Source organism: Bradyrhizobium sp. F1.4.3, assembly GCF_040548375.1.
In the GTDB taxonomy this organism is placed as follows: domain Bacteria; phylum Pseudomonadota; class Alphaproteobacteria; order Rhizobiales; family Xanthobacteraceae; genus Bradyrhizobium.
This window is the reverse complement of the sequence record NZ_JBEPRN010000018.1, coordinates 56,465-112,408: the sequence shown is the minus strand read 5'-3', so window position 1 is coordinate 112,408 and position 55,944 is coordinate 56,465. Positions and strand designations below refer to the sequence as shown.

Genomic DNA, 55,944 nt, shown 5'->3' with positions numbered 1-55,944 from the left:
CCTCCTCGTCATCAGACAGCCGGCTCTTCAGGCGGATGCGCCGCAGCAGCGAAGCCTCGTCGCCTTCGAGCGCCGAGATCTCGGTGTTGAACATCAATTCGATGTTCGGCGTAGCTTCGATGCGCTCGATGAGATAGCGCGACATGCTGGCCCCCAGGCCGCCGCCGCGGATGATCATCAGCACCTTCTTGGCGTGGCCCGACAGGAACACCGCCGCCTGGCCTGCCGAATTGCCGGCGCCGACCAAAGCCACCTCCTCGCCGGCGCAAAGCCGTGCCTCCACTGGGGATGCCCAGTACCAGACGCCGCGTCCCTCGAACTTGTCGAGGTTCTCCATGTCCGGCCGGCGATAGCGCGCGCCGCTCGCGACCACCACGGCGCGCGAGCGCAGGGGATCGCCGCCGTCGAGCGCGACCGAAAATGCGCCATCGCTGCGCGTGCAGTCGAGCGACTTCACCGTCATCGGGATCATGATATCGGCGCCGAATTTTTGCGCCTGGTTGAAGGCACGCGCCGTCAGCGCCTGGCCGGAAATCCCGGTCGGAAAGCCGAGATAGTTTTCGATGCGCGCGCTGGCGCCGGCCTGGCCGCCGAAGGCACGGGTATCGAGCACGGCAACCGAAAGCCCTTCGGACGCCGCATACACCGCGGTAGCGAGCCCCGCCGGTCCGGAACCGACGATCGCGACGTCATAGATGCGGTCGTTGCGGGGGCCGCCGATCATGCCGATCGCACGCGCAAGCTCAGTCTCGCCGGGATTGCGCAGCACGGTGCCTCCGGTGGTGACGACCAGCGGCCAGTCTTCGGGTTGTGGCGAATAGCGCGCGATCAATTCGGCTGCGTCGCGATCGCGGTCGGGATCGAGCAGATGATGCGGCTGGCCGTTGCGGGTGAGAAAGCCCTGCAACCGCACCACGCCGGCCGAATGCGACGGCCCGATCAGCACCACACCGCCGACGCCGCCCTGAAGCAGATTGACCCGGCGCAGGATCAGCGCGCGCATGATGCGCTCGCCGAGCTCGGCCTCGGCGACCAGCAGCGCGCGCAGCCGATCCGGCGGCAACAGCAGCGTTTCGACATCACCCTCGGCGCGACCGTCGACCAGCGCCGGGCGGCCCGAGAGCTGGCTGAGCTCGGCCAAAAATTGTCCCGGCCCCTGGTCGATCAGCGGAGTGACGTGGCCGAGCCCATCGCGCTGGGTGAGGGCGACGTGGCCCTTGAGCACGACGAACATGCCCGGCCCCGGCTTGCCGGTCTCGAACAGCAGCTCGCCATGCGCATAGGTCCGGAGCTCGCCGAAATGCCGCATGCGCTCGATCTCGGCGGCCGTCAGCGCCGGGAAGGTCTGTTCGGGGCGGGTGAACCGCGACATCATCGCGCTCCCATCTGTTCGTTCCGGTTGATCCTGCCCCATTGCCACTCTCACACATTCAAAAAAATTAGCCGCCCGCCTTGCCGACGGTCCCCTCATCTAGGGAACCATCGTCATTCTGCGAGGGGTCGGCGCTTGCGGCGCGTTCGCGCGCCTGCACCTTCCGCCGCTTCAGGTTTTCGCGCAGCGCCGATTTCAGCCGGTCCTGCCGGGAGTCGGTCGCTGGTCTCTTCTCGTTCTCGTCGGTCATTCGGAACCCGTCACATTGGCCGGCCACAGGATGCCATCGTACAACGACAGCTCAAGAGGCACGGGCCGGCCCGCGACAACGAAGCCGCCAGATTTGGTCGAATTCGCGGACGCGGCCAACTGCCCGATTGGCTGGGGATTTTGCGGGAACCAAATCGAGCCAAAACCGGTCGCTTCTCGGCAAAATGGCCGATTTCGGCGTGTAACGGGGTCGATTTTGTCGATTTGGCGAGGCCAGCAAGCTTGCACAGCGGGGAGGCCTGTGGCAGATATCGGCCCGCTTGGTAGGCCCCTCGTGGCGGCCGATTCTTATCCCAGCATCTGCTGCCGTAGCTCAGTGGTAGAGCACTCCATTGGTAATGGAGAGGTCGACAGTTCAATCCTGTCTGGCAGCACCATTTCATTTTCACGCGTGCATCAGCAGTCTCGCGGCAGCAAATGCCCGAGCTTTGCTCTATCCTTTTGCCCGCTTCTTTGAAGAGGGGCGCAGGGAAGACCGGGTGCCGACGGGCACCCGCGGTCCGCTGCGCGAAAGTGTAGCGCAAGGAGACCGCACAGCAGCATACAGGTGTCGCCGAACACTCGGCCTTCCCTGCGCAGTGGGTTGACGGCTTATGCCGCGCTCTCCCCGGCGACGAGTTCCCTATTGTCACCGTCACCTTGCGAATTGACGATGGCCCGAGACCCGGTTGAGCCCCGATCCATCTCCGCAAGGCTTGACCGTAGCAACGACGGCCAGGACCACACGGTTTTGCCGTACGCAGCTCACCTTGCTTCGCCTAAAGGGCTTCGCAGGGCGTTGGCGCCGTTCGTCCGCACGCAGAAGGACCTCACGAGGTTCATCTCGCCCTGGTCCCGCATTCGCGTGCCCGACGCTGCCGCGCCCACCGCACCCCGATCCACGTTCGTTACGACGGACGATCGTCCCTCTCCCTGGACCGGGATAGGGAACAGATACCGTAATTCCGAATTTCGGTAAAGTAAAATATTTTTGCGGGGGACAGTTGACGGGTTTTTTTTGGAAGACGGGGTGTTTTGCCCGACGCCTAGCGTAGCCCGGATGGAGTGCAAGCGTAATCCGAGGCCGTTAGCCGTGGACGCAATCGTCCCGGATTGCGCTGCGCTCCATCCGGGCTACGAATCTTTGTAGCTCGTAAGATGGGCCGAGCGAAACGAACCCCATCGAGACCTTATTCGGCGGCCAAGCTGTCCGGCAGCACCATTCATTTCATAAAAACAACCGCTTATCGGCGCGACATCTGCAGCGCCTCTTGGGCTTGTGCTTGGGGGAGCGAGCGGCGGAGCCGGATGCAAGCGGCTCGGAGGATTATGCGTTGCGCCTTCGCTTGCGCTGAGCTGGTACCACGCCATCGCCCCTAAGCAGCAGCCCTTCATCGATCTTGAGCGGGTCTTGATATTGCGGATGGGTTAGCAAAACCTTGAGCACAAAACCTAGAAGCTCTGATGCCAACATGCGCTCTTTCGCGTTGCTCGTGTCTTCAGGCTCAGTTGCCTTCTTGGATGGTTTCTTTCGTCGCCCGTGGACGATGGCCGATCGGGCCTCATAAAGACGCTTGACCTTAACAACGACTTCACGTGCGGGAAAGGCCGGGTCACCCTGCAGTATTGCAAGAGCCGCTGCCCGAAGTCGCAATTTGAACGATAGCGATTGGTTGTCATTATCGCCGAGGAGCAGCTCAAGCCCAATTGTCCCGTCGAGAATGGAATCAACTACATCGGAACGCGTTAGACATCCATTGAGCCGACTGATGGCGAGTCTAATTGCCTCGCTTTGATTGTCGGCGACACGCTTATAGACGTCGCGCACCTCGACCAGTTGGCCTTTCGTTACGGAGGCGCTCGCTTCTGTCCAGCCATAATTGTCATATTCAGCTGGGTAACGACGCAGCGTTGTCCCGTAAACAGGCGTTAAATCGCAGAAATACTCGAGCGCCCAGTCCTTCGGCAGCCAAAGGAGTTGCGCATAGCCAGTCTTGATACCCGTAACGATCCGAAGAGCCCCAAAGAAACTGTCAATAGCATCTATAACGTTAGAGGATGACTGCTTAAGAGACCTCGGAACGTCCGCAATAGTGTCGGCCTCTAAATTCCACCCCGTCGACACGAACGCGTGCGTTGCTGCGCCAACCACCATTCTGACCGCTCCTGAGCCCAAGGTGCTCATCCGAGCTCTTCCCAGCTGCAACTTCTCGGGCAACCGAGTGATGTAGGTTGTATCTGTCAATCGAAAATGATCGACATCAAAATGGGTCAGTGTGATGGGGACAACCAAGCGGAGATTAAGAGAGTCAAAAATGGTGCCCGAAATGAGCGGCCAAATCAGCGCGTCCCGGCGCCTTTCCTCCACAGGCGTGTCTAGGCCGTACAGATGTATGTATCGCTCTACGGCGTCAGCGACCAATTCGTCGACTGGTCTATCCGACAGTTGACCTAGATTGAGGCGCTTCCCGATCTCGTGCGTTCGAAGGAACGATGCCAGCTCAATGCCCTTCGGCAGTTCCGGTGCGAGCGTGCCTGGCAGAGCACCCAAAATACCAAGAAGGCCGTGAGGGCGTATCGTCCCAACATAGTCTCGTCGACTTGATTCGTTGTAAAATCCTGACTCGTGAAAAGAAGGAAAGCCGCTGTCCAGTGATGACATGATTGGGTAATCATGATGAGGTCCCACATATTGGCCAGGCTGTTTAACCCTTGCTCTAACTGCTCCATGCAGTTCGTCGAAGGCATCGGCGAACAAATCTTTGTACCGGCGCAACTCGTCTCGCCACCGTTTTGCTCTTGCGAGTTTTTCCGGCGCTTCGGTTTCTGGATTCATGCAGGGCCCACGAGCGTAAATCGAAAAGGACACCTATCATCAATCGCTTAAATTGGGAAACGATAGGCGGGGAGGCCAAGGTCTCCCCGCAAGCGCCATTCAGCTAAGGCTGTTCGACTATTTCACATCCCATATCATTCAAAGTATCCGTGACGTTCCGTGCGTAATTTTCAAGCTCGGAGGATGGGTAGAGCGGAAGCGAAACCCATCGAGACCCTGTTTGGTGGCCCGGCGTGATGAAGTTTCGCAAGTGCTCTACCAATCCTACGCGCTGCGCCTGCTATCCATCCTCCTCACCCACCCGATGTCCCGCGAACCGATCGTCGGCACGGCGCAGCCGTCGGCAGAGCTCGCGATTGATGTTCTGCAGGACGATCACATAGGCGTGGATATCGGCCTTGTAGCAGGCGTAGAGTTTTTGGGCCGTCAGCTCGTAGAGCACCGTCGGACTCTCCGCGATCACCGTGGCGGAACGATTTTGCATTTCAATCAGTGACATTTCACCGAAGAAATCGCCAGGCTCCAGAACAGAAATCGGGATGACGCTCCCCGAATTCGCCCGTTTGCTCACCGCCAGCCGACCGGATTTGACGATGAACATCGAGCGTCCCGATTCGCCTTCCGCCACGACGGTTGCGCCGACATCGAAGTGGCATTCGACCAGCATCGACATCAGGAGGTCGAGACCCGCGTCCGTGAGACCACCGAAGAACGGCGTCGCGAGCAGGAACGCTTTCAGATCGGGGGCACTGACAGTCATCGTGCTAAAATACGTCCCATCGCCATCTGCGGCAAGCAGACCCCGGTTCACTGCCGCGCAACGTCCGCTTTCGCCAGAGGTCGGCCATGACCTTGATGGTCGCCGCAAGCACAGCTGCGCAAAGCGCCGCCTTGGAGATTGTCTCCATCGTCCCCTCGATCAGCAGGCAATGAGCCACGCTGCCTGCGACGATGACGATCGCGAGGGGAATATGGACGAGGCGCCACGTTCGCAGCCGCAGTCCCAATCGCCGGCGCAGCAGAGCCAGAAGCGCGACGGTGAAGATGGCCCACATCGCGGTCACGCCAAAGGGGGAGAACGGCGTTGGCGATGAGAAGGTCAGGGCGTCGATCATGTCAGGCGGACTGGTAATCCAGAGGCCGGCGACATGGATCACCACAGCCAGAGCAAGCGCGCCGCCGATCCAGTGATGGGCGCGCCGTCCACGATAAGCCGACAGTCCCGGCAGGTATCCGCCAATCAGCAGAGGCTGAACGAGCACGAGACCGAGGGCAACGATCCCTGCGAATCCAGCGAAGATGTAGACTGGACCGCGCCATGCGAGTTGCTCGCTTGTCGCAGCAGCGGCGATCGGCACGCCAATGACCAAAGCGAGAGCGGCCCAGATCAGGGTCACCCGGGCCGATCTCCACCCCTTCGTTTGCAATTCGGTCAGGCCGACTGAAGGACGAAGTGCGCCTCGAGGCTGGTTTCCTTCGCGCTCCGCATCACCGGTCGCAGGAAGACGGTTTTGAATTCACCGCTGTCATAGGCGAGGTGACCGTGCGGCTGGCCGAAGATGGGGATGATCTGCGGCATCTCGAGCCGGAACGCCCCGTCCTTGTCGGTGAGCGTGGCGCCATGACTCTGCGGCTCGTGCTCCTGCCCTTCGGTCGTGTGCGCCCAGATCTGGATGCGCTGCCCGGCGAGTGGAGCCCCGTCGCCGGCGCGGCGCACGGTGCCGCTCATCCAGAAGCCACCCTTTCCGATCCGATCCACGATCGGCGCGCCCTTGCGGTAGTTGTTCGCCCCGCCCGTCATCGATTCAGTCGGCGCGACGCCATCCGCGCGAGCCGGCAGCAGGAGCCCGGAAGCCCCGGCTGCCAAAACTCCGGTTGCCAGGACGGAGCCGCCAGCGGCGAGGAGGTTGCGGCGGTTGAGTACGACAGTGGTCATATCAATTCCTCCCGGCGATGGTGCGGCGGTTCGATCAAGGTACACCAACAGGCACAAAACGCCCAGTCGAGACGAGGGGCGTCATAGGTCGCAATAACATGGTTGTGAACGGAGATACGGGACGCGCGAACGGCTTCGTAGGATGGGTAGAGCACTTGCGAAACCCGTCGAGGCTTTGTTCGATGACGAGCATGATGGGTTTTGCAAGTGCTCTACCCATCCTACGCGCTACGCGCTGAACTAGCTCAGAAAAGGCCACCATGAAGGTGGCCTTCTTTTTTAATTTTTGAGGGTTGCGGCAAAGAGCTTGGCTGCTTCGGCTTTCGATTCCTGATCGGCCTTCGCGTCGTATCTGAGCGGCAGGTTGAACTTCTTGCCGAGCTCGGTGGCTTCGGGGTTCGTGAAGGCGTGCACGGCGCCGGGATACTCGATGATGCGATAATCGGCCTTCGCTGCGTCGAAATCCTTCTTGAGCGCATCGTACTGCTCGCGCTTCACGAACGGGTCGTCGGCGCCGTTGAGAATGAGGATTTTCGCCTTGACGGTTCCCGGCGCTGGCGCGGGCGTGTTGAGACCAAGGGAAGCGTGAAAGCCCGCAACGGCGGCGAGATCAGCGCCAGTGCGCGCCATGTTCAGCACCACCGCGCCGCCGAAGCAGTAACCGACGGCGCCGATCCGCTGCGGATTGACCGAGGCCTGCTTGGCGAGTTCTGCCCGCGCTGCGTTGAAGCGCTGCTCCATCACCTTCGGGCTCTTCATCACCGATCCCGAGAGCCCACCGGCGTCCTTCGGGTTGTCGGCGCTCTTGCCGTCCCCGTACATGTCGGCGATGAAGGCTGTGTAGCCCTGCTCCGCGAACTTCCGCGCCTCATTATGAATATGCGGGGTGATGCCCCACCATTCATGCACCATGACGATGCCGGGCCGCTTGGCCTGGGTCGCGTCGTCGTAGACAACGAAGCCCTTCATCGTGGTCTCGCCGTCGGTGTAGGTGACCGGCTCTTCCTTCACCGCTCCGTGTGCGCTCGCGACCATTGCGATGGCGCAAAGTGCTCCCACCATGTTCGTGATGTTCGTTCGCATGCTGACCTCCTGCGGGTTTGGCACAACACTACATTGGCATACCAGCAATGCCTGTGCTAGGCGTCGAAAGCGGTGCCGGCGCCCTCGCGGGCTGCGCTTCGGCCCCTATATGCGAAGCTCCGGCGCACGCCGCGCTCCACCCGGTACTCCTCGCATGATTCCCTTCTCCGTGCTCGACCTCGCTCCCATCCGGCAGGGCGCCGATGCGGCGCAGGCGTTTCGCAATTCGCTTGATCTTGCGCAACATGCCGAGGCGTGGGGCTTCAAGCGGTTCTGGCTTGCCGAGCATCACAACATGACGGGCATCGCCAGTGCCGCGACGTCGGTGGTGATCGGGCATGTCGCGGGCGGCACCAAGACGATCCGCGTCGGCTCCGGCGGAATCATGCTGCCGAACCATTCGCCGCTGATCATCGCCGAGCAGTTTGGCACGCTGGAGTCGCTCTATCCCGGGCGGATCGATCTCGGGCTCGGGCGCGCGCCGGGCACCGACCAGTTCACCGCGCGGGCGCTGCGGCGCGACCTTGCGACAAGCTCCGAGAATTTTCCGCATGACGTGCTGGAATTGCAGGCGCTGCTCGGCGACGTGCAGCCGAACCAGGCGATCCGCGCCGTGCCCGGCATGGGGCTGAAGGTGCCCCTCTGGATCCTCGGCTCGAGCATGTTCGGCGCACAGCTTGCGGCCATGCTCGGCCTGCCCTTCGCGTTCGCCTCGCATTTCGCGCCCGCGATGATGATGCCGGCGCTGCGCGAATACCGGGCGCGCTTCGAGCCCTCAGTGCAGCTCGACAAGCCCTATGCGATGGTTGGCGTCAACGTATTCGCCGCCGAAAGCGACGCCGAGGCGCAGCGCATGTTCACTTCACTCCAGCAGCAGTTCATCAATCTGCGGCGCGGCACGCCGGGCCCCTTGCCGCCGCCGGTCGACGACATGGACGCGCTGTGGTCGCCTGCGGAGAAGGCAGGCGTGGCCCAATCGCTGTCCTGTTCCGCGGTCGGCTCGCCCGAAGTGGTCGAACAGCGGCTGAAGACACTGATCGCCGACACCGCCGCGGACGAGCTGATGACCACGGGGCAGATCTACGATCACGCCGCGCGGCTGCGCTCGTTCGAGATCGCGGCCGAGGTGCGCGACGGGCTGGCGGCGCAACGGTAAGACCGCTATCTGAATTGCGCGCAAGCAGGTACGCCACTTCTTCCGGCCTCTTGCCGGATCGACTTGATGAGATTCTGAACCGGCGACAGCGGCGGATGTGATCTGCGCCCGGTTGCTCTTCGGCCTCCCCTCTTTGGCCCGCAGCGCAGCATCTGCAGCTTGAGGTGAGACGTCTCCATCTTTGCTCATGACACTTCCCCTGCGGTGGCGGCAGAGAAAGGCGCACGGCACAACGCGCCCGCTGGCCACAATTGACATCGATGCCACCTCAATCATAGATTGAAATGCTATTTCTGAGAAGCATTTCTCGTCGCAACCGCTGGCAAGACGCTAGACACCGATTTCAATTGCGCGACCCTGGGCAATCACAGTGCAAGCGCGCCAGGGCGCGGCCCAAGCAAATCGCAAGACCGTATCGGGGAGGAATTATGCCGACCAAGATCGACAAGGTCATCGTCACGCATTTCGGCCAGCTCAGAAGCAAATACGGCGCGGCGGGATTGCGGGCCATCCGCGCGGCGATCAGGACGCTGCAAAGGGCCGATCGCACGCGCGGGCTTCAGACCAGCGTGATCGGCCTCGACGAGACCTCGCGCATGCGAAGCCTGCGCGGGCGCGCCATGACCAAAGCGGACGACAGCAAGCAGGCCAAAGGCGCGATCGATGCGATCTATCGCACGCTGACGCCTGACTACATCATGATCCTGGGATCGCACGACGTGGTGCCGCACCAGGATCTCAAGAATCCACTGTTCAAAGGACGCGGCGGCGACGATCCCGACAAATTCGCCTGGGGCGACCTGCCCTACGCGTGCGAAAATCCCTACAGCAACGAGGTCACCGATTTTCTCGGACCGACGCGGGTGGTCGGCCGGCTGCCCGATATCACCGCGAGCTCCGATCATCGCTATCTCGTCCGCCTGTTGCAGACGGCGTCGCGCTATCGGCAAGTCGACCGCGACCAGCTCAATAACTATTTCGCGGTGGGCGCGCAGATCTGGGAGCGCTCGACGTCGCGGACCCTCAAGGCGCTCTACGGCAACGACAGCAATTTCCAGAAGGTGCCGCCGCACAATGCGCGCTGGGCGCAGAAGCTGCTGAACAGCCGCGTGCACTTCTACAATTGCCATGGCGCCGCGCATTCCTCGAAATTCTACGGCCAGCCGATCAACCGGCCGGCTGCCTACCCGACCGCCGCCGACGCCGTCTACATGACGAAGCGGATCCGGCCGGGAACGATCGCGGCCGCGGAATGCTGCTACGGCGGACAGCTCTACGCCCTGTCGGGCAATCAGCCGCATCCCGGCATGACCAACACCTATCTCGGCGCCGAGGCTTACGCCTTCCTCGCCAGCACGACGATCGCCTACGGACCGGCGCGCGAGAACGGCCAGGCCGATTTGATCTGCCGCTATTTCATCCAGAACGTGATGGACGGCGCCTCGAGCGGGCGTGCCGTACTCGAAGCGCGGCTGAAATTCACCAGCCATCCGCGCGCGCTCGATCCGACCGACCTGAAGACCATCGCACAATTCAATCTCTATGGCGACCCGTCGCTGACGGCGGTCGCGCCTGAGCCAGTGGCCGCGCGCGCGATGTCGACCACTGTTGCCGCACGGCGTGATCGCCATCAGCGACGAGTCGCGCTTGCGGTGCAGGGCGAGACGGTGCAGGCGACCGCGCCGCGAATCCGCCGCTCCACGGCGGTGATTCCGGCGGCCGTGCTCAGGGTGTTGCGGCAGCAGAGCCGGCAGCGCAGCGTCGGGCGTGACCAGGTGATGTCGTTCTCGGTGCGCTATTCCGGCCAGAGCCGGGCGATGGCGAGCGCGCTCGCCGTCGGCGGCAATCTGACCAGTGCCTATCACGTGCTGCTGACACCGCGCTCACGCCGATCGCGATCGGATCAGACCGGCGTGCACGACATTCGCGGCATCATCGTCGAGGAGGTCAATGGTGCGCCGGTGTCGGTGCGGGAGATCAGCAGCCGGTAAACGGCCGATCATTCACCGAAGACGTTGCCCTGGCGAACCTGGAAAGTGGTATTGGTCACGTCGATGCGGATGAGTTCGATCGGCCGTTGCGACGTCAGTCCGGAGTAGCGGATCGGAGCGCTGCCTTCCTTGCCATGAACGATGCGGAGTGTGCACGAGGACATCTCCTTGGGATGATGTCAGACAGGTGGAGCGTGACGCCAGCGCGTCACGCTGCCCGGATCGAGTTCATGAAGCTGGCGACGCCGCGCTTCAGGCGGGTGCTTTCGGTGGCGAGCGACTGCGCGGCCGACTGCACCTGGGCGGAGGCGCCGCCGGTTTCGGCTGCGCCGCGCTGGACGTCGGCGATGCTGGTGCCGACCTGCGAGGTGCCTGCGGCGGCGCGCTGCACGTTGCGGGAGATCTCCTGCGTGGCGGAGCCCTGCTGCTCGACCGAGGTCGAGATCGCGGCCGCGATTTCCGAGATGTGTCCGATCGTAGCCCCGATCTCCTTGATCGCCGCAACCGAATCCTTGGTTGCCGACTGGATGTCGGAGATCTGCTGGCTGATCTCGTCGGTCGCCTTCGCGGTCTGCTCCGCAAGCGTCTTCACCTCGGACGCCACCACGGCAAAGCCGCGACCGGCCTCGCCCGCGCGCGCCGCCTCGATGGTCGCGTTCAAGGCCAGCAGGTTGGTCTGGCCGGCGATGGTCTGGATGAGATCAACGACATCCCCGATTCGGCTCGCTGCCTGCGACAACTCGCTGATGCGGGAGTCGGTCTTCTGCGCCTGGCTGACGGCCTCGCCCGCGATCCGCGCCGAGGTCTCGACCTGGCGGCTGATCTCGCCGATCGAGGAGGCAAGCTCCTCGCTCGCCGCTGCGACCGAGTGCACGTTCGCCGATGCTTCGTTCGACGCCGTAGAGGCGCGGTTACTGACCTGCGCGACGGTGTCGGCCGTCTTCGACAGCGTCGTCGACGATGCCTCTAACTGGCCGGCGGCAACCGACACCAGCTCAATGATTTCGCCGACCTCGCGCTCGAACTGATCGGCAAGCCGGTTCATGTCGACCTTGCGGGTTTCGATCTGGCGCTGCTCGGTGACCGACTGCTGCTCGCGCATGCGGTTGGTCTCGATCATGGCGTCGCGGAACACCTGGACGGTCCGCGCCATCTCGCCGATCTCATCGCGGCGATCGGCATGGGCGACGGGCGCCTCTAACTGGCCGGTGCTGAGCGAGGCCATGCGCTCCTTCAGCCCCGTGAGCGGCTTCACGACGCTGCGGCCAACGGCCCAGGCGATCAGGATCGAGATCAGCATCAGCACGGCAATGACCATCGAAGCCGTCTGCGCCATCGACCAGAAGGAATTATCGACCTCCGACATGTATTCGGCCGAGCCGATCATCAGGTTCCACGGCGCGAAGCCGCGTGTGAAGGCGACCTTGTCGAGCGGGGTGGGATCTGAGCCGCTGCGGCGGAAGGCGTAGCGCAACGTGCCCTGGCCCTTCCTGGCCATGTCCATCAACGCGACCGCGAACAGCATGCCGTTGGCGTCCTTGTTCGGACGCATGTCCTTGCCGACGAATTGCGGAATGCCGGGATTGGAAACGCACAGCCCGGTCTCGTAGTCATAAATATAGGCGTAGTTGCTGTGGTCTTCGTACCAGACGTAATTATTGGCTTCGAGGAAGCGCTTCTTGGCCTCCTCCTCGGTCATCTGGCCGGCCTTGTAGGCCTTGTAGTAGCCGTCGGCGAGGTTCCAGACGATATCGACAGCGGCATGCGCCTTCTCGACCCGCTCGGTGACGAGCTGATTGCGGGCGATCCACAGCACCGTCGAGGCGACCAGCGCCATGCAGATGGCACCGACCACGGTCATCAGCGCGAGCTTGGCGCCGATCGAGCGAAGGGACAACAGGTTCTTGAAAGCCGGCATTCTGCCTCTTCGATATTGCTGGGCGCCGCGCCCTTAGGAATCAGGCGGCAGGCCATCACGAGGTGGGAATGGGCAAATTAGAGGCAATTCGTTAAGAACTCAGTTACGCCACGAATGCGCCGCGCGGCGCCTCGGGTGTTACCAAAGGATTAATGCGCACCGCTTCGTCGCTTCGCTCCTCGCAATGACGCCGGAGACGGTTCTAGTCGGGAAACCCGAACAGCTTCGCCGGATTGTGCACCAGGATCTTCTCCAGCGTCGCCTGGTCCGGTGCGTAGCGGAACATCAGCTCGAGCAGGTCGGCGTCATTGGGCGGCTGCTTCACGGAGACTGGATGCGGCCAGTCGCTGGCCCAGACGCAGCGGTCGACTGCGGCCTCGATATAGGTCCGCGCGATCGGGATCACGTCGTCATAGGGCGGGCCGGCCTGCGAGGTCTTTTCGCCGAGCGACAGCATGACCCAGAAATTGCCCTTGGCGAGCAGCTCGAGCATCTTGCGCAGGTTCGGATCATCCTTGCCGCGCGAAGGCTCTGGCCGCGCCATATGGTCGATCAGCACCGGCACGTCGAGATTCTCGTACTTCGCGACGCTGGAGACAATGCCGTCCTTCTCGGGCTGGATCTTGACGTACCAGCCGAGCTCGCGGATGCGCGCGATGGCGCGGGCGAAATCGGCATCCGACAATACCGCGCCCAACTCTTGACGAAAACTGAAGCGCGCGCCGCGGACGCCCGCGTCGTGCAGCTTTGCAAGATAAGCGTCGTTCGCTTCCGCGAACACCAGCGCGTTGGCGCAGCCGCGGTAGTTCGGGCCCATCGCCGCAAGACCGTCGAGCACGACGGAATGGTCCGCGCCATAGGTCGTGGTCTGCACGATGATGCCGCGCTCGATGCCGAGCGTTTTGTGCACGCGCAACGCCGCTTCCCAGGTCGCGCTCGGCATCTGATAGGCCGCGCCGGGACGGATCGGATATTTGTCCAGCGGACCCAGCACGTGAAACTGGCTGTCGACGGTCTTCGGCGGCGGCGCCTTGATCGGGCGGCGCGGGTTGGGGTCGAACGGCAGATAGGTCGGCATGCACAAAACTCCCTCAGTCGATCACGGCGGTGAAGTCGCACTGCACCAGCGCGCCGCCGTCCATGTTGTCCATCGGCAGCGCGTGGCGCGCCGGGCGCGAATGCTCGTCCGGAAACATTTTTAGCCACTCGACATTCACCGGGCCGCGCTGCGTGCGATCCTTCAGCCACACCGTCATCTTGATGATGTCGTCCGTCGAGCCGCCGGCCGCCTCCACAATTGCCTTCATATGCGCGAACATGTTGGCGCATTGCGCGTCCAGGCTTTCCGGCATCGCGCCGGTCGCGCCATCGCGGCCGAGGATGACGCCGGACATGACGAGATTGCCGATGCGGCAGGCGTTCGGAATCGGATTGGCGTGCTTGAAGCCGCCGATATGGATGCTCTTGCGCCGCGATTGACCGGTCATGGTGCGCTTCCTCTTATCTGTTGGTTCAGACGAACTGGCACGACACCGAGCCGAAGGCGCCATAATCGGCGTGGAAGGTGTCGCCGCGGCGGATGTCGACCGGACGCGTGAACGATCCCGCCAGCACCACTTCACCGGCCGCGAGATATTCGTCATGCGGCGCCAGCCGGTTGGCGAGCCAGGCGATGCCGTTGGCGGGATGATTGAGCACGCCGGCGGCAAGGCCGGTTTCCTCGACCTCGCCGTTGCGAAACAAGAGCGCGCCGATCCAGCGCAAATCCGCATCCAGCGGGCGGAACGGCCGGCCCCCGAGCACCAGCGCGGCATTGGCCGCGTTGTCCGAGATCGTGTCCATCACCTTGCGGGTCTTGCCGGTCTCGGGATCGACCCGATGCATGCGCGTCTCCAGGATCTCGAGCGCCGGCGTCACATAGTCGGTGGCGTTGAGGACGTCGAAGATGGTGCAATCAGGCCCGCGCAGCGGCGCCTTCAGCACGAAAGCGAGCTCGACCTCGATACGCGGCGCGTGGAAGCGATCGAACGGGATGGGCGTGGCGTCGGCATAGAACATGTCGGCGAACAGCACGCCGTAATCGGGCTCGGAGATGCCGACTGCGTTCTGCATCGCCTTCGAGGTCAGGCCGATCTTGTGGCCTTTGATGACACGGCCGCGGCCGAGCTGGAGCTTGGTCCAGGCGCGCTGGATGGCGTAGGCATCCTCGATGGTGAAACCGGAATACTCTTTCGAGAACATCGGGATCAGCGCCTTGCTGCGCTCGGCCTCATCGAGGCGCGCGGCGAGGCGCTCGATCGTGGCAACGTCCAGCATGACCTATTGCTCCGCAGCCACGGTATTGCTGAGCACGCCGATGCGGCTGGACTCGACCTCGACGATGTCGCCAACCTTGAGCCAGCGCGGCGGCTCGAAGCGGGCGCCCGCCCCCGTCGGCGTGCCCGTCACGATCATGTCGCCGGGCTTCAGGGTGGCGAAGGTGGAGAGGTAGGAGATCAGGAAGTCGAACGGGAACATCAGCCGTTCGGTGGTGTCCTGCTGCCGCACTTCGCCGTTGACGCGCGTGATAATGTCATGAGGCCCGCGCGGATCGAGCTCGTCCGCGGTAACGATCCACGGACCGATGCTGCCGGAGCGATCAAAGTTCTTGCCCTGCGTGACGTTGAACTTGCCGTGGCGCAGCCAGTCCCGCACCGTGCCCTCGTTGCACAGCGTCATGCCGAAGATGTGCGACCAGGCTTTTTCGCGCGGGATGTGGCGGCCGCCCTGGCCGATCACGATGACGAGTTCGCCCTCGTAGTCGAGTTGCTCCGACACCTTCGGCTTCTCGAGCGGCTGACCGGAGCCTGATATCGACGACATGCTGCGCACGAACAGGCTCGGATATTTGGGCAGGTCCGAACTGTCTTTATATTCGGCGTTGCGTTCGGCGTAGTTGACGCCGATGCACCACAGCTTTTCCGGGGCCAGCACCGGCGGAAGCAGGACGAGCTTGTCGAGCGCGTAATCGGGTTTCTGGCCGGCCAACGCCTCCTGCGCGTCGGCAAGCGCGTTGGCCGCGATCAGCGCCTTCACATCAGAGAAGTCATGGCCGATCCGCTTGGTTAAATCGACGACACCGCCATCGACGGCTGCGCCGTAACGCGGTTCTCCGTCCAACAGATAGCTCAGCAATCGCATTGTCGTTCTCTCCAACAGTCTTCAGGCCGCGTGTCCGGCGCGATGGGCATCATCGACCGCGGCGAGCTCACGTCCGCGCGTCTCGGGCAGCAACAGCGTCATGGCCAGGAACAGGATGATGGCAGGCACCACGATCAGCATGCCCATCGCGAGTTCGCCGCCAAAGGACGCGGCCGCAAGCGGCACGACGACGGGCGCAAGGCTGCCGACGCCGCGGCCCGCCATGTAGATGAAGGACACCGCGGTCGACCGCACCTCGATCGGATAGATCTCGGACAGCCAGGTGCCGACCACGCCCAGCGCGGAATTGCCGATGACGAATGCGATGTAGGTCCAGAACATCGGGAAGCCGAGCAGATGTCCGCCAAACCTGTCGTGCGCGAACAAATAGAGCGCACAGGCCATGACGGCCCAGGCAAGCCCGGGCAACAGCGCACCAAAGCGCCGGCCGAAGGCGTCGTTGACGAGGCCCATGGTAAGATAGGAGCAGCCACCGACGATCGAGGCGATGATTGAGATGTTGCGCACCACATCAGGCGACGCGCCGAGCGACTTCTGCATCAACGTCGGCATGAAGACGACGATGCCGTAATAGGCGAACATGTAGGCCATCATCCAGGCGAGGCACATGATCGAGACCGGCAGCAGCCGGCCACGGAACATCAGGAGCAGCGTATTCGCGGTCTTCGCCTTGCGTTCGACGAGGCCGCTGTTGCGGGCGCGGTCGAACTGGAGCCAGGCTTTCGACTCCGGCATGAAGAAGCGGATGAAGATCATCAGGACGATCGGCGAGCCGCCGGTGAGCAGCGCGATGCGCCAGCCCCATTCCGGGCTGAACGAGGTGGTCGCCCAGACCCCGACGATCGAGGCGCCGGCGCTGGCGATCACTGCGCTGCCCTGGATGAACGCGCTGCCGAGCCCGCGGCGGTCCTTGTTCCAGGCCTCGTTGAACAGCACCATGCCGGCGCCCCACTCGCCGCCAAGACCGACGCCGGTGATGAAGCGCAGCACGGCGAGGCTGGCATAGTCCCAGGCGAAGGCGGATGCGATCGAGCCGATGGCGAACACGCCGAGCGTGAGCTGGAGCGCCTGCTTGCGGCCGATGCGGTCGCCGAGCCAGCCGAACAGCGCGCCGCCGATCACGGAGCCGATCAGCGTCAGGCTGGTGACGCTGGCGACCTGCGTCAGCGAGATCCCGAGCGAGCCCTGGATCGAGCTCATCAGGAACGGCATGATCAGCACGTCATAGAGGTCGAGCGCGAAGCCGAACATGCAGGAAAAGATGATCGCGGCGCGTTCGCCGGTCGAATAGGTCCCGAATTCGGCAGTCGAGGAGGTGTCGGTCATCGGAGGCGGAAGTCCTGTTGTCGTGGCCCGCGTGCTCAGTCGGTCGATTTCGGGGTCTGGAACACGGCGCCAAGCGTCACGATCTCGCCGAGGCGGGCGTAGCGCGGGCCGCCGATGCGTGCGATCGGATCGAGCGCCTCGGTCTCGACCTTGCCGTTGGTCACCAGGCCGTCGCGGATGTGGAACATCACGACTTCGCCGACGATCAGCCGGCTGCGGGCGTCGCCGAACTCGAGGCACTGCCGGAAGCGGCACTCCATCACGACGGGTGCTGCCGCGAGCCGCGGCACCTTGATACGCTCGCTGGCGAGCGTATCAAGGCCGAGCTCCGCGACCTCGCTGATCTCGGGCGGATGCTCGACGGAGCTGTCGTGCACCGCGCCCATCAGCGGCGTATCGGCGATGTGGATCACATATTCCTCGGTATCGAGGATGTTGTGCGCGGTATCCTTGTAATCGGCGCCCTTGCGGCCGACGCTGATGGCGAGCATCGGCGGCTTCTGCGAGACGAAGGTGAAGGCGCTGAAGGGGGCAAGATTGAGCACGCCGCTGCGCGACAGGCTTGTCACCCAGGCGATCGGGCGCGGCACCACGATGCCGGTCATCAGCCGGTAGATGCGCTCCGCGCCGAGTTCGGTAGGGTCGATCCGCATCGGTCAGTCAGCCCTGATGTTGGCCTTGCGCACGATCGGAATCCACTTGGCGTCCTCGCGCTCGAGATAGGCCCTGAATTCGTCCGGCGTCATCGGCACCGCTTCGGCGCCGAGCTTGTCGAACTTGTCGACCACGCCGGGGTCCTTCAGGATCGCCACCAGGGTCTCGTGCAGCCTGTCGACGATCGGCGCCGGCGTTCCGGCGGGCGCGAACAGGCCGGTAAAAGTCTGGGCGTCGAAATCCTTATAGCCGAGTTCAGTGAAAGTCGGCACGTCGGGCAGCGCGTTCAGCCGATGCGGGCTGGTGACGGCGAGCGCACGGAACAGGCCGCTCTTGATGTATTGCAGGCTGACCGACAGCTGGTCGAATGCGAACTGCACCTGCCCGCCGAGCAGGTCGTTGGTCGCCGGCGCGTTGCCGCGGTAATGCGCCGTCACCCATTGCAGGCCGAGCGTCGACTGCATCAACTCGCTGAGCAGATGATTGGTGGTGCCGGGACCGGGCGAGGCCATGGTCAGCTTGCCGGGCTCGCGCTTAGCGAGATCGAGAAATTCCTTCAGCGTCGTGGCCTGGACCGACGGGTGCACCTCGAGCACCAGCGGCGTCATCGAGATGGTCGAGATTGGCAGAAAGTCCCGCTTCCAGCTATAGGCGTCGCGCCTGTTGATTTCGGTCGCGAACAGCACCGGGCCGTTGGCGCCGACGAACAGCGTGTAGCCGTCGTTGGGCGATTTCGCAAAAGCTTCGCCCGCGATCATGCCGCCGGCGCCTGCCTTGTTCTCGATGATGAAGGGCTGGCCGAGGCGTTCCTGGAGCTTGTCGGCGATGATGCGCGCCGCGCTGTCGACATTGCCGCCGGCCGGATAGGGCACGAGCAGCTTGACGCTGCGCGCCGGCCATTGCTGGCCCGCAGCGGGACCCGCCAGCATCGCAGCAGCGGCAGCTATGGCTATCCAGAGCGATCTCATCTCAACCTCCCGAAAGGCGGATCCGGCCCGCCCCGTTCTTCTTGTTGCTCACCGGCGCCGCCCGCGGCATCCCGATCGGGCCGCTATCTGTCAATTCCGGACTTTACCTGTCGACCGAATTGTGCGGTTCTTGTCCATAATATGGACAGACCTCTTTCCTCAAGGCCCCACGGGGCAGAACCGCGACAGGGCGCGCAGGCGATCCGGCGCGCGCTTTCAGTACTGCGCATTCTTGCCGCAGGCCGCGAAGACGGCGTTCCACTGGCCGAGGTCGTGCAGGCGACCGGCCTCACCCGTCCAACCGTGCATCGCATCGTTCACGTGCTGATCGAAGAAGGCATCGTCGAACGGCACGGCAGGAGCGGTCGCTACGCGATCGGCGACCAGGTGCCGGAACTGGCGCTGGCACGGCCTCGGCCCTCGCCACTGCTGGTCGCGGCAGGCCCTTCGCTGCGGCGCGCGTCCTTGGAGATCGGTGACACGCTGTTCCTGACGGTTCGGACCGGCAACGACACGCTCTGCGTCGACCGCAGGATCGGCGCCTTTCCGATCCAGGTGCTGTCGATCGAAGTCGGCGCGCGCCGGCCGCTCGGCGTCTCTAGCGCTGGCGTCGCCATTCTCGCCGCGATGCCGGCGCAGGACGCGCGAAAAATCGTCGCAGCCAACGAGAAGCGGTTCGAGGCCTACCGGACCGATGCCGCGACAGTGCTCGGCCAGGTCACTTCGGCAAGACGGCTGGGATACGGCATGCGGGAGATCGGCCTCGTGCAGGGCACGAAATCTATCTCCATCTGGATCAAGACTCCGGACGGACAGCCCGCTGCGGCGATGACAGTCTCCGCCGTTCGGACGAGGCTCGGCCCGCGCCGCGAGCAGGAGGTTGCGGAGATTTTGCTGCGCGAGGCGCGGACCATCGAGCAGGCGATCCGAGGCAATCCGCGAGTCTAACTTCCACCGTGGTCACGGAAGCAGCCCCTCACCCCCCGTAAGAACGGGGCGAGGGAGCACACTGCCGCCGCGGCAGCAGCTTATCTCGTCACACGCGATCGCTGCGGGCCGCCGCGCGGCGCTGTCAATGGGCTGACGTGGCGCGTCGTTTTGTGGCACAAGGGCCGCCTCCGCCGATCGACCCACGAGGCCAAGCATGCCCGCGCCCAAGCCGCCCGCTTTCGAAACCCTGAGCCTGCATGCGGGCCAGCATCCGGATCCCGCGACCGGCGCCCGCGCGGTGCCGATCTACCAGACCACGTCCTATGTGTTCCAGGATTCTGACCACGCGGCCGCGCTATTCAATCTGGAGCGCGCCGGCCACATCTATACGCGCATCTCCAATCCGACCACCGGCGTGCTGGAGGAGCGGCTTGCGGCGCTGGAAGGCGGCGTCGGCGCGATCTGCACCGCCAGCGGCATGGCCGCGCTGCACCTCGCCATCGCGACGCTGCTGAGTGCCGGCGACCATATCGTGGCGTCGAGCTCGCTCTATGGCGGCACCATCAACCTGCTCGCGCACACACTGCCGCGCTTCGGCATCACCACGACCTTCGTCAAGCCGCGCGATCTAGACGCGTTCCGCGCGGCGATCAAGCCGAACACGAAACTGGTGATCGGCGAGACCATCGGCAATCCCGGATTGGAGGTGCTCGACATTCCAAAGGTCGCGGCGATCGCGCATGACGCAAAAATTCCGCTGCTGATCGACAACACCTTTGCCACGCCCTATCTCAGCCGGCCGCTCGAGTTAGGGGCCGACATCGTCATGCACTCGGCGACCAAATGGATCGGCGGCCACGGCATCGCGATCGGCGGCGCCATCGTCGACGGCGGACGTTTTGATTGGCGTTCATCCGGCAAGTTCGGCGTGCTGACCGATCCGTACGGTGGCTATCACGGCATCGTCTTCGACGAGCAGTTCGGCACGGCGGCCTTCATCATGCGCGCGCGCACCGAAGGCCTGCGCGATTTCGGCGCCTGCCTGTCGCCGACCAACGCGTTCCAGCTTCTTCAGGGCGTGGAGACGCTGGGCGTGCGCATGGACCGCCACATCCAGAACACGCATTTGGTGCTGGAAGCATTGAAGTCCAACAAGGCCGTCGACTGGGTGCTGCATCCCTCGCTTGAGACGCATCCCGACTATCAGCTCGCAAAGCAGTTGCTGCCGCGCGGCGCCGGCTCGATCGTGTCCTTTGGTATCAAGGGCGGACGACCTGCGGGGCGCAAGTTCATCGAACAGCTGCGCATGATCAGCCATCTCGCCAATGTCGGCGACGCCAAGACGCTGGTGATCCACCCAGCCTCGACCACGCATCAGCAGATGGACGCCGAACAGCTCAGGGCCGCCGGCATCGGCGAGGAGCTGGTGCGGCTGTCAGTCGGTATCGAGACGGCAAGCGACATCATCGACGATCTCTCCCAAGCGCTGCGCATCTCGCAAAAGGTTTGACACCATGAAGCTCTCCGTCAACGGCGCCGAGGTGTTTGTCGCAACCGGCGGCCGCGAATTCGACAGTTCCTTGCCCGCCGTCGTCTTCATCCATGGGGCCGGCTTCGATCATTCGACCTGGGCGCTGCATACGCGCTGGTTCGCCCATCACGGCTTTGGCGTGCTCGCGCCAGACCTGCCCGGCCATGGCCGCTCGCCCGGAGTTTCGCTGTCGAGCATCGCGGAAATGGCCGACTGGACGGCCTCGTTGATCGAAGCTGCCGGTGCGACCAAGGCCCATCTGATCGGCCACTCCATGGGATCGCTGATCTCGCTGGAGACCGCGGCGCGTCATCCCGACAAGGTGTCTGCGCTGAGCCTGATCGGCACGGCCGCGACCATGTCGGTCGGGCCGGATCTGCTGAAGGCAGCCGAGGCCAACTCGCAAGATGCAAACGACATGGTCTCGATCTGGGGCCTCGGCTTCAACGCCGAGCTCGGCGGCAGCCTCGCGCCGGGCCTGTGGATGCATGGCGGCGCGCAGGCTGTGTTGAAGCATTGTGAGCCGGGCGTGCTGTTCAGGGATTTGTCCGCCTGCAATTCCTATGCGAATGCGCTGGCTGCTGCCGCGAGCGTCAAGGTGCCGACCACGCTCATCCTCGGCGAGCGCGACATGATGACACCGGCGAAGGCGGGCAAGGCGCTCGCCGCAGCGATCCCGCATGCGAAGACCGTCGTCGTGCCGGGCGCGGGCCACATGATCATGGCCGAGCGCCCGGATGACTTGCTGGCAGCGCTGAGGGGCTAATTCGTTCCGCATCGCGAATCCACCATCTCGCGATGAATTTGACGCGCACGGGCTGCACGCCTGATACTGTCTGGAAAACTGCAGCGCAGGAGGTCCAGGCATGGCAGATGGTTTGAAGGGGCGCACAGCCCTCGTCACCGGCGGCTCGCGCGGGATCGGGGCAGCTGTCTGCCGGGCGCTGGCCGAGGCCGGCGCGGCCGTGGCGATCAACTGTCGTGAGCGGATCGGTCAGGCCGAGCTGCTGGCGGGCGAAATCAACGACCGCGGCGGCCACGCGATGGCCATTGCCGCCGACGTCTCACAGCGCGACGCCGTGACCGCAATGGTCGACCGTGTTACGGCGGGACTCGGGCCGATCGACATCCTCGTCAACAACGCCGGCATCGCGATCACGCGCGGCGTCGACGATCTCACCGAGGACGATTTCGACCGGACGATCCTGGTCAATCTGAAATCCGTCTTCCTGTGCACGCAGGCGGTGCTGCCCGCGATGCGCGCGAAAAAGTGGGGCCGCATCGTCAACATATCCTCAGGTGCCGCACGCGGCGCCGGCTCGATCGGCCCGCACTACAATGCGTCCAAGGCCGGCATGGAGGGCCTCACGCGGGGTTACGCCGCGCGGCTGGTGAAGGAAGGTATCACCGTCAATGCGGTGGCGCCGTCGCTGATCGAGACCGACATGATGAGCGGCCAGCCGCAACTCGTCAGCCGCATCCCGCTCGGCCGCTTCGGCACGGCGGAGGAGGTGGCGAAAGCCGTGATGCTGCTGGTCGACAATGCCTACATGACCGGCCAGACGATCGCGCTGAGCGGCGGGATGGCGTTTAATTGAGGACCTAACGTCGCGGCCGGCTTCCTTTTCACCTCGCCCCGCCCTCTCCCCGCAAGAGCGGGGCGAGGGGGACGAGAGAGCACGGGCTCACCACATCGTCGCCGCGGCACGCTCCGGCCAGACCCGGTCATATTCCTCACCGCCGACCTTGTTCTGGCTCATCTCGGCGAGGATCTGGCCTGGCGTCGGCAGCGTCTTTGGATCGATTCGCTTATCGGGATTCCAGAGGTCGGAGCGAACGATGGCGCGGGCGCATTGGAAGTAGATTTCTTCCACATTCATCACCATGACGCTGCGCGGCGCCTTACTCTCGACCTTGAACGACGCCAGCAGCTCGCGATCGACCGAGAGATGGGCGCGGCCATTGGCTCGAACTGCGTTGCCGGAGCCTGGAATAAGGAACATCAGCGACACGCGGGGATCGCGTACGATGTTGCGCAGGGAATCGACCCGGTTGTTGCCGCGGCGATCTGGCAGCATCAATGTGTTCGGGTCGTGGATACGGACGAAGCCGGGGAGGTCGCCGCGCGGCGAGCAATCGATGCCCTCAGGCCCGATGGTGGCGAGCGCGGCAAATGGAGCCTTCTCGATGAAGATGCGATAGAGCGGAGTGACGTGGTCGGCGACTTTTACGGTCGAGGCGTCACCGACGGCGCCGTAGATGGCCTCTAACTGTTCGACCGTAGTGATCACCGTCATTCCGCTCTCTCCTGGTTGCGCCGCTTTGGGTTTTCATTTTTGAGCATGATCTTTTCGGAAAACCGCGGCATACTTTTCCGGGATCATGCTCTACTCGCGCCAGCATTCATTCCTGATCACGCGCACGAGCTGGCGGCCGTGATAGTCCGCACTGCCGGCATTGAGGATGGTGACATCGGCATGCGCTGCCGCATCATCGACGCTGCGCGCGAGGCGATCCGCGATATTGCCATCGCTGTGACGGGCGCGAGCGGCAAGCCGTTGTGCCAGCACGTCCGGCGGCGCCGTGATCGCGACCACGACGACATTGGCGTAGGCCTGGCGCAGCGCGGCAATCACCGTGCGCGAGACGTTGACGACCACGGCGCGCCCGGCGCGGATGTCGTCGTTGATTTCTAGCGACAGGGCGTAGGAATGCCCGTGCGCCTCCCAATGAACTGCGAAGTCACCGTGATCGAGCGCGCGACGGAATTCGTCGGGGCTCATCGCGATATTATCCTCGGTCGCGGAGGCCTCGCGGGTCACGACACGGCGCGGGAAGACGACCTGGTGATCGTCGACGCAAGCCGCCTGCGCCAGCCGCAGCAGCGTATCCTTGCCGGCGCCGCTGGGACCAACCACGAGCACGAGCCGACCGGGCCCGATCGCGCCCGTCCGCTCCGCCGCCATCGTCGTGATCTCGCTCATGCGACACGGCCTCCTTCGCGCCAGACGCTGCGGACGACGGGAACGCTGCTCGCGACATGCACGCGGATCAAATCGGCACGCTTGCCGACCGCAATCTCGCCGCGATCGGACAGGCCGACCGCCTCGGCTGGCGCTTTCGTCACGGTGCGAACCGCCTCCGGAAGGCTGATCGCGGGCACATGCTCCGGCAGTTGCAGCGCGGCCATCAGAAGGCTCGACGGAATGTAATCCGACGACAGGATATCGAGCAGACCTTCGCGCGCGAGATCGACCGCGGCGATGTTGCCGGAATGCGAGCCGCCGCGCACCACGTTCGGCGCGCCCATCAGGATGTCGATGCCGGCCTGATGTAGGCCGCGCGCGGCCTCCAACGTGGTCGGGAATTCCGCCACCGAAACGCGATCGCGCACGGCATCAGCGACGTTCTCCTCGGTGGTATCGTCATGGCTCGCGAGCGGGATGTTGTATTTGTGCGCCAGCGCCACGATCTGGCGCATGTTGGTCGCGGCATAGGTCTTCTGATATTCGAAGCGCTTCGCGAACAATTCGTCGAGCTCGGCATCGGTCTTGCCGCCACCCTTGCCGCGGTAATAGTCGCGCAGCTTGACCTCGTCGCGGAACTGGCGCTGACCAGGCGTATGATCCATCAGCGACATCAGCCGCACGTCGGGACGATCGATCAGCTCCTTGGCCTCCTCGACCACGCTCGGCATCGGGATTTCACAGCGCAGGTGGAGGAAGTGGTCGGCACGCAGCAGATCGGCGTCACGCGCGGTTGTGATCGCGGCGGCGAGCACGCCGGCGCGGCCATCGACCTCCTCGGCGCCGTCCTCACGCCAGACCCGCAGCGAGTCGAACACGGTGGTGATGCCTGAGGTGGCGAGCTGGCCGTCATAGGAGATGACGGCGGCGACCGGATTCCAGAACACTTTTGGCCGCGGCACGTAATGCGCTTCGAGATGATCGGTGTGGAGCTCGATCAGACCGGGCATGATCAGGTCGCCACCGACGTCGTCGGCGCCCGCGGGTGCCCTGCCCTCGCCGATCTCGGCGATGCGCCCATCCGCGAGAGCGAGCCAGCCCTGTTCGATCACCCGGTCAGCCAGCACGATCCTGGCATTGGCGACCACGGTTTCCTTCGGCTTGGCGTTCATGTCCTTCATTTTCCTTCAGGCCGCAGCGGCAAAGCTGGTGACGTCGACGATGCGGTCGGCAATGAGATGGCGGATCTCGTCGTCATGGACGATCGCGACCATGGCAACGCCCTGCTTCTTCTTCTCGGCGATCAACTCGACCACGACGGCCCGATTGGCCGCGTCGAGCGAGGCGGTCGGTTCGTCGAGCAACAGGATCGGCAGCTCCGAGATGAAGCCGCGCGCAATGTTGACGCGCTGCTGCTCGCCGCCGGAGAAGGTCGCGGGCGGAAGCTGCCAGAGGCGCTCGGGGATATTGAGGCGATGCAGCAACTCGCCGGCACGCGCTTGCGCATCGGCGCGGGACATCCCGTTGACGATCAAGGGCTCGGCGACGACGTCAATGGTCGCAACCCGCGGCACCGCGCGCAGGAACTGACTGACGTAGCCGATGGTGGCGCGGCGGACATTGAGAACCTGCCGCGGCTCGGCGGTGGCGAGATCGATTACCTCGCCGCGATGGCGGATGCCGATGCGGCCGGAGTCGCAGCGGTAATTGCCGAAGATCATCTTCAGGATCGACGATTTGCCGGCGCCGGACGGGCCCGACAGCACGACGCATTCGCCCGGGTTGACGTGAAAGGTCACGCCGCTCACCACCGGCAATTCGATGCCGCCTTGCAGGTGCATCGTAAAAGTCTTCTTGGCGTCGGCGATGTCGATCATGGCGGTCATCGGGGGACTCATGTTGGAAGACTCATGTTGGAAGACTCATGGCGGCAGTATCGAGGAGACGAGGAGTTGCGTATAGGGCTCGCGCGGGTCGTCAAGCACCTGGTCGGTGAGACCGGTCTCGATGACGCGGCCACCCTTCATCACCATCACGCGGTGCGACAGCAGCCGCGCCACGGCGAGATCGTGGGTGACGATGATGACGGCGAGGTTCAGCTCGGCGACGAGGCTGCGCAGGAGATCGAGGAGCCGCGCCTGCACCGAGACATCGAGGCCACCGGTCGGCTCGTCCATGAACACCAGCCGCGGCTCGGTGACGAGGTTGCGGGCGATCTGGAGGCGCTGGCGCATGCCGCCGGAATAAGTGCGCGGCGCGTCGTCGATGCGCGCGACGTCGATCTCGACACGGGCGAGCCAGTCGGATGCGGTGTCGCGGATGCGGCCGTAGTGATTCCAGCCCACCGCCATCAGCCGCTCGCCGACATTGGCGCCGGCCGACACCGCCATGCGCAGGCCCTGCGCGGGATCCTGGTGCACAAAGCCCCAGTCAGTGCGGAACAGGAAACGCCGCTCCGCCTCGCCGAGCGTGGCAAGATCGCGGGTGATGCCGTCGCGCATCTGGTAGGACACATGCCCGCCACTGGCCGCGAGCTGGCCCGACAGGAGCTGGAGCAGAGTCGATTTGCCCGAACCGGATTCGCCGACGATCGCCAGCACCTCGCCGGGATAGAGCGCGAACGACACGTCGCGGCATGCGACGATGCGGCCGTAGGACTTGCAGAGGGATTTTGCCACCAGCAGCGGCTGGTCGTTCTCAAGCATGTCGTGATCAGCCATTTGATCCCCCCTGCGCCTTCTCCTTGTACGGCGCGGCACTCAGGCTACCGTGATGGCCGGCGGCCTGGCGGCCTTCGCAATAGTCGGTGTCCGAGCACACGAACATGCGGCTGCCCTTGTCGTCGGTGACGATCTCGTCGAGATAGGAATTCTCGGCACCGCACAGCGCGCACGGCGCGTTGAAGCGGTAGGGCTCGAAGGGATGGTCCTCGAAATCGAGCGACACCACCTGGGTGTAGGGTGGAATCGCGTAGATGCGCTTCTCGCGGCCGGCGCCGAACAGTTGCAACGCCGGGCAATTGTCCATCTTGGGATTGTCGAATTTCGGCGTCGGCGACGGGTCCATCACGTAACGCGCGTTCACCTTCACCGGATAGGCGTAAGCCGTCGCGATGTGGCCGAAGCGGGCGATATCCTCATAGAGTTTTACGTGCATCAAGCCGTATTCGGCGAGTGCATGCATGCGCCGCGTCTCGGTCTCGCGCGGCTCGAGGAAACGCAGCGGCTCCGGGATCGGCACCTGATAGACCAGCACCTGGTTCTCGTGCAGCGCCGTCTCCGGAATGCGATGGCGGGTCTGGATCACCGTCGCGTCCTCCGTCGCCGTCGTCGTGGCAACGCCCGCGGTCTTGGCGAAGAACTTGCGGATCGAGATCGCATTGGTGGTGTCGTCGGAGCCCTGGTCGATCACCTTCAGCACGTCATCGGGGCCGAGGATCGCGGCCGTTACCTGCACGCCGCCGGTGCCCCAACCATAGGGCATCGGCATTTCACGGCTGGCGAACGGCACCTGATAGCCGGGGATCGCGATCGCCTTCAGGATCGCGCGGCGGATCATCCGCTTGGTCTGTTCGTCGAGATAGGCGAAATTGTAGGCAGGCGCGTTCATTCCGCGGCCTCCTTCATGGTCTCAGGCGCATTGGCCTCAGCAAACTCCTTGCGTAGCTTGCGCAAGAGGCCGAGCTCGGACTGGAAGTCGACATAGTGCGGCAGCTTCAGGTGCTCGACGAAGCCGGTCGCCTGGACATTGTCCGAATGCGACATCACGAATTCTTCATCCTGCGCCGGTGCGCCCACCTCTTCGCCGAGCTCGCGGGCGCGGAGCGCACGGTCGACCAGCGCCATCGACATGGTCTTGCGCTCGCTCTGGCCGAAGGCAAGACCGTAGCCGCGGGTGAAGCACGGCGCTTCCGTCGCAGAGCCCTTGAACTGGTTGACCATCTGGCACTCGGTGAGTTCGATCGAGCCGAGCGGCACGGCAAACCCGACATCTTCGGCAGAGAATTCGACCTCGACCTCGCCGAAGCGGATCTCACCGGCGAACGGATGGTTGCGGCCGTAGCCGCGCTGGGTGGAATAGCCCATCGCGAGCAGAAAGCCTTCGTCACCGCGCGCCAGATTTTGCAGGCGCAGGTCACGGTCGGCCGGAAAGTTCAGCGGCTCTCGGGTGAGATCGCCGACGCTGGCGCCTTCCTCGGACTGTGGCGAAGATTCGATCAGCCCGTCGCGACCCAGAATGTCGGTCACACGCGGCGTCGGTGCCGTCGACGCTTCGGCCGTCGCAGGCTGCTCAGGAACAAATCCCTCGGCGAGCGAGGGATCGAGCAGCCGATGTGTGTAGTCGAAGGTCGGCCCGAGGATCTGGCCGCCGGGGATGTCCTTGAAGGTCGACGACACCCGCCGCTGCACCCGCATCGCGCCGGTGTCGACCGGTTCGCTGGCGCCGAAACGCGGCAGCGTGGCGCGGAAGGCGCGAACCAGGAAAATCGCCTCGATCAAATCGCCGCGCGCCTGCTTGATTGCGAGCGCCGCGAGCTCGCGATCGTAGAGCGAGCCCTCGCTCATGACGCGGTCCACGGCGAGGCCGAGCTGCTCCGAGATCTGGTCGAGCGTAACTTCCGGAACGCCCTGGTCGCCGCGCCGCGCGTACGCCAGCAGGCGATGGGCGTTCTCGATGGCGCGTTCGCCGCCTTTGACTGCGACATACATGCTTCAGCTTCCCTTGTTCACGACACGCGCGGTGCGCGGGATCGCAACCACTGCGTCATCAGCGACCAGCACCACGTCGATGCCGCGCGGAAACAGCGCCTCGTTGAACCGCAGCCGCTCGAACAGATCGGCGGGCTTGATCGAAGCCTGGAGCGTCGCGACGCCATCGATGCCAGGGCCGCGCAGCTCGAAGCTGTGCCCCGCGTCCAGGCTATCGACCTGGACGATCACGGTGGTGGAACGATCCGGATATTCGCTGGTGCCGAGCGCGAAACGCTCGAGCGGGCGAAGCGCGGCGCCGTCGCTGATCAGCGCGAAGCTCGCAATGGAGGAGTCCTGGATGACCGGCGCGCCGGTGTGGAACTTCAACCATTTCACCACGTCCGAACTCTCCGACATCCGTGCATCGAGCCAGAGCGGCGTGTCGTGATCGAACAGCGTCAGCGCGATCGCGGCCGTGCCGCGCATCATCGTATCGGGCGTGCCCGCTATCGGCACGATGCGATGGACCGAGCCCGGCCGCGCCATTGCGTCCATGACCGAGCGAAAGGTCGATTGCGCCGACAACACCTTGTCGGCAAAACCCGGCGGCAGTTCCGCAATCGTGGTCATGGCCTCACCCCTCACCGCGCACCATGGTGTAGAAATCAACCTTCGTCGCAGCGGTCTCTTCCGCCGCCTGCTTGCGCCGAATCATAAGCTGCTCACGCAACGGGCCGATAACGTCCCGCTCCACCGCCGCGCCAAAATCCCGCGACTGCACCAGCGCGTCGCACAGCGCGATCAATCGCGCCTTCTCGCCATCGCGCCCGAGCGTGTAGCCGAAGCCGACCTCGCCGCTCGCAAGCCGCACCGCCGCGCGCGACACCGTCGCTTCGCCAAGATTGAACGGCGCGCCGTCGCCGCCGACCCGGCCGCGCAGCATCACCAGGCCGTTTTCAGGTTCGCGCAGACTTTGATGGCCCGGCAGGGCGAGAGTGCGGAGGCGAGCGGCGATCTCGCCCGCCTCCGCGTGCGCCAGCACGGCCATCGCGGCCTTGCGCTGGGCTTGCTGCTTGTCGTTCTGGGTCACCACTTTCACCAAACTTGCCGAATTCAAGTTGTCTATGATAATAGACAACTTGATACGGGAGCGCCATGACTGTTTCGTGACAAACGTGTGATTTTCAGGCTAGGCTGACCAGCGACATGAGCATGCAGGACACCGCCTCCTCCGGCGTCGCGCTGTGGCGTCTCGTTGCCGACGGCATCGAGCGCGGCATTGCCGACGGCCGCTTTGCCGCGGGCGACAAGTTGCCGGGCGAGATGGAGATCGCCGAAACTTATCGCGTGAACCGCCACACCGTACGGCGCGCGCTGGCCGCGCTTGCGGAACGCGGCCTTGTGCGCGCCGAGCGCGGCAGCGGAACCTATGTCGAGGCGCAACGCCTCGCTTATCCCTTGCGCTCGCGTACCCGCTTCTCCGAGATCGTCGGCGCCGGCGGCCGCGAGCCGCGCGGCCAGCTGATCGAGGCCTCCGAGGACGTCGCGACCCGCGAGCTCGCGCGGGAGCTCGGCCTCCAGGCCGGCGCACCGCTGGTCCGGATCGAGGCTATACGCCTCGCCGATCGCACGCCGATCTGCGTCTCCACCACCTGGCTGTCGGCGGAGCTTTTTCCGAATGCCGGCGTTGTATTCGCCGCGACGCGCTCAATGACAAAATTGCTTGAGCATTACGGCGTCCGCGACTATCGCCGCGGCGCGACCCGGATCACGGCCGGCATCGTCGATGCGACCGACGCCGCGCGGCTCGACCTCCCGCTGGGACGGCCGATCCTGGTGGTCGATGCCACCGACCTCGATCTCGCGGGCAAGCCACTGGTGACCAAGCACTCGCGCTTCGCCGCGGAGCGGGTGGAGTTTCTGGTGGAGTCGTAGGGTGGGCAAAGGCGCGCTTGCGCCGTGCCCACCATCTGTCCTGAATGCCAAAGAAAGCGGTGGGCACGCTTCGCTTTGCCCACCCTACGGCAGTTGCGATTACGCCACCGCGCGCCGGCCGATGATCGCGAAGCGGAGTTTGCCCGAGACGAAATCAATCGCGGCGACCGCGACAAGAATCATCAGGATCAGGAACGAAACCTTCTGCCATTCCAGCACGCGGATCTGCTCGGCGAGCTGGAGACCGATGCCACCAGCGCCGACGATGCCGATGATGGTGGCCGAGCGCGTGTTCGATTCGATGAAATAGAGCACCTGACCGGCGATCACGGGCAGCACCTGCGGCAGCAGGCCGAAGCGGATTTCATGCACTGCGCTGCCGCCGGAGGCGCGGATGCCCTCGACCTGCTTCTGGTCGGCGCCCTCGATCGCCTCCGAGAACAGCTTGCCGAAGGCGCCGAAATCCGACACCGCGATGGCGAGCACGCCGGCGAACGGGCCGAGCCCGACCACATTGATCCACACCAGCGCCCAGATCAGCGTGTCGACGCCGCGGATCGAATCGAGGAAACGCCGGACCGGGAAGCGCAGGATCTTTGACGGCACGACGTTGCGCGCGGCCAGCAGGCTGACCGGGAGCGCAAACAGCGCGGCCAGCGTGGTGCCGAGCAGCGCGATCGACAGCGTCTCGCCCATCGCCTTCAGATAAAGCGGCAGCGACGAGCCGGGATCGGGCGGGATCATCATCATGCTGATCCAGCCGAGCTGGCTGAGGCCGTTGAAGAGCCGTGACGGCGAGAAATCGAGGTCGACCAGGCCATAGATAAAAATGGCAAGCGCTGCGACGATCATTGCCGGAGTTGCGAGCCGCGCCGCGGCCGGCCGCTCGAACACATCGGGATAGCGCGCGCGGATCTCCGCGGTATCGACTTCGGGCGGCTTGCTCACGTCCGCGCCTCCTTGCCGAACAATCGGCCGCGCACCCAGCCGGTCGTGATGTCGATCAGGAAGACCGTGATGATGATGGTCACGAGAATGGCGCTGACATCGGAATAGTAGAACTTGCGGATCGCAACGATGAGCTCCTGTCCGATGCCGCCGGCACCGACGAAGCCCATCACCGAGGCCTCGCGCACATTGATCTCGAACCGCAACAGCGCGTAGCTGGCATAGCCTGCCGAGACCTGGGGCAGGATCGCAAAGCGCATGCAGGATAGCCAGCTCGCGCCAGTCGAGCGGATGCCTTCGACCGGCTTCATGTCGGCATTTTCGACGATCTCGGAGAACTGCTTTCCGAGCGCGCCGGTAGAGTGGATCGCGATCGCGAGCACGCCAGCCATCGGCCCGAGACCGAAGGCGATCACGAAGATCAGCGCGAAGACGATGCCGGGCACCGTGCGGGCGAATTCGAGCAGTCGCCGCACCACGAAGCGCAGCCAGTGTGCCGGCGACGTGTTCTCAGCCGCGAAGAAATTGAGCGCGAACGCGAAGACCGCTCCAATCAGCGTGCCGACATAGCTGATCAGCAGCGTCTCGCCGAGCAGCTTCAGCCATTTGTGCCAGCCCCAGAACCATTCGCCGACATCGGTCCAGACACGCTGGCCGTTGTCGAGCGTGAGAATGCGGTCGAAATAGCTGACGAAATTGCCGAAATAAGTGAAGAAGGTGCGCAGGTTAACCTCGGCGCCGATCGAGGCCACGATCAGTGCAGCGACGAACAGCCCGGCACCTGCCGCAAGCCGCAGGCGCTTGCGCGCAACCGCCTTGCGGTAGGCCGCATTCAGCACGGCGAGCTGCGGCTCGGGGAGAATCGAAACGGCGAGCGTCATGTGTTCGACGGTCCATCAAGAAAAAGAGCCGGGTCCATCGACCCGGCTCGAGTAGCATCGTCCTGACGAGATCAGGACGCCTTCTTGCGCAGATTGTCGACGAACTTGATCAGCTCGATCGTCTTGTTGTAATCGTCATTGGCGATCGGCTCCCACGGCTTGTTCTTACCGTCGGAGAGCTTCTTGAACGCCTCGGGATCCTTCTGCGCCGCCTCAAGGAAGGCCTTCTTGATCGCGGCCTTCATGTCGTCCGGCAGGTCGCTGAGATAGGCGTAGGGCGAGTTGATGATGAGGTCGGACTTCACGATGATGCGGAAGTCTTCCTTCTTCATCACGGTGCCGTCGGCCGACTTCACCATGCCCTTGTTGAGCATGCGGGTCAGGTTGGAATCGTCGTCGGCGTTCCACCAGTTGGCGGCGACGTCGACCGTGCCCTGGGCCAGGGCCAGCACGGCGTTCTCGTGGCTGCCGGTGAAAATGACCTTGGAGAAATAGGCGTCGGGATCGATGCCCATCGCGTTCAGCTTGAAACGGGGCATGTTGTTGCCAGAAGTAGAATTCGGATCAACAAGCCCGAGATTCTTGCCCTTGAGCTCCTCGACCTTCTGGTACGGCGACTTGGCCAGCACGTAGAACACCGAGTAATAGCCCTTCGAGCCGTCGGCGTTGACGTCGATCACGAAGGCGTCGGTCTTGACGCCGGTCAGGCGGGCGCGCGCGAACGAGGCCGGGCCGTAATAGCCGATATGGATGTTGCCGGCGCGCTGGCCTTCGATGACGGCCGCGTAGTCGTTGGCGACACGCAGGGTCACCTTGATGCCGAGTTCCTTCGACAGATAGTTGACGAAGGGCCCGTAGCGCTCGGTGACGCCGGAGCCGTTCTCGGCCGGGATCACGGCGAAGGTGATCTCCGGATATTTTGTCTTCCAGTCTTCGGCGGAAGCGGATCCGGCAAAGGCGAGCGCGGCAGTGCCGGCAAGGATTAATCTGCGAGTGATCATGATACCCTCTTCATCGGTTGGGATCGGTTGACGCAAAAACTGGCAACTACAGAAGCGCCGCCTGTCAGGCGGCCGCGGCGGTTCCGAGCGCCGGGACGCCCTCGGGCGCCGGCGCAGGCGTGCCGCCCATGACGTCGGCGGCTTCGAGGTCGTAGAGCTCACGCGCGACGAGGTCGGTCAGCGCAGACGGCGCGCCGTCGAACACCACGCGACCCTGCGCCATGCCGATCAGGCGGTCGCAATAGCTGCGCGCCAGATCGAGCGAATGCAGATTGCAGATCACGGTGATGCCAAAATGCTTGTTGATGCGCAGCAGCGCATCCATGACGATCTTGGTATTGCGCGGGTCGAGCGAGGCGATCGGCTCGTCGGCGAGGATGATGTCGGGCTGCTGGACCAGGGCACGGGCGATCGCAACACGCTGCTGCTGGCCGCCGGACAATTGGTCGGCGCGCTGGGCTGCGAGCGAAGCGATATCGAACTGTTCGAGCGCCGACATCGCCAGCGCCTTGTCCTGCTCGGGCCAGGTCTGCGACAGCGAGCGCCAGGCCGGCATCTTTGCAAGGCGCCCCATCAGCACATTGGTCAGCACGTCGAGCCGGCCGACCAGGTTGAACTGCTGAAAGATCATCGCTGACCGCGCCCGCCATTGCCGCAGCTCCTTGCCGCGCAGCGCAGTGACGTCCATGCCGTCGAACAGGATGCGGCCCTGCGTCGGCGTCGCGAGGCGGTTGATGGTCCGCAGCAAGGTCGACTTGCCGGCGCCGGAGCGCCCGATCACACCGACGAAGCCGCCGGGGGCAATTTGAAACGAAGCGTCGTCCACCGCGGCTTTTGCGCCGAAGCGGCACGTCAGACCTTCCACCACCAGCATGCAGGACTCCAGAGTAGCTGGGACCACCGCTAACGCCGGCGCTTGACACTTGTGTGACACCCGCGCTGCGGTGCGGCGTTGCTACACACCTCATCCACTGTCATCGCGCCGTCATGACGTTGTCATCAAGCCGCTCGAAGAGAACCGCCTGCCTCGGACTTTTCGGATACACCATGGCCGCCAAAGCGCTCTCGGTCCAACCGACCATCGATCCTTCAGCAAAACTGCACGAGACCCGGCTTGGTGCCTATACCGAGGTCGGCGCGCGCACGATCCTCAACGAAGTCACGATGGGTGATTACTCCTACGTCGTGAACGACGCGCAGATCACCTACACCACCATCGGAAAATTCTGCTCGATCGCGGCGATGACGCGCATCAATCCCGGCAATCATCCGATGCACCGCGCGACACAGGCGCATTTCACCTACCGTTCGAGTGCCTACTTCCCGGGCGAGAGCGACGACACCGAATTCTTCGACTGGCGACGCCAGCATCACGTCCATATCGGCCATGACGTCTGGATCGGTCATGGCGCGATCGTGCTGCCGGGCCGCAACATCGGTACCGGCGCGGTGATCGCGGCCGGCGCCATCGTTACCAAGGACGTGCCGGCCTACACCATCGTCGCCGGCAATCCGGCGCGCATCGTCCGCCGCCGCTTCTCGGAAGACGTCGCCGGGCGGCTCGCCAGGCTGGCCTGGTGGGACTGGGATCACGACAAATTGCGTGCAGCACTGCCCGATTTTCGCAAGCTCGCGATTGAAGATTTCCTGACGACATACGAAGCAGGGGCACATTCCTCTGCCAGCAAACGAAGCGCGGTCGCGTGACAGACATTCTCCTTGAAGGTGGCCGGGCCCTGATCGGCTCCGAGCTCGTCGAAACTTCACTTGGCGTGTCCGGAACGGATATCGCGCAGGTCGATGCGTCCCGCGGCCGTGCACGGCTGGCGATCGACGCGCGCAATCTGTTGGTGCTACCGGGCATCGTCGACATCCATGGCGACGCCTTCGAGCGGCAGATGATGCCGCGGCCCGGCGTCGGCTTCCCGATCGACGTCGCGCTCGTCGATAGCGACCGCCAGGCGATCGCTAACGGCATCACCACCGTGTTCCATGCCACCACTTGGTCGTGGGAGCCGGGCCTGCGCAGCGCCGAGAATGCCCGTGCACTGCTCACGGCGATCGAGGCAATGCGGCCCCAATTTGTGGCCGACACCCGCTTCCATCTGCGCCACGAGACCCATAATCTCGACGCCGAGGCGGAGATCTTCGGATGGCTCGCCGAAGGCCGCATCGATCTGTTCGCCTTCAACGACCACAGCAACGTGAAACCCAGCAAGCGTGCCCAATCGGCCGAACGCGCCGGACTCTCGACCGAAGCCTTCAACGACCTGCTCGACCGGGTCCTGGCCCGCCGCCCCGAGGTGCCGGCCGCGAACGCGCGGCTGGCCGCCGCAGCGCGCGCTGCAAATGTCCGCATGCTCTCGCATGACGACGCGAGCCCTGCGATGCGCCGGGATTTTCGCGAGCAGGGCGTCTCGATTGCCGAATTCCCAATCAACGAGGAGACGGCACGATCGGCGGCCGCGGGCGGCGACTTCATCGTGTTTGGCGCGCCAAATGTCGTGCGCGGCGGCAGCCACACCGGCTGGACCAGAGCGTCCGACATGATCGCCAAGGGCCTCTGCTCGGTGCTGGCATCCGACTATTACTATCCCGCGCCGCTGCTTGCCGCGTTCCGGCTCGCCGCCGACGGCGTGCTGCCGCTGACGGAGGCCTGGAAGCTGGTCTCGGCCGCACCGGCGCAAGCCACCGGCCTGATCGATCGCGGCGCGCTCGCTGAGGGGCGCCGCGCCGACATCCTGCTGATCGACGGCAGCGCGCCGCGGCGTCCGCGGCTGGTCGCGGTGATCGCAGCGGGAAAGCTGGTGCACCTGACCGATGCGACGCGGCTGCTCAGCGCGGCGGCGACGCCGCGCGAGGCTGTCGTTGCGGCTTAAACCGGTTATGCTCGGGCAATGACAGGTTTCCCCCGCTACGCGATTTATTTCGTCGCCGACGCTGCCAGCACGCTGTCCCGCTTCGGCGCCGAGCTGCTCGGCTATGCGGCCCACACCGGCCGCGAGGTGCCGTTCCCGGGCGAGGCGCTGCGGACGGCGCCAGACTGGCGCGACGTCAGCGCCGATCCCCGCAAATACGGCTTTCACGCCACGCTGAAGGCGCCGATGGCGCTAGCGCCCGGCAGGACCGAAGCCGAACTCGCCACAGCCTGCGCGACATTCGCCGGCAGGGCGCGGCCGATTCCACTGATCCATCCGGTCGTCGATTCCATCAGTGGCTTCATTGCCGTCATTCCGGCCGAGCCGGTTGGCGAGCTCCAGCAACTCGCCGCCGATTGCACCCGCGATTTCGATGAATTTCGCGCCGCCCTGAGCACCGAGGACCGCGCGCGGCGCAAGCCCGAGAAGCTCGGCGAACGACAGCGCGACTATCTCGATCGCTGGGGCTATCCGTACGTGATGGAAGAGTTTCGCTTCCACATGACGCTCACCGGCCGGCTGGATGCGGAGCGGCGCGGGCCGATTCTGGAGATGCTGCGGGCGAGGTTTGCCGCTCTCGATCTCAACACGCTCGCGATCGATCGCATCGCTCTGTTCAAGCAGGATGATGCCAAGGCGAGATGCCGCATCATCGGCGAGTGGGCTTTGACGCGGTAGACTTCAGCGCCAGCTCGCAAGACTAAACGCGAGTCCCACGGCGCCGACCAGGATCAGGCTGGTCGCCCAGATTGCATCCAGATTGAACCAGCTTCGCGAGACGAACCTCAATCCCAGATAGCGATAGACCAGCCACGCCAGACATCCGCCAGCGCTAACCATGGCCGCAACGTGCACCAAAGACACCAGCACCGCCATTCCGAGACTTGCCTTCATGAGCGCGCCCGCCGCTTCATGACCGGCATCGAGCTCGAAGGCCTGACAGAGCCCGAGATAGATCGGCACGAGCATCAAGGTGGCGCCGTGGGCAATGGCGATGGCAAATGACCAGAGCGCCAATTGGGTTGGCGGGATTCGTGCCAGCGCGCGCGGATGGCGCCGCTCGATCAGCCGGTAGACGCCGAAACCGATGACGAGAAGGCTCGCGCCGAGCTGGATCGAACGCTGCCATTCGGCCAGCACGAGCAGGAACGCGAATGGCAGCAGCACGAGAAGTGTTGCCAGGAGATGTCCGGCCGCCAGAGCCCACAATGCACGGAAGAGCGCGCGCGGGCTCTTGTCCATGAGCCCTGCCGAAACGGCGAGCGGCCATCCCATTCCCGGATTGACTCCGTGATAGAGACCGCTCGCGACCAGAGCGAGCCACAGCCAGCCGAGCGCCGGGCTCGCGTGCCCCCAATCTAGGCCGACGGGTAGCAAAAGGAGTCCGTCGAACAGTCGCCGCCCTCCAGCCTGATCTGGTGTGCACGATATCCGTCGGCGAAGCTCACGAAGTAGTCCTTGTCGAGCTCGAGGCCGCCGTTGCGACCGACATTGGCCATGACTTCCACACCCGGAACCCCGTCGGGATAGAACTGGTCATCCCAGGTGGAATAGAGCGAATTGGTCCAGTACACGCGCCTGCCATCGCGGCTGATCTCGACCATCTGCGGACCGGCCGCAAATGCCTTGCCGTTCGGATGGGGGGTGCGGCGCGCGATGCCGCCGATGTGAACCGAGCCCACAAGCTTCGGCTTTCGCGGATCACTCACATCGTACTGGCGCATTTCGCCCGTGCCCCAGCACGAGACATAGAGAAACCGGTCATCCATCGACAGATCGATGTCGGTCACCAGCGGCGGCACGGCGCCAAAGCCCTGGAGCAGCGGCGGGAGCTTCTCCTTTGGCGCGGACTCGGGCGGGATCGTCGCCGTCTTCTCCGCATGGAATTTTCCGCCTTCGCGCCACCAGGTCCAGATCGATGCTTCGAGATTGGTGGTGTCGACCACAACGCCTACGAAGCCGTATTCGCGAACCGGATCGTGCGCGGGCCGCACCTCCAGCGCCATCTGATGATTGGCGCCGAGATCGATAGTCTGCACGTTGCGACGGGCGCGGAGGTCCCAGAAGTGGAGACGATGACCATATTTATTCGACAGCAGATCCTCCGGGACGATCCCGTTCTCAAATTGCGGCGGCAACGCCCATTCGCTCGTCACCATGTAGTCGCGCGGCAGGTTCCACCAGAAATCATAGTGCAGCGTCTGCGGACCGCGGTCGATCTCCCATCGTCCAAGGACCTCGAACGTCTCGCAATCCATGATGAATACGCCTGGAGGCCCGTTGGTGCCGTCGTTGCCGCCGCCTCCTAGCGTGCTCACGTAAACGCCGTCCGGCCCGCAATGGATCGTGTGCGGCCGCGAGTAGCCGGTCTTTTTGAAGACTTCCTCGGGCTCGATGATCTTGTGGATTTTGGCTTTGGTCGGATCGGGCTTGGTATCGATGATATAGATGCGCGACGAGCGCAGCCCGGGGATGATGAGATAGCGGCGCTCGATGAAGGCATGTCCGGCGAGTGGCGATAAGGCGGAGGAGCACGCATTCCAGCCGAAGTGGTGAAACTCATCGCCCTTGTTTGGCATCGTCACGGTGTGAACGATTTGGCTGTAAGTCGGCGATCCCGGCTTGACGTCGATGACCGCGAGAGCATCCGGCTCTGAGAAATCCGGACTGAGCAGCAACGTGTAGGCAAAGTTCTCTGCAGGTGCTTCCATCGCAAGCTTGGGCGATGCGTGAAAGGTGGGATCCGGCCTCATCGTCATGGCACTGCCTCCCTGTTTCGTCGGCTCGCTCCAACCTGGCTCGGGATAACGGCATAATGAAGAGCTGTTACGCGATGTCTTGAGATGCTCCGCGGGCCTGGTTGGCGAGCGTACAATATGTCATCGCGGGGCTGCGGGAAACCGGCCGAACCGCGCTAATTCGACGCCTTCCAAATAGAAGCCGGCGGGATCAGGCCAAGGCGCGCACCTCACATTCGGCGTCGCCCCCGCCACGGCGGGGACCCATAACCCCAGGGAGGGATTATGGAGCGGGCTGATAACTCTGAGTCTTCGTCAAACCACGCCCTGTGGTTATGGGTCCCGGCCTTCGCCGGGACGACGGCGGAGCGAGCGGCGCCCGCTACTTCCCCCACCGCAACGCCAGCGCGTCGCGTTCCTTCGCGAGCTCCAGCAGCCCTGCCCGCGTTGCTGGATGCAGCGGCTGCAGCGGATGGCGCACGGTGTCCGATTTGATCACGCCGCCGGCCTGCATCATGACCTTGCAGGCGATCAGGCCGCATTGGCGGTTCTCGTAGTTGATCAGCGGCAGCCAGCGTTCGTAGGCGGCCTTGGCCTCCTCGCGCTTGCCCGCGAAATAGGGATCGATGATCTGGCGGATGCCGTCGGGATAGCCGCCGCCGGTCATCGCGCCGGTGGCGCCGGCATCGAGATCGGCGAGCAGCGTGATCGCCTCCTCACCGTCCCACGGGCCTTCGATGTCGCTGCCACCCGCCTCGATCAGGCTCCGGAGTTTTGAAGCTGCCCCCGGCACTTCGATCTTGAAATAGCGGATGTTGGAGAATTCGCGCGACAGCCGTGCGAGCAACTCGACCGACAACGGCGTGCCGGCGACCGGCGCATCCTGGATCATGATGGGGATGTTGATCGCGCCTGACAGCACGCGGAAGAATTCGACGACGCCCTTCTCGGGCACCCGGAAGGTCGCGCCGTGATAGGGCGGCATGACCATCACCATGGCGGCGCCCGCAGCTTCAGCCTGCTGGCTGCGCGCCGCGCAGACGGCCGAGCTGAAATGCGTGGTGGTGACGATCACGGGTACGCGCCCCGCGACATGCTCCAGCACCGCATGCATCACGGTCTCGCGCTCGGCATCGGTGAGCACGAACTGCTCGGAAAAATTGGCGAGAATGCAGAGGCCGTGCGAGCCGGCATCGATCATGAAATCGACGCAGCGGCGCTGGCCGTCAAGGTCGAGCTCGCCGCGCGCGTCGAAGATGGTGGGCACGACCGGGAACACGCCGCGATAGGGGCGCTGGGCCTTGTTGTGTGGCGTGACCGGCATCGAACTCTCCATCCCTGATGTTCTCTTACGTCTGTCGCCGCGCTCGCGCGGCGTCACAGATGTACTCGGCGAGCGGAGCGGCGGCAATGCCGATCCGCGTGCCGTTGGAACAGGGGATGTGGGAGTTACGCGGACTTCACCGCGCCGAGGAAGCCCTCGACCGCGACACGGAGACGATCGGCGTCAGCCGACATCTTCTTGACCGAGTCGGACAGCACAGTACCGGCATTGCCCGTCTCCTGATTGAGCTTGGCGACGCTGCCGATGGTGTCGGTGACCTCGCGGGTGCCTTGCGCGGCCTGCTGGAAGTTGCGCGAGATCTCGGTGGTGGCCGCCCGCTGCTCCTCGACGGCCGCCGCAATCGCGGTCATCTTCTCGTCGATGCCGCTGATCGAACCGCCGATCGAGCGGATCGCGGCAACGGCCTGGCCCGTAGCGCCCTGGATCTCGGCGACCTGCCGGGAGATTTCTTCGGTCGCTGTTGCCGTCTGCGCCGCGAGGCTCTTGACCTCGCCGGCCACGACCGCAAAGCCGCGGCCCGCCTCGCCGGCACGGGCAGCCTCGATGGTCGCGTTCAGCGCCAGCAGGTTGGTCTGGCCGGCGATCGCATTGATCATCTTCACGACCTCGCCGATCCGGCTCGCGGTCTGGTCGAGGATCTCCACCGTCGCGTTGGTCCGCTCGGCCTGCGAAACAGCTTCGCGTGCCTCGCGTGCGCTGGACTGCACCTGCGCGGAGATTTCGCCGACGGAGGCCGAGAGTTCCTCGGTCGCGGCCGCGATGGTCTCGAGATTGTTGGTGGCCTGTTCGGCCGCGGAGGAGACCGCCGCGGTCTGGCTGGTCGACTCTGAGACCAGCGAGCGCACGTCGGTCGCCGTTGCATCGAGTTCCTTTGCCGACGCGGCAACGCTGTGAATGACGGCCTGCACGGTGGCGTCAAAGCTGCGGCACGCGTCATCCACGGTTCCGGAGCGTGCGAGCTGGAGCGCCTGCTGCGATTCGCGTTCCTGGCCCAGACGTTCGGCGGTCGCAGCGCTCTCGCGCAGGCTTTCGAGCGCGGCAGCCATGGTGCCGAACTCGTCGGGATACCGCGATTGCGGAACCGGCGTCGCATAGTCGCGGGCGCTGATCCGCACGATGGCGTCCAGGATTGCGCGCACCGGACGCATCAGGCGATTGCGTATCACGTAGACGCCGGCCAGGGTCACAGCGAGCGCCAGCAGGAAGGCGAGCGACTGGATCATGAGGTTGGTGAGCGCCTTCGCCTGCACAGTCTCGGCGCGCGCGATCGACTGGTCGAGCGCCTTGGTTGCGACCGCGACGATGAGCGGGAACGGCGACTGGCACAACGTGTTCCATTCCGAGGCGGCAAGCGCGGGTTTGCCGCTGCCATCGAAATTCTTGGTGAGCTCCCCGATCTGCTTCAGCACGCCGTCGGTCTTGGCCCGCGCCTCCTTCGCTGCGGTGACCAGGTCCGCAGTCACGTCGGGCGCTGCCAGCAATTCGTCCATGCCGGTCCAACCGGAGGCGATGGTGCCGTCCCATTGCGCCAGTGACCGCTTCTGGGTCTCGTCGAGCGGGTTGCTGCTGTTGACGTTCGAGCGCAGCACCGAACAATGGATGCCATAACGGTCGCGCACCTGCCAGGCGAGGCGGCGGACCTGGATCATGCGGGCGATGAAGGGATCGTTCATCCAGGCGCGGTTCGACACCGCGGTGGAGGCGAGGTTGGCCGTTTCGATCACCTTGGTGACGGCATCGTACCAGGAGTTGGTCCGCTCGATCTTGCGCTCGGCGCGCGGGCGCTTGGCCTCGTCGTAGAACAACTGGAATTGCGGTGCCGCGTCGCCCCAGCGCTGCTTCAGCGTGCCTGCGAGTTCGTCGCGGCGGGCAAACTCGACCGTGGTCAGCGCCGCACCGATGGCGTCGTAGCCGCCCTGCTCGGCCTTCTCCGCTTCGCCAAGTTTCGTGCGCGGATCATCCTCGCCGAGCAGCGCGCTCTGGGCATCACCGCGATTGTTGCGCAGCGACAGCACGCCCTGGAAGATCGCCTTGTCGGCGGCTGCAAGGCGCGCCGTCTCGAGGCTGTCGCTGTAGCGGCCGAAGGCCCCCACCATCTGGATCGCCGTAGAGGCCAGCGCACCGGCCGCCAGCAGGGCCATCAACGTCAGGAGAAGCGAACTTACCGATTTCTTAAACATGGTCATGGGTCACGAGGCCTACACTTCACGAGAGGCCACCTTGCATCGCGACATGCCAATGTTCGGTTAAGGTTTTAATCGAATTGCCGAGAGTTCCCGATTTATCAATCCTTCAAGCAGGTTACGGACGTCACGCGACCCTGGTGAAATCCGGCGGACGGCGCTCGGCGAAGGCGGTGAACGCCTCGCGCGCCTCGGCGGTACGCAGGCGTTGCGCGAACTGCTCGCCTTCGGCCTGCATCTGCGCGACCAGCGCCTCGCCGTTGCGCATCAGCCGCTTGGTCGCGGTGAGCGCGCCGGCCGGCTGGCGGGCGAGACGCTGCGCGAGCGCCAGGGCTTCGGTATCGAGTTTCTCCAGCGGAACGACTCTGTTGGCCAGGCCCCATTCCAGCGCGGCCTTGGCCGGCACCGTCTCGCCGAGCGCGAACATCTCATAGGCGCGGGCATAGCCGATGCGCGCCGGCATCAGCAGGCTGGAAGCGGCCTCCGGCACCAGCGCGAGGCTGACGAAGGGCGTCGACAATTGCGCATTGTCGGCGAGCACGACGAGATCGCAATGCAGGAGCATGGTGGTGCCGACGCCGACGGCGCGGCCTTGCACGGCGGCAACCAGCGGGCGTGTGCAGCGCGCCAGCGACTGGATAAAGCGGACGACGTTGCGGCTACCTTCGGACTTGCCCGCTGCGACCGCGGCGAATTCGCCGACGTCGTTGCCGGCGGTGAACATGTCGCCCTCGCCGCGGATCAGGATCACGCGGGCGGACGGATCGGACTCGGCGGATTCGATGGTGTCGGCGAGCTTGCCGTACATCGCATCCGTCAACGCGTTCTTCTTGTCGGGACGCGCCAGCGTGACGGTGAGAATTCCGTTGGTGTTCTCGATCCGGACGTGCTCGGTCATTGGTCTCTCCTCTTATTCCTCGGGATCTCGTAAGGGGTCTCTTGGAAACTTGTCCTGAATGCTCGTCAGCCAGCGCGCCACGATGTCGATCTCCGCGCTGGTAAATCCTTCTGTTAGTGCCGCATTCACTTCGGCAGCCGCCGCCCTCGCTTGCGCGAGTGCAGTGCGGCCCTTCGGCGTCAGCCAGACGCGCCAGGCACGGCCGTCGTCGCGATCGGCGCGCCGTTCGACCAGCTTTGCGGCTGCCGTTCGGTCGACGAGGCCGGAGATGCCGGCCGGCCCGAGATCGAGCGCCGCCCCCGCCTCGCCCATCAGGACGCCGTCCTGCCTGCCGAGGATGAACAACAGCCCCGCCCGCGCCGGCGTCACCTCACTCTCGGGCTGCGCCGCCATCCAGCGCTGCAACCGCCGCTGCGCAACGCTCAGCAGGTAGATCAGCCGGTGATGCCTCACCGCAGTCGTACTATTTCGCATGCGAAATAGATAGCCGAGGCAGCGAGGTTTGTCAAAGCCGGTCGCTAGGCCGATGCGACGCGACAGCCGTCCAGGAACAAGGCGGCGCAGGTTCGCACGCGCCGCTCGATATCCTTGCGCGACGGCAAAGGCATGCCACCATAGATCGCCGCGCGCTGCGGCGCCGAGGCGACCATGCCGATCAGCATGCCGGCCACCTCATCGACGTCGTCGAGCGCGATCAGCTTCTGCTTGACCTGGACGCGGAGCCAGCGTGCCAGCGCGGTGGCGGTGCGGGAAATGCCGTTCTTGTAGAAGTTCGCGGCGAGCTCGGGGAACGCGGCCGATTCCTGCAGCACCATGCGCTGCAACGCCACGACCTCCGGATCGAGCGCGAGATCGGCGCAGGCAAGCAGCGCGGCGCGCAGGCCGGTTTCGATATCGACCGCGTCGGTCGCCTGGAGATTGACGGCGGAGAGCAGCCGCTCGAGCCGGTCCGCGCACATCGCCTCGAACAGCGCAGCCTTGCCTGGAAACAGCCGATAGAGCGTCTTGGTCGAGATGCCGGCGCGGCGCGCCAGCTCTTCGGTGCTGGTCGCCGCATAGCCGTCGACCGCGAAGGCATGCCGTGCGGCGTCGAAGACGATCCGTTTGGTCTCCTCGTCGCTGCGCACTGGCGGCCGCCCGCGCGGACGGCACTCGCTTGGGGATTTTGCCTGAGCCATGTTTTTACATGATGCCTGTCATTCCATTGACAGTCCGAAAGCTAGTCCTATTTTGGAAATCGTCAAGTTTCCTAATTCAGGGAGCCGGCCATGACCGTGCACACCGACCCATCCAAGACCGAAGCCACCGTGATTCCAACGCTTCCGCCGGAGGGCGTTCTGCCCGCCGTGTCACCACCGGCTCGCCGCCAAAAGCTGAGCCTTCGCAAGCTATTGCTGGCGGGGGTGGCGGCCGCAGCGCTGGCAGGCGCAAGCTGGTACGGCTACGATTATTGGACCGTCGGCCGATTCCTCGTCTCCACCGATGACGCCTATGTGAAGGCCGACAACACCACCATCGCACCCAAGGTCAGCGGCTATCTCGACCGCGTCCTGGTCGGCGATAACGAGCATGTGAAGGCCGGGCAGGTGCTGGCGCGGATCGACGATCGCGACTTCAGGGTCGCGCTCGATCAGGCCAAGGCCGATGTCGCCGCGGCGAACGCGACAGTGACAAGCAAGCAGGCCCAGCTGGACGTTCAGGACGCCGTGATCGCCGCAGCCAAAGCGACCATCGACGTCGACAATGCCGCGAAGATGTTCGCCCAGCAGGAGAACAAGCGTTACACCGATCTTGCGGCAACAGGCTATGGCAGCGTGCAGAACGCACAGCAGGCACAGGCGCGCAACGCCGGTGCGGAGGCCGCGATCCAGCGCGACACCGCCAACCTCGCCTCCGCGCTCAAGCAGGTCGATCTCCTGAAAGCCGAGATCGCGCAAGCCAAGGCCGCGTCCGCCCGCGCGTCCGCGCTTCAGCATCAGGCCGAACTCAATCTCGGCTACTCGACGATCGTTTCTCCGATCGACGGCGTCGTCGGCAACCGCACCTTGCGTGTCGGCCAGTATGTGCAAGCGGGTACGCAGCTGATGTCGATCGTGCCGGCCGAGGGCGCCTATGTGGTGGCCAATTTCAAGGAGACCCAGCTCACCCATGTCCGCGCCGGACAACAAGTCGAGATCGAGGTCGACACGTTCCCGGGGCAGGTGGTGCGCGGTCACGTCGATTCCATCGCGCCGGCCAGCGGCCAGGAATTCGCACTGCTGCCGCCGGACAACGCCACCGGCAACTTCACCAAGATCGTCCAGCGCATCCCCGTGAAGATCGCGCTGGATGCCGAGACCGCGCCTGCGATCGAGCTGAGGCCCGGCATGTCCGTGATTCCGACGATCGCAACACACTCAGCGCCGACCGCGCAAGCGGCAACGACGCCCAAGGCAAACGTCAAAGCAAAGCTTGTTTCCGGAGGGTCGTGCCATGTCAAACAGCCTCTCAATCTCGACGCCAGCACCCGCAACGCCGGCCGCGACGCCTGAGCGCGTCGCCGATCCCAACCGCGCCAGTGCGACGATCTGGGTCGCGGTGTTCGCGGCGATGATCGGCGCCTTCATGGCGATCCTGAACATCCAGATCACCAACGCCTCGCTGCTCAACATCGAGGGCGGCATCGGCACCGGGGTCGACAACGGATCCTGGATCTCGACGTCCTATCTGATCGGCGAGATCATCGTCATCCCGCTGACCGACTATTTGTCGCGGGTGTTTTCCTTCCGCAACATCATGCTGAGCTTCGCGACGCTGTTCGCCGCATTCTCCGTCGCCTGTGCCTTCACCCACGATTTGCCCTCGATGATCGCGATGCGCGGCCTCCAGGGCTTCTTCGGCGGCGTGCTGATTCCGATGGCCTTCACGCTGGTCTTCACCAGGCTGCCGAAGGGCCAGCAGCCGATCGGCCTTGCCATGTTCTCCCTCGCCGTGACCTTCGCGCCGGCGATCGGCCCGACCATCGGCGGCTATCTCACCGAGAACTACGGCTGGCAGACCATCTTCTTCGTCAACGTCCTGCCCACCGCGGTCATGGTGACCACGCTGTTCTTCACGCTCGAGCGCCAGCCCTTGAATCTCGGGCTGCTGCGTGAAGGCGACTGGTTCGGCATCGCGACGATGGCGGTTGGCCTGGCGTCGCTCCAGGCCGTGCTCGAAGAGGGCAACAAGGACGACTGGTTCGGCTCGCCCTTCATCTTGCGGCTTGCGATCATCTCCGCCATCAGCCTGTCGCTGTTCATCACCAACGAGCTCGTGGTGGAAAAGCCGCTGCTGCGCCTGCGCCTGCTGACACAGTGGAATTTTGGCGTCGGTACGATCGCCGCGGTCTTCCTCGGCTTTGCCCTGTTCGGCTCGGTCTACCTGCTGCCCGCCTATCTCGGCCAGGTGCAAGGCTACAATGCCGAGCAGATCGGCAACGTGCTGGCCTGGACCGGCCTGCCGCAACTCTTGCTGATCCCGCTGGTGCCGAAGCTGATGCAACGGTTCGATGCCCGCTATATCGCGACCATCGGCCTGCTGCTGTTCGCCACCAGCTCGTTCATGAACATCATGATGTCGCTCGACTATTCTGGCGATCAGCTGCTTATGCCCAACATCGTGCGTGCGGTGGGCCAGGCGCTCACGCTGGCGCCGATTTCGGCGCTCAGCCTCGGCAGCGTTGCGCCGCAGGATGCGCCCGCCGCCTCCGGCATCTCCAACATGATGCGGAACCTCGGCGGCGCCATCGGCACCGCGGTGCTCGCAACCATCGTCACCAAGCGCGAGCAGTTTCACTCCAACATCATCGGCCAGTCCGTCACGCTCGGTCGCGAGGAGGTCCGCACCCGCATCGCGCAGATGACGGACTACTTCATCGCCCATGGCGTGCCCGATCCCAACGCCGCGCGCGAGCAGGCCATCATCGCGCTCGGCAAGACCGTCAAGCGCCAGGCGCTGGTGATGGGCTATTCCGACACCTTTGCCGTGATCGGCGTGGTGCTGGTGCTCGCCGCGATCGCGGTGCTGCTGACGCGACGGGTGAAGGCGGCGGGCGGTGGGGGCGCGCACTAAAGGCTTAGAGAGCCGATCGCCAATTTAATGCGGTCGCCGCACTTGACGGCCGCATTATTATATGTTCCCTATATGTTCCATTCAATCTTAGATTGCTATGGAGCATGTCGTGATGAGTATGCGTGGTGAGAACGAGCCGGCCCAACTCGTCATTCACAATGACGACGACACTCCGGATCAGTTCGTAATCGATTTGCTCCGTCAGGTTTTCGGCAAGTCGGAACGCGAGGCGGCCGCGCTGGTCACTCAGATCGAGCAGAAGGAAAAGGCGGTCTGCGGGCCCTATCCGCAAGCTGTCGCCGACGCCTTGTTCAAATCGGCCCAGCAACGCGTTTCCCTGGAAGGTCACAGCCTTCGGATCACGCTCGAGGCGATCAAGACGCCTTGCGAGCTCTGCGGCAAGCCCGAGGGCCGGACGGACGTACGGATCGGAAACCGCACGATCTGGCTGTGCAGCGATTGCATGCGCGCGGCAGATGACAAGGCCGATGAAGCGGAAGAAGAGTTCGATTTTGCCTGCGACGTGCTGGACTGGCACTTTACGAAGGTCCCACGCAGCAAGCTCGTCACCACGATCCGGCAGTTTCCCGGTCACATGCGGGTCGATGTCCAGGCGGCCATCGATCGACTGTTCAGCACGGCTATCCGGCTGTTCGGTCTCAACGAAGAGCAGCGCTACGAGACCCTGTCGATTTCGCGCCTCCTCCGCGAGGGCCGCCATGCGCTGGCGATTGCGCCGCTCCAATATTCCGATGTTGAGATCGGCGAAAAGAGCCCGGCCAAATGTCTGGATAATGGATTGTGGCTGTGCGAGCAGGACAATCTTCGTTACGCAGTCTTGCTCTGCGGACATCGCGAATACAGCCGCGAACCGGGAATTCGGATTGAAATCGCCGTGCCCTCGGGCGCCGCAGGCGCGGCGCTCGTCCAGCAATGCTTCGTCAAATTGGAGCAGGCGGTGCAAGCCGCGCGCACCTATCGCGGCAAGATCCTCTCGCTCGACGCCGATAGCGATTATCGCGGCCGTTCGCGCGGCATTACCGTGCACCGCCTGCCGCCGGTCGCACGCGACGAAGTGATCCTGCCAGAGCAGATCCTGCGGCTGCTCGATCGCAACGTGCTGAATTTTGTCGGCACCCGCGACCAGTTGCGCCGGCTCGGCCAGTCGACGCGCAAGGGCATTTTGCTGTACGGGCCGCCGGGCACCGGCAAGACCCACACAATCCGCTATCTCGCAACACATTTGCCCGGGCATACGACGCTGATCATCACCGCCGAACAAATCGGCCTGCTCGGCGCCTATATGGGCTTGGCACGCCTGCTCCAGCCCTCGATGGTCGTGATCGAGGACGTTGATCTCATCGCCCGCGACCGCGACGACATGGGACCGTGCGAGGAATCCATGCTGAACAAGCTGCTCAACGAAATGGATGGGCTGAAAGAGGATGCGGACATCCTGTTCGTTCTGACCACCAACCGGCCCGAGGATCTCGAAAGCGCCCTCGCCGGTCGCCCCGGTCGCATCGATCAAGCCATCGAAGTGCCACTCCCCGATGAGACCGGCCGCGGCAAGTTGGTTCGCCTTTATGGCAAAGAACTGCCGCTCGACGAGGCGGTGGTCGCGGAGGCTGCCCGGCGCAGCGAGGGCACGAGTTGCGCCTTCATCAAGGAGTTGATGCGGCGTTTGGCGCAGGCGAGCCTCGCGCGCGACGGCGGTAACTCGATCGTTTCGGTCGACATCGACGAGGCGTTGGACGACATGCTGTTCTCCGGCGGCCGGCTCAATGCGCGGCTTCTGGGAGGCGCGCAGGCGATGGCAGCGGGGTGACACCCGCCACCATGGCGGTTCGCTCAGGTTCGTCTCACGGCGCGCAGGTGAAGCTCGACGCCTCGGTCACCGGGCCACTCTTGTAGTGCGGCCAGGCCGGCCAGCGGCACAGCGGCATCGCGCGCAATGTCGCAAACGACAGCGCCTCGACTTTTTGCTCGGTGACTTCGAGATCGCCGGGCGCCTTGCCGTTCTCGACCCAGTCGACCAGTGCACTCAGCATGTCGACATTGGCCGGCGCGCCGGAGCCGACATGGTCGACGCCGGGCGCGGTGTAGAGCCGCGCAAACTCCGCGGTTTCGGCCTTGCCGAGCTTGCGCTCGACACTCTCGAAATAGCGGATGCCCGCATAGGGGCTCTGCGCATAGTCTGACATGTGCTCGAGCATGATCAGCCGGCCGCCGCGGGCGCGGAAGCGGCCGAGATCGGGATCGGTCGAATCCATCAGGCTCGAGACCTCGAGCAGCCGCGCCTTGTGTTCCTCGGGGTTTGTAAGTGGTGACGTCGAGCTTGGGATCGCGTGCGAACACATATTGAATGCCGCCGGCGCCATAGATCCAGGCAATGCCGTTGCTGGGCGCAGGCGGCTGCGCGGGCGGCGCCGTGCCGAGCCACCACGCGATCCAACCACCGGTCGGGCCGATCGCCGGCGTGTCCTCGCCGGAGACGCCCCAGCCCGGATAGTCGTCAAGACCATTGGCGAGCGCGAACGGAAATTTGTAGGTCGCGTGCAGCGTGTTCACGGCCTTGATCTGCGCGTCGGTGAGGCACTGGTCGCCCGTCTTACCGCTGGCACAGCGCAGCGTCTCGACCTTGAACGCCGCCTTGCAAGCGACGGGATCCTGCACCAGCGCATCGTCGGAGCCATCGGTCTTGTCGCAAGCGGCCCGCACTGCGTCGGCCACGAGCTTCACCTGCGCCGGATTGATCCAGCCGTCGCCCATGGTCGCAAGGCCCGAACGTGTGCCGGCATGCTGGAGGCCGACCCAGTTGATGACGGGCACGCGGGCGAAAATGCCGTCGAAATCGTCGGGATAGCGCTGCGCCATGGTGAGGCCTTCGCGGCCGCCTTCCGACGAGCCCATGAAGTACATCTTTTCCGGCTTCTTGCCGTAAGCGCGCTCCATCAGCGTGACCGCAGCATCCCGCACCTTCTTGTAGGCGCGATGGGCGAAATTCTCGAAGGCCTCGTCGTTGAGCGCGAACAGCTGCGGCGGCTCGCCCGGCTTGGATTCATGGCCAGAGTCGGTGCCGTAGGTGACGAAGCCGCGCGCGAGCGGCGACGGCTTGTCGAAGGGATAGGCCGGCGGCAGCCCGAGGCCCGTAATCAGCACGCCGTTGAAGCCGCCGCCGCCATATTGCACGGAGCGCCCATTCCATTCGACGGGAAGGTTGACCTGGAATTTGATCGGCGGCGCCTTGGGATCGGCGGGATCGATATGGCCCAGCACCTTGCAGAAGGCCGGGTTCGCCGGCGTGATCCGCCCCGATGGCGTTGGTCCACGTTCGGTGACGGCGAGCTGGGATGGCGCCTGCAACGTCGCGGAATCGATCTTCACGGCGCCGGCGCCGCCGATGAGGCCATTGCAGACCGTGTCCGCGTCTTCCGCCAACGTCGCCGCCGATGCAGCATTCGCGCCCAGCGCGGCCGCGGTGGCCACGAGCAACACACACAGAATCGCACTCCTTCGCGTCATCGTTTCCACCCGGCTTGCTCTATTTTGTTGCGTTCGACAGCTGGCTGCATTGAATGCAACGTTCGAGCTTGCGTCAATCGCTTTGGCCGGCCTTCCGTCAAAACGATCCCAGCGCGCTGCCCAGGGCGATCACGGCCACCAGCGCCAGCAGCGATGTCACGATGCCGACCATCACGATGTCGAAATAGCTGTCGCGATGGGTCAGGCCGCAGATCGCGAGCAGGCTCACCACGGCACCATTGTGCGGCAGGATATCCAGTGTCCCTGAGCCGATGACCGCCACGCGATGCATCAGAGAAAGGTCAATGCCGGTGCGCGCAGCGAGCTCGACATAGGTCTGGCCGAGTGCGTCGAGCGCGATGGTCAGGCCACCGGACGCCGAACCGGTCAGCGCGGCCAGGATATTGGTCGCGACCGCGAGCGACACCAGCGGACCGCCTTCGATCGCGAGCACCCGATCGCGCACCGTTTCGAAAGCCGGCAACGCCGCGATGACCGCGCCGAATCCGACGAGGCTTGCAACGCTGAGTGCCGGCAGGACCGACGCATTGGCGCCTGCGTCCATGGTCTGCCGCAATGAGGGGAGCCGGGCCCAGTTCAGCGCGATGGTCGTGACGATGGCCGCGCCAAGCGCGACGCTGACTGACCACACGCCGGCGACCGCGGCCAGCGATGTTCCGCCGAAGCGTTCCTCGCTCAGATACGAGACATCGAGCCGCGGCAACACCAGCAGCGACATCACGAGATTGACGGCCACGACCACGATCAACGGCAGGATGGCGCTTAGCAGCGGCGACGGCTCGCCACTGCGATGCCCGTGTTGCATTTCCGCCGGATCGAACTCCCGCGCCGTCGTCGCGCGTTCACGCACGAGCTCGTCCGCGGCGGCGCGCTCAGTTGTATCTTCGACGTCCTTGCCATAGCCTTCTCCCGCACCGCGGGCCGCCGCTTCGGCGCGATGCAACCACCACAATCCCGCACCAAGCATGATCAAGGAGGCGACGATGCCGAGCCCGGGCGCGGCAAAAGGCGTCGTGCCGAAGAATGGCATTGGGATCGCATTCTGGATCGACGGCGTGCCCGGCAGCGCCGACATGGTGAAGGTCGACGTGCCCAGCACGATCGCGGCCGGAATCAGCCGGCGCGGAATCGCGGCCGCACGAAACAGCGACCGGGCCATGGGGACGATCACGAAGAACGCGACGAACAGGCTGACGCCGCCATAAGTGACCAGCGCGCCGGCCAGCACCACCGCGAGGATCACCCGGCGTTCGCCGAGACGTTTCGCCATGAAGGCGGCAACCGACCTGACCGCGCCGCTGTCGTCCATCAGCTTGCCGAAGACGGCGCCAAGCAGGAAGATCGGGAAGAATTGCGCCAGAAATCCCGCCGCATTCACCATGAAGATTTGGGTGAGGTTCGCAAGCAGCGGCTCGCCGCCGAACAGCGCCGCGACCAATGCCGCGAACGGCGCGAGCAACAGAACGCTCCAGCCGCGGAACGCAAACAGGACCAGCAGGCCGAGCCCGACGAGAATGCCGAGAAGACCCATGCCTCAGCACTCCGACAGGAGAACGTCGAGATCGGCAGTCGAGCGCTGGCCGATATCCTCGCCGTGCTCGTCGAGAAACGCCTGCGCCGCCTGACGTCCTTCGGCGCGCAGCATTGAGACGAACTCCCATTCGGCGTTGAGCTTGGACGATGCGCCGAACTTCGCCAGCATATCGCTCTTGACGCGGTGGGTCCGCATCTTCGCCCAGCGGGCGCCTTCGCCGCTGCCGGGGTCGGCCGCCTGGCGCAGCAGCGCGATCATGCGCAACTCCTTCATCAGCGGCGAATTGAACGAAATCTCGTTCAATCGGTTGAGAATTTCCGCAGCAGTCCGCGGCTCCTCGAGCGTTTCAGTCGGATTGATCTGCACCAGGATGGTGTCGTGCGCGTCACTTTCGCGAATGAGCGGGGTGATCGTCGGGTTGCCGGCGAAGCCGCCGTCCCAATAGGGCTCGCCGTCGATGTCGACCGCGCGGAACATGGTCGGCAGGCAGGCCGATGCCAGCAGCACGTCAGCCGTGATCTCGGCGTTGCGGAAGATGCGCCCGCGCCCTGTGCGCACGCGCGTCGCTGTGATGAACAATTTTATCGGCGAACGCGCGAGGCGCTCGAAATCGATGCTCTCGGCCAGCACCCTGCTTAGCGGATTATAACCGGTCGGATTGAGGTCGTAGGGCGACAGCACCCGCGACATCAAGTCGGTGAGGATGTAGGCCGGCGACGTATCGAGCGTCCAGCGGCCCATCAAACGGTCGAGCGGCGAGCGCTGGAGCGGGCTGAAGGCCGCGGCCTTCGAAACACGGCGCCAGTATTGTTCGAGCGCATCACGTGCACCCTCGGCGCCACCGGCTGTCCAGCCATCGGCCAGCACGGCCGCATTCATCGCGCCTGCGGAGGTTCCGGAGATCGCAGCGATGGTGAGCCACTTCTCCTCCAGCAGGCGGTCGAGGACGCCCCAGGTGAAGGCGCCGTGCGAACCGCCGCCTTGAAGCGCGAGATCAATCAGTACGGCGTCCCGTTCCATGGCGGTACTCACGCAACTGAAGCTCAAATTCGACGCGATTTGTAACACGCCGAGGATGACAACAGTTTAGAGAGCTTTGGCCGCGGCATGCAACCGGAACGTGACGGCGGCTTAGTGCTCGAATACCAGCCGCGCGCCGATCGTACCTTCCAGGCCGCGGATCTGCTGGAGCAGTGCGGCCGAATCCTGGCTGCCGAGATCGGCGTCGAGCACGACGTAGCCGAGATCGCCTGCGGTCTCCAGATATTGCGCGGCGATGTTGATGTCGCGCTGGAGGAACACCTCGTTCAGACGGCGCAACATGCCCGGCACGTTGCGATGAACATGGCTGAAGCGCACACCGGCGGGACGCAAGTGCAACTGCACCTCCGGGAAATTCACCGCGCCCATGGTCGAGCCGGTGATGAAATAGTCGACCAGTTTGCGCGCCACCTCGCCGCCGATGCGCTCCTGCGCCTCTTCGGTCGAGCCGCCGATATGCGGGGTGAGGATGACATTGCCGAGGCCCTGCATCGGGCTCTTGAAGCGATCCGAATTCGAGGACGGCTCGACCGGAAACACGTCAATGGCGGCACCCGCAAGGTGACCATCGCGCAGAGCACCCGCCAGCGCATCGAGATCGACCACGGTGCCGCGGCTATTGTTGATCAGGAACGAGCCGGGCTTCATCGCGCGCAGCTCCTTCTCGCCGATCATGCCGGCGGTCTCCGGCGTCTCCGGCACGTGCAGGCTGACCACATCGCTCTGCGCCAAAAGCTCTTCGAGCTTCTCGACCGGCTCGGTGTTGCCGTGACGGAGCTTGTCGGTGCGATCGAAGTAGATCACGCGCATGCCGATGGCCTCGGCCAGCGTCGAGAGCTGCGAGCCGATATTGCCGTAGCCGATGATGCCGAGCGTGCGGCCGCGCACCTCGCGGCTGCCGGTCGCCGATTTGTCCCAGCCGCCCTCATGCGCCGACACGGAGCGCGGGAAAATCCGCCGCAGCAGCATCACGATCTCGCCGATCACGAGCTCGGCGACGCTGCGGGTGTTGGAGAACGGCGCGTTGAACACGGGAATGCCGCGCTTGCGCGCGGCCAACAGGTCGACCTGATTGGTGCCGACGCTGAAGCAGCCGACCGCCAGGAGCTGGTCGGCGGCCCCCAGCACGTCGTCGGTGATCTGGGTGCGCGAGCGGATGCCGAGCAGCGTCACGCCCTTGAGCGCCTGCCGCAGCGCCTCGCCGTCGAGCGCCTTGGTCAGCCGCTCGACATTGGTGAAGCCCGCGCTCCTGAACAGGTCGACGGCGCTGTCATTGACGCCTTCGAGCAGCAGCGCCTTCGCGTTCCGCTCGGGGCCTTGGCCTGGGGCTGGCATAGTGTCTCCATGAATGGCGGCTTTGCCGCAGCTCATAGACCGCGGACGACGCGCAACACAATAGGGTTTGGATATGGGGAGAAGATGGCGCGGCGGTAGGCGCTCGCGATAGCAGCCCCGTCATCCTGAGGCCCGATCCCTGGGGCGCACTTGCGCACCAGGGTGAGCCTCGAAAGATGCACGGCCCGGATGCAGCGGGGCCGTCGCCCTTCGAGGCCTCCGCTGCGCTCCGGCACCTCAGGATGACGGTGATGGATTGGATGCGGGACGCCATTCCGGATTTCGCTTCGCTCCATCCGCGCCACGCACTACAAGCATACCAAACCGACCGGAAAGTCTGGCCCATGCGACCTGCCATCTTCTTCGACTGCGACGGCGTGCTGAATGAGGAGCCGGGCGGCCACGGCGTGCTCGGGCCGGATGACGTCCGGCTGATCCCGGGCGCAGGTGAGGCCGTACGGGCCGCGCGAGATGCAGGTTACCTCGCGATCATCGTCACCAACCGCGCCCAGGTGGCTAAGGGATTTGTCACGCTCGCAGGCCTCGAAGCGATCTTCGCGCGGATCCGCGAGTTGCTGGCGCAGGACGATGCCACCATCGATGCCATCTATTTCTGCCCACACCATCCCGAGCAGACGCCGGGCGGCGCTGCAAGATTCCAGATCGCCTGCGAATGCCGCAAGCCGGGAACGCTGCTGTTTCGCAGGGCGACCGCCGATTTTGGCATCGACCTCGGCCGTT

General features: G+C 64.4%; 52 protein-coding genes, 1 tRNA gene and 1 pseudogene (2 of these 54 only partly in view). 15 read left to right on the top strand and 39 right to left on the bottom strand.

What is annotated here, in order from left to right; genetic code table 11:
- Both ABIB73_RS31580 and ABIB73_RS31575 read right to left on the bottom strand, forming a co-directional pair.
- Positions 1–1,414: the 5' portion of an FAD-dependent oxidoreductase gene (locus ABIB73_RS31580; protein ID WP_354230506.1), read on the bottom strand. The gene continues 293 nt to the left of window position 1, outside the view; 1,414 of the gene's 1,707 nt are visible here — the first part of the coding sequence; the start codon lies at positions 1,412–1,414; the stop codon falls past the left edge of the window.
- A 25-nt stretch (positions 1,415–1,439) separates the two neighbouring features.
- A complete protein-coding gene (locus tag ABIB73_RS31575; protein WP_354230505.1) occupies positions 1,440–1,622 on the bottom strand; it encodes a hypothetical protein in 183 nt (60 codons plus the stop codon).
- 322 nt (positions 1,623–1,944) lie between these two features.
- Here ABIB73_RS31575 and ABIB73_RS31570 point away from each other — a divergent pair.
- A tRNA-Thr gene (locus ABIB73_RS31570) sits at positions 1,945–2,019 on the top strand.
- 929 nt (positions 2,020–2,948) lie between these two features.
- Here the strand turns inward: ABIB73_RS31570 and ABIB73_RS31565 are convergent.
- The 5 genes from ABIB73_RS31565 to ABIB73_RS31545 all read right to left on the bottom strand — a co-directional run bounded on the left by ABIB73_RS31565 (position 2,949) and on the right by ABIB73_RS31545 (position 7,476).
- The gene (locus ABIB73_RS31565) at positions 2,949–4,457 is read right to left on the bottom strand and encodes a hypothetical protein (protein WP_354230503.1); all 1,509 of its coding nucleotides are present in this window, start codon (positions 4,455–4,457) and stop codon (positions 2,949–2,951) included.
- Between the two features lie 280 nt (positions 4,458–4,737).
- Positions 4,738–5,217 (bottom strand): Crp/Fnr family transcriptional regulator, encoded by a 480-nt coding sequence (locus ABIB73_RS31560; protein WP_354230552.1) that lies wholly within the window; start codon positions 5,215–5,217, stop codon positions 4,738–4,740.
- Between the two features lie 4 nt (positions 5,218–5,221).
- On the bottom strand, positions 5,222–5,854 hold the full coding sequence (locus tag ABIB73_RS31555; protein WP_354230502.1) for a ferric reductase-like transmembrane domain-containing protein: 633 nt from the start codon (positions 5,852–5,854) through the stop codon (positions 5,222–5,224).
- Positions 5,855–5,889: 35 nt separating this feature from the next.
- A complete protein-coding gene (locus ABIB73_RS31550) occupies positions 5,890–6,393 on the bottom strand; it encodes a peptidase associated/transthyretin-like domain-containing protein (RefSeq protein ID WP_354230500.1) in 504 nt (167 codons plus the stop codon).
- A gap of 279 nt (positions 6,394–6,672) precedes the next feature.
- Positions 6,673–7,476 carry a dienelactone hydrolase family protein gene (locus ABIB73_RS31545; protein ID WP_354230499.1) on the bottom strand — a complete coding sequence of 268 codons (804 nt, stop codon included), beginning with the start codon at positions 7,474–7,476 and terminating at the stop codon, positions 6,673–6,675.
- Between the two features lie 154 nt (positions 7,477–7,630).
- Between ABIB73_RS31545 and ABIB73_RS31540 the strand changes: the two genes are divergently transcribed.
- Both ABIB73_RS31540 and ABIB73_RS31535 read left to right on the top strand, forming a co-directional pair.
- Entirely contained in the window at positions 7,631–8,632 is a 1,002-nt protein-coding gene (locus tag ABIB73_RS31540) for an LLM class flavin-dependent oxidoreductase (RefSeq protein WP_354230497.1), read from the top strand.
- A 428-nt stretch (positions 8,633–9,060) separates the two neighbouring features.
- Positions 9,061–10,623: a C25 family cysteine peptidase gene (locus ABIB73_RS31535; RefSeq protein ID WP_354230495.1), complete on the top strand. Its 1,563-nt coding sequence runs from the start codon at positions 9,061–9,063 to the stop codon at positions 10,621–10,623.
- Positions 10,624–10,831: 208 nt separating this feature from the next.
- Here the strand turns inward: ABIB73_RS31535 and ABIB73_RS31530 are convergent, their stop codons facing one another.
- The 8 genes from ABIB73_RS31530 to ABIB73_RS31495 all read right to left on the bottom strand — a co-directional run bounded on the left by ABIB73_RS31530 (position 10,832) and on the right by ABIB73_RS31495 (position 18,690).
- On the bottom strand, positions 10,832–12,541 hold the full coding sequence (locus tag ABIB73_RS31530) for a methyl-accepting chemotaxis protein (RefSeq protein ID WP_354230493.1): 1,710 nt from the start codon (positions 12,539–12,541) through the stop codon (positions 10,832–10,834).
- Positions 12,542–12,743: 202 nt separating this feature from the next.
- A complete protein-coding gene (locus ABIB73_RS31525) occupies positions 12,744–13,619 on the bottom strand; it encodes an amidohydrolase family protein (protein WP_354230492.1) in 876 nt (291 codons plus the stop codon).
- 13 nt (positions 13,620–13,632) lie between these two features.
- Positions 13,633–14,028: a RidA family protein gene (locus ABIB73_RS31520; protein WP_354230490.1), complete on the bottom strand. Its 396-nt coding sequence runs from the start codon at positions 14,026–14,028 to the stop codon at positions 13,633–13,635.
- A 25-nt stretch (positions 14,029–14,053) separates the two neighbouring features.
- Positions 14,054–14,857, bottom strand: coding sequence for a 2-oxo-hept-4-ene-1,7-dioate hydratase (gene hpaH / locus ABIB73_RS31515; RefSeq protein ID WP_354230488.1), 804 nt, complete (start codon positions 14,855–14,857; stop codon positions 14,054–14,056).
- A gap of 3 nt (positions 14,858–14,860) precedes the next feature.
- Complete coding sequence (locus tag ABIB73_RS31510; RefSeq protein ID WP_354230487.1) at positions 14,861–15,721, bottom strand: fumarylacetoacetate hydrolase family protein; 861 nt, start codon at positions 15,719–15,721, stop codon at positions 14,861–14,863.
- A 21-nt stretch (positions 15,722–15,742) separates the two neighbouring features.
- Positions 15,743–17,068, bottom strand: coding sequence for an MFS transporter (locus ABIB73_RS31505; RefSeq protein WP_354230485.1), 1,326 nt, complete (start codon positions 17,066–17,068; stop codon positions 15,743–15,745).
- A gap of 35 nt (positions 17,069–17,103) precedes the next feature.
- Complete coding sequence (locus ABIB73_RS31500) at positions 17,104–17,721, bottom strand: flavin reductase family protein (RefSeq protein ID WP_354230484.1); 618 nt, start codon at positions 17,719–17,721, stop codon at positions 17,104–17,106.
- 3 nt (positions 17,722–17,724) lie between these two features.
- Positions 17,725–18,690: a Bug family tripartite tricarboxylate transporter substrate binding protein gene (locus tag ABIB73_RS31495; RefSeq protein ID WP_354230482.1), complete on the bottom strand. Its 966-nt coding sequence runs from the start codon at positions 18,688–18,690 to the stop codon at positions 17,725–17,727.
- 141 nt (positions 18,691–18,831) lie between these two features.
- On the opposite strand from ABIB73_RS31495, the gene ABIB73_RS31490 reads away from it, so the two are divergent.
- The 4 genes from ABIB73_RS31490 to ABIB73_RS31475 all read left to right on the top strand — a co-directional run bounded on the left by ABIB73_RS31490 (position 18,832) and on the right by ABIB73_RS31475 (position 22,749).
- Complete coding sequence (locus ABIB73_RS31490; RefSeq protein WP_354230480.1) at positions 18,832–19,638, top strand: IclR family transcriptional regulator; 807 nt, start codon at positions 18,832–18,834, stop codon at positions 19,636–19,638.
- A gap of 196 nt (positions 19,639–19,834) precedes the next feature.
- On the top strand, positions 19,835–21,130 hold the full coding sequence (locus ABIB73_RS31485) for an O-acetylhomoserine aminocarboxypropyltransferase (protein ID WP_354230478.1): 1,296 nt from the start codon (positions 19,835–19,837) through the stop codon (positions 21,128–21,130).
- Between the two features lie 4 nt (positions 21,131–21,134).
- The gene (locus ABIB73_RS31480; protein WP_354230476.1) at positions 21,135–21,917 is read left to right on the top strand and encodes an alpha/beta fold hydrolase; all 783 of its coding nucleotides are present in this window, start codon (positions 21,135–21,137) and stop codon (positions 21,915–21,917) included.
- Positions 21,918–22,017: 100 nt separating this feature from the next.
- Positions 22,018–22,749: an SDR family NAD(P)-dependent oxidoreductase gene (locus ABIB73_RS31475; protein WP_354230474.1), complete on the top strand. Its 732-nt coding sequence runs from the start codon at positions 22,018–22,020 to the stop codon at positions 22,747–22,749.
- A gap of 87 nt (positions 22,750–22,836) precedes the next feature.
- Here ABIB73_RS31475 and ABIB73_RS31470 read toward each other — a convergent pair whose 3' ends face one another.
- The 9 genes from ABIB73_RS31470 to phnG form a co-directional block, all read right to left on the bottom strand.
- Complete coding sequence (locus tag ABIB73_RS31470; RefSeq protein WP_354230472.1) at positions 22,837–23,448, bottom strand: pyridoxamine 5'-phosphate oxidase family protein; 612 nt, start codon at positions 23,446–23,448, stop codon at positions 22,837–22,839.
- A 90-nt stretch (positions 23,449–23,538) separates the two neighbouring features.
- Positions 23,539–24,135, bottom strand: coding sequence for a phosphonate metabolism protein/1,5-bisphosphokinase (PRPP-forming) PhnN (phnN, locus tag ABIB73_RS31465; RefSeq protein ID WP_354230471.1), 597 nt, complete (start codon positions 24,133–24,135; stop codon positions 23,539–23,541).
- Positions 24,132–25,289, bottom strand: coding sequence for an alpha-D-ribose 1-methylphosphonate 5-triphosphate diphosphatase (locus ABIB73_RS31460; RefSeq protein ID WP_354230469.1), 1,158 nt, complete (start codon positions 25,287–25,289; stop codon positions 24,132–24,134). The genes phnN and ABIB73_RS31460 overlap by 4 nt, the downstream gene beginning before the upstream one ends.
- 15 nt (positions 25,290–25,304) lie before the next feature.
- Entirely contained in the window at positions 25,305–26,003 is a 699-nt protein-coding gene (gene phnL, locus ABIB73_RS31455; protein WP_354230467.1) for a phosphonate C-P lyase system protein PhnL, read from the bottom strand.
- Positions 26,004–26,039: 36 nt separating this feature from the next.
- Entirely contained in the window at positions 26,040–26,837 is a 798-nt protein-coding gene (gene phnK / locus ABIB73_RS31450) for a phosphonate C-P lyase system protein PhnK (RefSeq protein ID WP_354230465.1), read from the bottom strand.
- Positions 26,830–27,726 (bottom strand): alpha-D-ribose 1-methylphosphonate 5-phosphate C-P-lyase PhnJ, encoded by an 897-nt coding sequence (locus ABIB73_RS31445; protein ID WP_354230463.1) that lies wholly within the window; start codon positions 27,724–27,726, stop codon positions 26,830–26,832. The genes phnK and ABIB73_RS31445 overlap by 8 nt, the downstream gene beginning before the upstream one ends.
- A complete protein-coding gene (locus ABIB73_RS31440) occupies positions 27,723–28,826 on the bottom strand; it encodes a carbon-phosphorus lyase complex subunit (RefSeq protein WP_354230461.1) in 1,104 nt (367 codons plus the stop codon). Before ABIB73_RS31440 ends, ABIB73_RS31445 begins: the two co-directional genes overlap by 4 nt.
- Positions 28,827–28,829: 3 nt before the next feature.
- Positions 28,830–29,438 (bottom strand): phosphonate C-P lyase system protein PhnH, encoded by a 609-nt coding sequence (phnH, locus tag ABIB73_RS31435; protein ID WP_354230459.1) that lies wholly within the window; start codon positions 29,436–29,438, stop codon positions 28,830–28,832.
- A gap of 4 nt (positions 29,439–29,442) precedes the next feature.
- Positions 29,443–29,907 carry a phosphonate C-P lyase system protein PhnG gene (gene phnG, locus ABIB73_RS31430; protein WP_354230458.1) on the bottom strand — a complete coding sequence of 155 codons (465 nt, stop codon included), beginning with the start codon at positions 29,905–29,907 and terminating at the stop codon, positions 29,443–29,445.
- A gap of 107 nt (positions 29,908–30,014) precedes the next feature.
- Between phnG and phnF the strand changes: the two genes are divergently transcribed.
- Positions 30,015–30,743, top strand: a complete 729-nt coding sequence (gene phnF / locus ABIB73_RS31425; protein ID WP_354230456.1) for a phosphonate metabolism transcriptional regulator PhnF — start codon at positions 30,015–30,017, stop codon at positions 30,741–30,743.
- A 99-nt stretch (positions 30,744–30,842) separates the two neighbouring features.
- Here phnF and phnE (ABIB73_RS31420) read toward each other — a convergent pair whose 3' ends face one another.
- The 4 genes from phnE (ABIB73_RS31420) to phnC all read right to left on the bottom strand — a co-directional run bounded on the left by phnE (ABIB73_RS31420) (position 30,843) and on the right by phnC (position 34,447).
- A complete protein-coding gene (gene phnE / locus ABIB73_RS31420; protein ID WP_354230454.1) occupies positions 30,843–31,691 on the bottom strand; it encodes a phosphonate ABC transporter, permease protein PhnE in 849 nt (282 codons plus the stop codon).
- On the bottom strand, positions 31,688–32,572 hold the full coding sequence (phnE, locus tag ABIB73_RS31415; RefSeq protein ID WP_354230452.1) for a phosphonate ABC transporter, permease protein PhnE: 885 nt from the start codon (positions 32,570–32,572) through the stop codon (positions 31,688–31,690). The genes phnE (ABIB73_RS31420) and phnE (ABIB73_RS31415) overlap by 4 nt, the downstream gene beginning before the upstream one ends.
- Before the next feature lie 71 nt (positions 32,573–32,643).
- On the bottom strand, positions 32,644–33,573 hold the full coding sequence (gene phnD, locus ABIB73_RS31410) for a phosphonate ABC transporter substrate-binding protein (RefSeq protein WP_354230450.1): 930 nt from the start codon (positions 33,571–33,573) through the stop codon (positions 32,644–32,646).
- Positions 33,574–33,637: 64 nt separating this feature from the next.
- On the bottom strand, positions 33,638–34,447 hold the full coding sequence (gene phnC, locus ABIB73_RS31405) for a phosphonate ABC transporter ATP-binding protein (protein WP_354230446.1): 810 nt from the start codon (positions 34,445–34,447) through the stop codon (positions 33,638–33,640).
- Between the two features lie 173 nt (positions 34,448–34,620).
- Here phnC and ABIB73_RS31400 point away from each other — a divergent pair, with 173 nt between their 5' ends.
- The 3 genes from ABIB73_RS31400 to ABIB73_RS31390 are packed head-to-tail and all read left to right on the top strand — an operon-like array spanning position 34,621 to position 37,169.
- Positions 34,621–35,280: an LbetaH domain-containing protein gene (locus tag ABIB73_RS31400; RefSeq protein WP_354230444.1), complete on the top strand. Its 660-nt coding sequence runs from the start codon at positions 34,621–34,623 to the stop codon at positions 35,278–35,280.
- Entirely contained in the window at positions 35,277–36,452 is a 1,176-nt protein-coding gene (locus ABIB73_RS31395; protein ID WP_354230442.1) for an alpha-D-ribose 1-methylphosphonate 5-triphosphate diphosphatase, read from the top strand. The genes ABIB73_RS31400 and ABIB73_RS31395 overlap by 4 nt, the downstream gene beginning before the upstream one ends.
- An 18-nt stretch (positions 36,453–36,470) precedes the next feature.
- Positions 36,471–37,169 carry a DUF1045 domain-containing protein gene (locus tag ABIB73_RS31390; protein ID WP_354230441.1) on the top strand — a complete coding sequence of 233 codons (699 nt, stop codon included), beginning with the start codon at positions 36,471–36,473 and terminating at the stop codon, positions 37,167–37,169.
- 3 nt (positions 37,170–37,172) lie between these two features.
- Here the strand turns inward: ABIB73_RS31390 and ABIB73_RS31385 are convergent, their stop codons facing one another.
- The 7 genes from ABIB73_RS31385 to ABIB73_RS31355 form a co-directional block, all read right to left on the bottom strand.
- Entirely contained in the window at positions 37,173–37,766 is a 594-nt protein-coding gene (locus ABIB73_RS31385) for a hypothetical protein (protein ID WP_354230439.1), read from the bottom strand.
- Between the two features lie 83 nt (positions 37,767–37,849).
- Positions 37,850–39,250, bottom strand: coding sequence for a selenium-binding protein SBP56-related protein (locus ABIB73_RS31380; RefSeq protein WP_354230437.1), 1,401 nt, complete (start codon positions 39,248–39,250; stop codon positions 37,850–37,852).
- Between the two features lie 361 nt (positions 39,251–39,611).
- Entirely contained in the window at positions 39,612–40,553 is a 942-nt protein-coding gene (locus ABIB73_RS31375) for a dihydrodipicolinate synthase family protein (RefSeq protein WP_354230435.1), read from the bottom strand.
- Positions 40,554–40,678: 125 nt separating this feature from the next.
- Positions 40,679–42,760, bottom strand: a complete 2,082-nt coding sequence (locus ABIB73_RS31370; protein ID WP_354230433.1) for a methyl-accepting chemotaxis protein — start codon at positions 42,758–42,760, stop codon at positions 40,679–40,681.
- A 124-nt stretch (positions 42,761–42,884) separates the two neighbouring features.
- The gene (locus ABIB73_RS31365; protein ID WP_354230431.1) at positions 42,885–43,655 is read right to left on the bottom strand and encodes an enoyl-CoA hydratase; all 771 of its coding nucleotides are present in this window, start codon (positions 43,653–43,655) and stop codon (positions 42,885–42,887) included.
- 12 nt (positions 43,656–43,667) lie between these two features.
- Positions 43,668–44,129 carry a MarR family winged helix-turn-helix transcriptional regulator gene (locus ABIB73_RS31360; RefSeq protein WP_354230429.1) on the bottom strand — a complete coding sequence of 154 codons (462 nt, stop codon included), beginning with the start codon at positions 44,127–44,129 and terminating at the stop codon, positions 43,668–43,670.
- Between the two features lie 44 nt (positions 44,130–44,173).
- Positions 44,174–44,782 (bottom strand): TetR/AcrR family transcriptional regulator, encoded by a 609-nt coding sequence (locus tag ABIB73_RS31355; protein WP_354230428.1) that lies wholly within the window; start codon positions 44,780–44,782, stop codon positions 44,174–44,176.
- Positions 44,783–44,923: 141 nt separating this feature from the next.
- Here ABIB73_RS31355 and ABIB73_RS31350 point away from each other — a divergent pair, with 141 nt between their 5' ends.
- From ABIB73_RS31350 to ABIB73_RS31340, 3 genes are all read left to right on the top strand, one after another.
- Positions 44,924–46,186 (top strand): HlyD family secretion protein, encoded by a 1,263-nt coding sequence (locus ABIB73_RS31350; protein WP_354230426.1) that lies wholly within the window; start codon positions 44,924–44,926, stop codon positions 46,184–46,186.
- Positions 46,128–47,747 (top strand): MDR family MFS transporter, encoded by a 1,620-nt coding sequence (locus ABIB73_RS31345; protein WP_354230425.1) that lies wholly within the window; start codon positions 46,128–46,130, stop codon positions 47,745–47,747. The genes ABIB73_RS31350 and ABIB73_RS31345 overlap by 59 nt, the downstream gene beginning before the upstream one ends.
- A 112-nt stretch (positions 47,748–47,859) precedes the next feature.
- Positions 47,860–49,575, top strand: a complete 1,716-nt coding sequence (locus tag ABIB73_RS31340; protein ID WP_354230423.1) for an ATP-dependent Clp protease adaptor ClpS — start codon at positions 47,860–47,862, stop codon at positions 49,573–49,575.
- Between the two features lie 34 nt (positions 49,576–49,609).
- Here ABIB73_RS31340 and ABIB73_RS31335 read toward each other — a convergent pair.
- The 4 genes and pseudogenes from ABIB73_RS31335 to serA all read right to left on the bottom strand — a co-directional run bounded on the left by ABIB73_RS31335 (position 49,610) and on the right by serA (position 55,203).
- A pseudogene (locus tag ABIB73_RS31335) lies at positions 49,610–51,272 on the bottom strand (tannase/feruloyl esterase family alpha/beta hydrolase).
- 97 nt (positions 51,273–51,369) lie between these two features.
- Positions 51,370–52,824 carry a GntP family permease gene (locus ABIB73_RS31330; protein ID WP_354230421.1) on the bottom strand — a complete coding sequence of 485 codons (1,455 nt, stop codon included), beginning with the start codon at positions 52,822–52,824 and terminating at the stop codon, positions 51,370–51,372.
- A gap of 3 nt (positions 52,825–52,827) precedes the next feature.
- Entirely contained in the window at positions 52,828–53,847 is a 1,020-nt protein-coding gene (locus ABIB73_RS31325) for a patatin-like phospholipase family protein (protein ID WP_354230419.1), read from the bottom strand.
- 111 nt (positions 53,848–53,958) lie between these two features.
- Positions 53,959–55,203 carry a phosphoglycerate dehydrogenase gene (serA, locus tag ABIB73_RS31320; RefSeq protein ID WP_354230417.1) on the bottom strand — a complete coding sequence of 415 codons (1,245 nt, stop codon included), beginning with the start codon at positions 55,201–55,203 and terminating at the stop codon, positions 53,959–53,961.
- Between the two features lie 176 nt (positions 55,204–55,379).
- On the opposite strand from serA, the gene ABIB73_RS31315 reads away from it, so the two are divergent.
- Positions 55,380–55,944, top strand: the 5' portion of a protein-coding gene (locus ABIB73_RS31315; RefSeq protein ID WP_354230415.1) for a D-glycero-alpha-D-manno-heptose-1,7-bisphosphate 7-phosphatase. Its footprint extends 242 nt past the window's final position; the window shows 565 of its 807 coding nt (coding positions 1–565); its start codon is at positions 55,380–55,382; its stop codon lies off the right edge, out of view.

What these genes read in the sequence shown, in the direction of transcription:
- ABIB73_RS31575 (WP_354230505.1), bottom strand. Translation starts at nt 1,622, where the DNA reads ATGACCGACGAGAACGAGAAGAGACCAGCGACCGACTCCCGGCAGGAC.
- ABIB73_RS31565 (WP_354230503.1), bottom strand. Translation starts at nt 4,457, where the DNA reads ATGAATCCAGAAACCGAAGCGCCGGAAAAACTCGCAAGAGCAAAACGG.
- ABIB73_RS31560 (WP_354230552.1), bottom strand. Translation starts at nt 5,217, where the DNA reads ATGACTGTCAGTGCCCCCGATCTGAAAGCGTTCCTGCTCGCGACGCCG.
- ABIB73_RS31550 (WP_354230500.1), bottom strand. Translation starts at nt 6,393, where the DNA reads ATGACCACTGTCGTACTCAACCGCCGCAACCTCCTCGCCGCTGGCGGC.
- ABIB73_RS31545 (WP_354230499.1), bottom strand. Translation starts at nt 7,476, where the DNA reads ATGCGAACGAACATCACGAACATGGTGGGAGCACTTTGCGCCATCGCA.
- ABIB73_RS31540 (WP_354230497.1), top strand. Translation starts at nt 7,631, where the DNA reads ATGATTCCCTTCTCCGTGCTCGACCTCGCTCCCATCCGGCAGGGCGCC.
- ABIB73_RS31535 (WP_354230495.1), top strand. Translation starts at nt 9,061, where the DNA reads ATGCCGACCAAGATCGACAAGGTCATCGTCACGCATTTCGGCCAGCTC.
- ABIB73_RS31530 (WP_354230493.1), bottom strand. Translation starts at nt 12,541, where the DNA reads ATGCCGGCTTTCAAGAACCTGTTGTCCCTTCGCTCGATCGGCGCCAAG.
- ABIB73_RS31525 (WP_354230492.1), bottom strand. Translation starts at nt 13,619, where the DNA reads ATGCCGACCTATCTGCCGTTCGACCCCAACCCGCGCCGCCCGATCAAG.
- ABIB73_RS31520 (WP_354230490.1), bottom strand. Translation starts at nt 14,028, where the DNA reads ATGACCGGTCAATCGCGGCGCAAGAGCATCCATATCGGCGGCTTCAAG.
- hpaH (WP_354230488.1), bottom strand. Translation starts at nt 14,857, where the DNA reads ATGCTGGACGTTGCCACGATCGAGCGCCTCGCCGCGCGCCTCGATGAG.
- ABIB73_RS31510 (WP_354230487.1), bottom strand. Translation starts at nt 15,721, where the DNA reads ATGCGATTGCTGAGCTATCTGTTGGACGGAGAACCGCGTTACGGCGCA.
- ABIB73_RS31505 (WP_354230485.1), bottom strand. Translation starts at nt 17,068, where the DNA reads ATGACCGACACCTCCTCGACTGCCGAATTCGGGACCTATTCGACCGGC.
- ABIB73_RS31500 (WP_354230484.1), bottom strand. Translation starts at nt 17,721, where the DNA reads ATGCGGATCGACCCTACCGAACTCGGCGCGGAGCGCATCTACCGGCTG.
- ABIB73_RS31495 (WP_354230482.1), bottom strand. Translation starts at nt 18,690, where the DNA reads ATGAGATCGCTCTGGATAGCCATAGCTGCCGCTGCTGCGATGCTGGCG.
- ABIB73_RS31490 (WP_354230480.1), top strand. Translation starts at nt 18,832, where the DNA reads ATGGACAGACCTCTTTCCTCAAGGCCCCACGGGGCAGAACCGCGACAG.
- ABIB73_RS31485 (WP_354230478.1), top strand. Translation starts at nt 19,835, where the DNA reads ATGCCCGCGCCCAAGCCGCCCGCTTTCGAAACCCTGAGCCTGCATGCG.
- ABIB73_RS31480 (WP_354230476.1), top strand. Translation starts at nt 21,135, where the DNA reads ATGAAGCTCTCCGTCAACGGCGCCGAGGTGTTTGTCGCAACCGGCGGC.
- ABIB73_RS31475 (WP_354230474.1), top strand. Translation starts at nt 22,018, where the DNA reads ATGGCAGATGGTTTGAAGGGGCGCACAGCCCTCGTCACCGGCGGCTCG.
- ABIB73_RS31470 (WP_354230472.1), bottom strand. Translation starts at nt 23,448, where the DNA reads ATGACGGTGATCACTACGGTCGAACAGTTAGAGGCCATCTACGGCGCC.
- phnN (WP_354230471.1), bottom strand. Translation starts at nt 24,135, where the DNA reads ATGAGCGAGATCACGACGATGGCGGCGGAGCGGACGGGCGCGATCGGG.
- ABIB73_RS31460 (WP_354230469.1), bottom strand. Translation starts at nt 25,289, where the DNA reads ATGAACGCCAAGCCGAAGGAAACCGTGGTCGCCAATGCCAGGATCGTG.
- phnL (WP_354230467.1), bottom strand. Translation starts at nt 26,003, where the DNA reads ATGACCGCCATGATCGACATCGCCGACGCCAAGAAGACTTTTACGATG.
- phnK (WP_354230465.1), bottom strand. Translation starts at nt 26,837, where the DNA reads ATGGCTGATCACGACATGCTTGAGAACGACCAGCCGCTGCTGGTGGCA.
- ABIB73_RS31445 (WP_354230463.1), bottom strand. Translation starts at nt 27,726, where the DNA reads ATGAACGCGCCTGCCTACAATTTCGCCTATCTCGACGAACAGACCAAG.
- ABIB73_RS31440 (WP_354230461.1), bottom strand. Translation starts at nt 28,826, where the DNA reads ATGTATGTCGCAGTCAAAGGCGGCGAACGCGCCATCGAGAACGCCCAT.
- phnH (WP_354230459.1), bottom strand. Translation starts at nt 29,438, where the DNA reads ATGACCACGATTGCGGAACTGCCGCCGGGTTTTGCCGACAAGGTGTTG.
- phnF (WP_354230456.1), top strand. Translation starts at nt 30,015, where the DNA reads ATGAGCATGCAGGACACCGCCTCCTCCGGCGTCGCGCTGTGGCGTCTC.
- phnE (WP_354230452.1), bottom strand. Translation starts at nt 32,572, where the DNA reads ATGACGCTCGCCGTTTCGATTCTCCCCGAGCCGCAGCTCGCCGTGCTG.
- phnD (WP_354230450.1), bottom strand. Translation starts at nt 33,573, where the DNA reads ATGATCACTCGCAGATTAATCCTTGCCGGCACTGCCGCGCTCGCCTTT.
- phnC (WP_354230446.1), bottom strand. Translation starts at nt 34,447, where the DNA reads ATGCTGGTGGTGGAAGGTCTGACGTGCCGCTTCGGCGCAAAAGCCGCG.
- ABIB73_RS31400 (WP_354230444.1), top strand. Translation starts at nt 34,621, where the DNA reads ATGGCCGCCAAAGCGCTCTCGGTCCAACCGACCATCGATCCTTCAGCA.
- ABIB73_RS31390 (WP_354230441.1), top strand. Translation starts at nt 36,471, where the DNA reads ATGACAGGTTTCCCCCGCTACGCGATTTATTTCGTCGCCGACGCTGCC.
- ABIB73_RS31385 (WP_354230439.1), bottom strand. Translation starts at nt 37,766, where the DNA reads ATGGGATGGCCGCTCGCCGTTTCGGCAGGGCTCATGGACAAGAGCCCG.
- ABIB73_RS31380 (WP_354230437.1), bottom strand. Translation starts at nt 39,250, where the DNA reads ATGACGATGAGGCCGGATCCCACCTTTCACGCATCGCCCAAGCTTGCG.
- ABIB73_RS31375 (WP_354230435.1), bottom strand. Translation starts at nt 40,553, where the DNA reads ATGCCGGTCACGCCACACAACAAGGCCCAGCGCCCCTATCGCGGCGTG.
- ABIB73_RS31370 (WP_354230433.1), bottom strand. Translation starts at nt 42,760, where the DNA reads ATGACCATGTTTAAGAAATCGGTAAGTTCGCTTCTCCTGACGTTGATG.
- ABIB73_RS31365 (WP_354230431.1), bottom strand. Translation starts at nt 43,655, where the DNA reads ATGACCGAGCACGTCCGGATCGAGAACACCAACGGAATTCTCACCGTC.
- ABIB73_RS31360 (WP_354230429.1), bottom strand. Translation starts at nt 44,129, where the DNA reads ATGCGAAATAGTACGACTGCGGTGAGGCATCACCGGCTGATCTACCTG.
- ABIB73_RS31350 (WP_354230426.1), top strand. Translation starts at nt 44,924, where the DNA reads ATGACCGTGCACACCGACCCATCCAAGACCGAAGCCACCGTGATTCCA.
- ABIB73_RS31345 (WP_354230425.1), top strand. Translation starts at nt 46,128, where the DNA reads ATGTCAAACAGCCTCTCAATCTCGACGCCAGCACCCGCAACGCCGGCC.
- ABIB73_RS31340 (WP_354230423.1), top strand. Translation starts at nt 47,860, where the DNA reads ATGAGTATGCGTGGTGAGAACGAGCCGGCCCAACTCGTCATTCACAAT.
- ABIB73_RS31330 (WP_354230421.1), bottom strand. Translation starts at nt 52,824, where the DNA reads ATGGGTCTTCTCGGCATTCTCGTCGGGCTCGGCCTGCTGGTCCTGTTT.
- ABIB73_RS31325 (WP_354230419.1), bottom strand. Translation starts at nt 53,847, where the DNA reads ATGGAACGGGACGCCGTACTGATTGATCTCGCGCTTCAAGGCGGCGGT.
- serA (WP_354230417.1), bottom strand. Translation starts at nt 55,203, where the DNA reads ATGCCAGCCCCAGGCCAAGGCCCCGAGCGGAACGCGAAGGCGCTGCTG.